Consider the following 57,030-nt stretch of genomic DNA (forward strand, 5'->3'; position numbering starts at 1 on the left):
TCGTACTGGTACCGCAACCTGCGGCACACGGTCCGCTTCGAGGACACCGTGAAGCTGCTGACCGGCAAGGGGTTCGGCACGTTCGTGGAGTCCAGCGCGCACCCTGTGCTGGTGATGGGAGTGCAGGAGACCGCCGACGTGACAGCCGTGGGTTCCCTGCGCCGGGACGAGGGCGGTCTTGAGCGGTTCCTCACCTCCGCCGCCGAGTTGTTCGTCCACGGCACGCACGTCGACTGGGCCGCGGTGTTCGAGGGCACCGGTGCCCGGCAGGTCGACCTGCCCACCTACCCCTTCCAGCACCAGCACTACTGGCTCGAACCCACCACCCGGTCCGCTGCCGTCGAACCCACCGGTATCGACTCCTGGCGGTACCGGATCACCTGGCAGGGGCTGGGCGGTGACGCGCCCGGTGCGTTGAGCGGGCGGTGGCTGCTGGTCGTCCCGCAGGGAGTGGAGCCGGGAACGGCCGACGAGGCCGAGGCGGCGCTCGCCGGCGCCGGGGCCCAGGTCGAACGGCTCGTGATCGACCCGGCGGCCACCGGCCGCGAGGAACTGACCGCCCTGCTGACGACCCACACGCACCTCGCGGCCGACGCGGACTCCGCGGCCGACGCGGCCCACACGGCATCCGCGGCCGACGCGGCTCACGACGGACTCACCGGCATCCTGTCCCTGCTCGGCGTCGACGAGCGGCCGCACCCCGCCCACTTCGGGCTGCCCCTCGCCATGGCCGGCACGACCGTGCTCGCCCAGGCCGTCGTCGACAGCGGGACGCGGGCCCGGCTGTGGGCCCTCACCCGGGGCGCCGTCGCTGTCTCACCCGGGGAGCGGCCGTCCGCCGCGGGCGCCCAGGTCTGGGGGCTGGGGCGCGGCGTCGCACTGGAGCACCCCACGGTGTGGGGCGGCCTGGTGGACCTGCCCGCCGACCCCGACGCGCGGGCCTGGCAGCGGGTCGTCGCCGCGCTGGCCGGCCAGCGCGGACGGGACGGAGAGGACCAGGTCGCCGTACGGGCGTCCGGCACCTACGGCCGCCGGCTCGTCCCGGCCGGTTCCGCGCCCGTGCGCCGCGCCTACACCCCGCGCGGCACCGTCCTGGTCACCGGCGGCACCGGTGCCCTCGGAGCCCAGGTCGCCCGGTGGGCCGCCCGCGGCGGCGCCGCACACCTGGTCCTGGCGGGCCGGCGCGGCCCCGACGCCCCCGGCGCCGCCGACCTCGCCGCCGAACTGCGCGCCCTGGGCGCCGAGGTGACCCTCGCCGCCTGCGACGTCGCCGACCGGGACGCGCTCGCCGCGCTGCTCACGGAGCATCCCCCCACCGCCGTCTTCCACACCGCCGGCGTACCGCACTCGGAGACGTTCCTCGACACCGGACTCGGCTCACTGGCCGAGGTGTACGGGGGGAAGGTCGCAGGTGCCCTGCATCTGGACGAGCTGACGCGTTCGCTGGATCTTGAGGCGTTCGTGCTGTATGCGTCGGGTGCCGGTGTGTGGGGGAGTGGGGGGCAGAGTGCGTACGGTGCGGCCAATGCCGCGTTGGACGCGCTGGCCGAGCGGCGTCGTGCCGAGGGGCTGGCGGCCACGTCGGTGGCGTGGGGGCTGTGGGGCGGCGGCGGCATGGGCGAGGGCGCCGGCGAGGAGTTCCTCGGTAGCCGCGGCCTGCGCACCATGGACCCGGCGTCGGCCGTCGAGGCGCTGGGCGCCGCCCTGGACCGCGACGACGTCTGCGTGGCCCTGGCCGACCTCGACTGGCCCCTGTTCGCGAAGGCGTACTGCGCCCTGCGGCCCAGTGCGCTCATCAGCCGGCTGCCGGGCGTGCGCGAGGCACTGGCACGGACCGACGCCGGCACCGACCGGGAGCAGGCGGGGAACGCACTGGCCGCACGGCTCGCGGACGTGGACCCCGCCGAACGGTACGAGATCGTGCTCGCGGAGGTGTGCGGCGGTGTCGCCGCCGTGCTCGGCCACGGCGGGCCGCAGGACGTCGACCCCGAGGAGGCGTTCAGCACCCTCGGGTTCAGCTCGCTCACCGCGAGCGAGTTCGCCGCGCGGCTCGGCCGGGCCACCGGACGCCGACTCCCGCCGACCCTGGTCTTCGACCACCCCACGGCGTCCGCCCTCGCCGGACACCTCGCCGCACTGCTCGCGCCCGCGCCGGACGAGGACCCGGCGCGCGGGACGGACCCGGAGGAGGCGGGCATCCGGGCCGTGCTCGCCACGCTGCCGCTGCCGGTGCTGCGCGAGGCGGGCCTGCTGGACACCCTGCTGGCACTGGCGACGCCCGAGCGGTTCTCAGGCACCGCCCGATTCACTGAGCCGGGCGGCGGCGCCGACATCGACGCACTGGACGACGAGGCACTGGTCGAACTGGCGCTGCGCGACGCCGCCTGACCGCCGCCCGGGCGGCCCGGGCCGCCTGCGCGGCCCGGCCGCCGCCCGTCCGTCCGCCGAGAGAGGGACCCACCGATGGCCATGTCCTCCGAGAAGCTGATGGAGGCGCTGCGGACCTCACTGAAGGAGACCGAGCGCCTGCGACGGGTCAACCGGGAACTGACCGAGGCGGCGCACGAGCCGGTCGCCGTGGTCGGGATGGCCTGCCGCTACCCGGGCGGGGTGGACTCCCCGGAGGAGCTGTGGCGGCTGGTCGCCTCCGGGACGGACGCGGTCGGGCCGTTCCCCGAGGACCGCGGCTGGGACCTGGCCGCGCTGTACGACCCCGACCCCGAGTCGCAGGGCACCACGTACTGCGCCTCCGGCGGATTCCTCACCGGCGCGGCCGACTTCGACGCCGCGTTCTTCGGGATCTCCCCCCGCGAGGCCGTCGTCATGGACCCCCAGCAGCGGCAGCTCCTGGAGACCACCTGGGAGGCCCTGGAACGCACCGGCCTGGACCCCCGCACCCTGCGCGGCTCCGGCACCGGCGTGTACGTCGGTGCCGCGCACGCCGAGTACGCCACCGACCCGCGGCGGATCCCGGCCGGTTCGGAGGGCTACCTGCTCACCGGCAGCGCGGACGCCGTGCTGTCCGGGCGCGTCAGCTACGTCCTGGGGCTCGAAGGCCCGTCGATGACCGTCGAGACCGCCTGCTCCTCCTCCCTCGTCGCCCTGCACCTGGCCGTCGCCGCTCTCAGGAGTGGTGAATGCGGCCTGGCGCTGGCGGGCGGGGTGGCGGTCATGCCGGACGCGGCCGCATTCGTGGAGTTCTCCCGGCAGAAAGGACTGGCCGCCGACGGCCGCTGCAAGGCGTTCTCGGCGGACGCGGACGGCACGGGCTGGGCCGAGGGCGTCGGCGTCCTGGTCCTCGAACGGCTCTCCGACGCCGTACGCGGCGGCCGTACCGTCCACGCCGTCATCCGCGGCACGGCCGTCAACCAGGACGGCGCCAGCAACGGTCTCACCGCCCCCAACGGGCCGTCCCAGCAGCGCGTCATCCGCCGGGCGCTGGCCGACGCGGGCCTGCGGGCCCAGGACGTCGACGCGGTCGAGGCGCACGGCACGGGCACCCGCCTCGGTGACCCCATCGAGGCCCAGGCGCTGCTGGACGTCTACGGACCGGACCGGCCGGCCGACCGCCCCCTGTGGCTCGGCTCCCTGAAGTCGAACCTGGGTCACGCCCAGGCCGCGGCCGGTGTCGGCGGCGTCATCAAGACGGTCGAGGCCCTCCGCCACGGCCTGCTGCCACGGACCCTGCACGCCGAAGAGCCCACCCCGCACGTCGACTGGGCCGCCGGCGGGGTACGTCTCCTGACCGAGGCCGCCCCCTGGCCGGCCACCGCGGGCCGGCCGCGCCGCGCCGGTGTCTCCGCCTTCGGCGTCGGCGGCACCAACGCCCACGTCATCCTGGAGGAACCCCCCGCCCGGCCCTCGCCGCCGGCCGCGCCCGCTGTCGGACCCGCCCCTTCCGCCCCCGTGCCCTGGTTCGTCTCGGGGCGGTCCGCCGAGGCGCTGCGGGCACAGGCTGCGCGACTGCGCGAGCACCTCGCCGCGGCGCCCGGCACCGACCCCTACGACCTCGGGTACGCCCTCGCCGCCTCCCGGGCCGCCTTCGAGCACCGTGCCGTCGTCCTAGGGGACACCCCGGCCGAACTCACCGCGGGCCTGGCCGCCCTCGCCGCGGGCGAGGAGCACCCCGCCCTCGTACGGGGCGTGCTGCGCCGCGACGCGAAGACCGCGTTCCTCTTCACCGGCCAGGGCAGCCAGCGCCTCGGCATGGGCCGCGAACTGCACGCCGCGTACCCCGTGTTCGCCGAGGCGTTCGACGCCGTGGCCGCCCGCCTCGACCCCCACCTCGACCGTCCGCTGGCCGCCCTCCTCGACGGCGGGGACGAGCGGGACGGCGACGCCCTGCACCGCACGCAGAACGCCCAGGCCGCCCTCTTCGCCCTGGAGACCGCCCTCTTCCGGCTCCTGGAGGACTGGGGCGCGCGCCCCGACGTCCTCCTCGGCCACTCGGTCGGCGGGATCACCGCCGCCCACGCGGCGGGCGTACTGGACCTCGACGACGCCTGCGCCCTGGTCGCCGCCCGCGGCCGGCTGATGCAGGCCCTCCCGCCGGGCGGCGCGATGCTCTCCGTACGCGCCTCGGAGGACGAGGTACGCGAACTGCTGGCCGCCGACCCGCAGGTGGACGTGGCCGCCGTCAACGGGCCCCGCTCCGTGGTCGTCTCCGGCGCCGCCGCCTCCGTCGAACGGGTGGGGGCCGCCCTGCGGACGCTCGGCCGGCGGACCAGGGCCATCACCGTCAGCCACGCCTTCCACTCCCCGCTGATGGACCCGATGCTCGCCGAGTTCCGCGCGCTGGCGGACCGGCTGACCTACCGGGCACCGCGCATCCCCGTCGTCTCCGACGTCACCGGCCGCCGCGCGAGCGGCGACGACCTGCGCACCGGCGCCTACTGGGCCCGCCACGTGCGCGCCACGATCCGCTTCGCCGACGCCGTCCGCACCGCCCGCGACCTCGGCGCCGCGACCTTCGTCGAGCTGGGCCCCGACGCCGTGCTGTGCGCCGCCGCCGAGGAGACCCTCGCCGACCGGCCCGACCCGGGCACCGTGCCCCTGCTGCGCCGGGACCGCCCCGAGACCGGCACGCTGCTGCGCGGCGTCGCCACCGCCCTCGCCCGCGGCGTCCCCCTCGACCGCACCCGGCTGTTCGCGGACCACCCCGCCCCCGCGGTGCCGCTCCCCGTGTACGCCTGGCAGCACCGCCGGTACTGGATCGAGCCCACCCCGCGGACCCCGGGTGCGGCCACCGGCCCGCGCCGCTACCGGATCACCTGGCGGCCCGTGCCGGCCGGCCGGACCGCACCGGACGGGACCTGGCTGCTGGTGGAGGCCGCCGCCGGGTCCGCCGCCGGCGACGCGGCCGCCCGCGCCCTGACCGCCCGCGGAGCCACCGTGCACCGCCTCGCCGCCGACCCCGCCACGGCCGGCCGCGGCGCGCTCACCACCGCCCTGCGCGACGCCCACACGGGCACGGGAGCCGGCCCCCTGCAGGGGGTGCTGTCCCTGCTCGGCCTGGACGAGCCGCACGACGCACATGAACCACATGAACCGCATGAACCGCGCCGGGGCACGACGAGATCCGGCACGGCTCCCGCCCCCGACCCGGTCCCCGCGGGCGTACGGGCCACCGTGGCGCTCGTCCAGGCCCTGGCGGACGGTGCCGTGTCCGCCCGCCTCTGGTGCGTCACCCGGGCGGCCGTGGCCGTGTCGCCCGGCGAGGCGCCCGAGGTCGCGGGCGCCGCGCTGTGGGGCCTCGGCCGGACCGCCGCCCTCGAACTGCCCGCCCTGTGGGGCGGACTCGCCGACCTGCCCCCGGACCCTGACGACACCGACTGGGACCGGCTCGCCACCGCGCTCACCGGGAGCGAGGACCAGATCGCGGTACGCGCCGACGGCCTCCACGGCCGCCGGCTCACCCCCGCTCCGCGGGCCGGCACGACCCCGTACCGGCCGCGCGGCACCGTGCTCGTGACCGGCGGCACCGGAGCGCTCGGCGGCCGGCTCGCCCGTCGCCTCGCCCTGGAGGGGGCCGGCCATCTGTTGCTCGTGGGCCGCCGCGGACGCGGCGCCCCCGGCGCCGACGCGCTGGAGGCCGAACTCCTCGCGCTGGGCGCCAAGGTGACCTTCACCGCCTGCGACGTGGCCGACCGGGACGCGCTCGCCGCGGTGCTGGCCGCCGTCCCCGCCGACGCGCCGCTGACCGCCGTGTTCCACGCGGCCGGCGTCCCGCAGCTCGCCCCGCTCACCGACACCGGCCCGGACCTCGTCCGCGAGGTGTACGGGGGGAAGGTCGCCGGTGCCCTGCATCTGGACGAGCTGACGCGTTCGCTGGAGCTGGAAGCGTTCGTGCTGTATGCGTCGGGTGCCGGTGTGTGGGGCAGTGGGGGGCAGAGTGCGTACGGTGCGGCCAATGCCGCGCTGGACGCGCTGGCCGAACGGCGTCGTGCCGAGGGGCTGCCCGCCACGTCGGTGGCGTGGGGGCTGTGGGGCGGCGGCGGCATGGGCGACCTCGGGGACGGAGAGGGCACCGCCCATCTGCGCCGCCGCGGGGTGCGGCCCATGGACCCCGAGGACGCCCTCACCGAACTGTTCGCCGCCGTCGGCACGGGCGAGGCGGCCGTCACCGTCACCGACACCGACTGGCCCCGGTTCGCCGCCGGATTCACCGCCTACCGGCCCAGCCCGCTGATCGGCGACCTGACCGGCGGACCGGCCGGCCGGTCGGTCCGGGACACGGCGGACGGTGACGGCACGGACCGCGACGGCACCGGCCACGGGGCGGCGCCGGAGTCCGGGTCCGCCCGGCAGGAGCTGCGCCGCGAGCTGGCCGCCCTCGACCCCGCCGCCCGTACGGCCGCCCTGCGGACCCTGGTGTGCACCGAGGCCGCCGCCGTCCTGGGCCTCGACGGCGCCGGCGACGTCGCCACCGACACACCGTTCACGCACAGCGGCTTCGACTCCCTCGCCGTCACCCTCCTGCGGCGCCGGCTGTCCGGCGCGACCGGCACCGACCTGCAGCCGGAGGCGCTCCTGGAGCACGACACCCCCGACGCGCTCGCCGGCCACCTGCGGGACCTGCTCGGCCGGCGGACACCGGACACGCCGCCCGCCACCGCCTCCGACGGCACCCTGGTGGCCCTCTACCGGACCGCGCTCGACGACGGCCGGGTCGCCGCGGCCGTGGACGCCCTGTCGGCCGTGGCCGCGCTGCGGCCGGTGTTCACCACGGCCACCCGGCGGCCCACCGAACCCGTCCGGCTCACGCAGGGCCCCGACGACGGCCCGCTGCTGGTCGCCCTGGCCGGCACCGCCGCCGTGTCGGGCCCCGCGGAGTTCGCCGCGTTCGCCACCGCCCTGGCCGGCCGGCGGACCGTACTGGCCCTGCCGCAGCCGGGGTTCCGGCCCGGCGAGCCGCTGCCGGACTCCCTCGCGGCATGGTGCGCGGCGCACGCCGACAGCCTCGCCGAACACACCGGGGACCGGCCCTACGTCCTGGTCGGCCACTCCGCCGGCGCCAACCTGGCCCACGCCCTCACCGGCCACCTGGAGACGACGGGCCGCACCGGCCCGGCCGGCCTCGTCCTCGCCGACATCTACACCCCCGCCGACCCCGGCGCGATGGGCGTCTGGCGGGACGTGATGCTGCGCTGGGCCACGGACCGCGCGGTCGTGCCGCTCGACGACACCCGGCTCACCGCCATGGGCGCCTACCACCGGCTGCTCCTCGACTGGACACCACGGGCCGTCCGCGCCCCGGTACTGCACCTGCGGGCCGGCCTGCCCATGGCCGCCTGGACCGACCCGGACCGTGACTGGCGCTCGGTCTGGGACGGCGCCCACACCACCGCCGACATCCCCGGCAACCACTTCACGATGATGACCGAGCACGCCCCGGACACGGCCCGCGCCGTGGACGCCTGGGCCGGAGCGCTGCCCGGCGGTACCCCATGAGGAGCCGCACATGACCGCAGAGCCGCTGTCCGCAGAGCCGCCGCCCGCGGCGCCACCGTCCGCAACCCCGCAGGCCGGCGTCCTGGACGGCGCCCGTGCCGCGCGCCGCAACCAACTCACCCGCGCCGCCCAGTGGTTCGCGGGCATCGAGGACGACCCCTACGGGCTGGTCCTGCGGGCCGGACCGCAGGACCCGGCCGTCCACGAGGAACGCGTCCGCGCCCTCGGGCCCCTGTACCGCAGCGCGCCGCTGGACACCTGGGTCACCGCGCACCGGGCCGTCGCCGACCAGGTCTTCACCGACCCGGCCTTCGACGGCACCGGCCCCGACGGCGTCCCCGTCGACGGGGACGACCTGCCCTACCGCAGCGGCCTGCTCGCCCTCGACCGCGCCACCGCCGCCCGCCTCGCCCCACAGGCCGCGTTCGGCGGCCCGCTGCTGCCGGCGGCCGGCCTGGCGCAGCGCGCGGCGGCCCACGCCCGCAGGCTCCTGGAGAGCGCCGGCGAGACCTTCGACCTCGCCGAGGACTTCGCCCGCCGGCTCCCCGGCTCCGTCCTCGCGGAGCAGTTCGGCCTCCCCGGCACCGCCCGCGAGGAGTTCGCCCGGCTCCTGCCCGGCTGCCGGCACGCCCTCGACGGCCTGGTGTGCCCCCAGCCGTACGCCACCGCGCGCGCGTCCCGGGCCGCCGAGACCGCCGTGACCGGCCTGCTCGCCCGGCACCTGCCCGGCGACGAGGACACCGTCCGGGCCGCCGGTGTCCTCGCGGTCGGCGCCGCCGAGACCACCGCCGTCCTCGTCACCGGGACGGTACGCCGTCTGCGCGCCGAGCCCGGCGCCTGGGAGCGCCTCACCGCCGGCCCCGCGCTCGCCGCGGCGGCCGTCCGGGAGACCCTGCGTACGGCCCCGCCGGTCCGGGTGGAGACCCGGATCTCCCGCACGGACACCATCCTGGCCGGCACCGCCCTGCCCGCCGGCAGCCGGATCGCCGTCCTCGTCGCCGCGGCCGGCCGCGACCCGGCGGCGCCGCCCGGCGCCACCCCCCTCGGTCTCGCCCCGGACCTGCACTTCGCCCTGTCCGCACCCCTGATCACGGTGCTCGCCACCGCCGCGCTGCGCACCCTGGCCGAGGCACTGCCCGGACTGCGGGAGGCCGGCGAGGCGGTGACCCGGCCGCGGTCGCCCGTCCTGCTCGCCCCCGCCCGTTTCCCGGTCGCCAAGAGGGAGTCGACGCCATGCGCGTCCTGATCACGTGCTTCGCGCACAACACGCACTACCACAACCTGGTACCGCTGGCCTGGGCGCTGCGCGCGGCCGGCCACGAGGTCCGGGTGGCCAGCCAGCCCGCGCTGACCGAGGTCGTCAACGGGTCGGGCCTGACCGCCGACCCCGTCGGCGACCTGGACTCCATCACGGAGCTGATGACGCGGATCGCCGGCGACCCCACCCCGTACCAGCGGGGACTGGACTTCGTCGAGACCCGCCACCAGCCGTTCGGCTGGGAGCACGCCCTCGGCCAGCAGACCATGATGACCGCCCTGTCGTTCGCGCCGCTCAACGGCGACACCACCATCGACGACCTGGTGGACCTCGCCAGGTCCTGGCGGCCCGACCTGATCGTCTGGGAGCCCTTCACCTACGCCGGGGCCATCGCCGCCCACGTCACCGGCACCCCGCACGCCCGGGTGCTGTGGGGTCCGGACGTCATCCTCAACGCCCGCGCCCAGTTCCTCGACCTGATGGCACGCCGGCCCGCCGAACTGCGCGAGGACCCGATGGCGGAGTGGCTGACCTGGACCCTGGAACGCTTCGGCATCACCCCCGACGCCGCCGCGATCGAGAACATCGTCACCGGGGACCTGACCATCGACCCGGCCCCCGCGAGCCTGCGCCTGCCGGTCGGCGGCGAGGTCCTGCCCATGCGCTACGTCCCCTACAACGGGCCCTCCGTCGTGCCCGATTGGCTGCGGACACCGCCCGCCCGGCCCCGGGTCTGCCTCACCCTCGGCGTCTCCGCCCGGGAGACCTTCGGCCGCGACGCCGTCCCCTTCGAGGATCTCCTGCACGCCCTCGGCGACATCGACGCCGAGATCGTCGCCACCCTCGACGCCTCCCAGCTCACCGACCGCGACGCGCTGCCCGGCAACATCCGGGTGGTCGACTTCGTCCCCCTGGACGCCCTGCTGCCCAGCTGCGCGGCGATCGTCCACCACGGCGGCGCGGGCACCTGCTCCACCGCCACCCTGCACGGCGTGCCGCAGGTCGTCGTCGGCGCCCTGTGGGACGCCCCGCTCAAGGCCCGGCTGCACGCCGAGGCCGGCGCGGGCATCGAACTGCCGCCGGACAAGCTGGACGCCGCCACGCTGCGCGCCGCGATCGTGCGGGCCGTCGGTGACCCGGCCCTGGCCGCCGGTGCCCGGCGGCTGCGCGCCGAGGCCCTCGCCGACCCCTCGCCGGCCGCGGTCGTGACCCGGCTGGAACAGCTCACGGCCGCACCCCGCGACCCCTCCCGCTCCGCATCCCTACGCCGAGGAGAGCCCCAGTGACCACCACCGACGCCCGTCCCGCCGACGGCTACACGGGCGCCATCGCCCGGGTCTACGACCTGGTGCACCAGGGCAAGGGCAAGGACTACGTCCGGGAGGCCGACGACCTGGCCGACCTCGTCGCCGCCCGGGTGCCCGGCGCCCGCAGCCTCCTGGACGTGGCCTGCGGGACCGGCCTGCACCTGGCCCGCCTCGCCGACCGCTTCGAACGGGTCGAGGGACTGGAGCTGTCCCCGGACATGCTCGCCGCCGCCCGGCACCGCAACCCGGGCACCGCCCTCCACCAGGGCGACATGAGCGACTTCGCGCTGGGCACCACGTACTCGGCCGTCACCTGCATGTTCAGCTCGATCGGCCACATGGCCGACCAGCCGCAACTGGACGCCGCCCTGCGCGCGTTCGCCGCCCACACCGAACCCGGCGGCGTCGTCGTGGTCGAACCCTGGTGGTTCCCCGAGACGTTCACCCCCGGTTACGTCGGCGCCGCCGTCGTCGAGGCGGCCGGCAAGACGATCTCCCGGGTCTCCCACTCCCGCCTGGAGGACGGCGCCACCCGCATCGACGTGCACTACCTCGTCGCCGAACCCGGCCAGGACATCGAGCACCTGTCGGAGAGCCACCGCATCACCCTCTTCACGCGCTCCGCGTACGAACTGGCCTTCGCGCGCGCCGGACTCGCCACCGAGTTCCTGCCCGGCGGCCCCTCCGGCCGCGGTCTGTTCGTCGGCGTCCGGCCCTGACCGGCCCCGTACCGGGTCCCGGCTCGGCGATGATCGGGGCGATCCTCCCGCCCGGCACGATCGCCGTCGACACGGCCGGCGACTTCCCCGAGGCGCTGCTGTTCGCCGCCGAACGGGCCCTGATCCGGGACGCGGTGCCCGAGCGGCGGCGCGAGTTCGCCACCGTACGGGTCTGCGCCCACCGGGCGCAGACCGCCCTCGGCCTGCCGGTACGGCCCCTGCTGTCCGGCCCGCGCGGCGAGCCCGAGTGGCCGGCCGGCACCGTCGGCTCGGTCACCCACTGCGCCGGCTACCGCGGTGTCGCCCTGGCGTCCGCCACCCGCTGGCGGGCGCTGGGCATCGACGCCGAACCGCACCGGCCGCTGCCCCCTGGCACCGCCGACGCGGTGACCTGCGCCGCCGAGCGGCAGCACCTGCGCGACCTGGCCGGGCACCACCCCGAGGTGCACTGGGACCGGCTGCTGTTCAGCGCCAAGGAGGCGGTGTTCAAGGCATGGTCGCCGCTCACCGCGCACCCCTTGGACTTCGGCGACGCCCGGCTCCGCTTCGAGCCCGCCCGCCGCGTCTTCACCGCCGGCCTGCGGATCCCGGGTCCGCGGCACGACGGCCGCGCGCTGAGCGCTCTCACCGGCCGCTGGACCCTGTACGCCGGGCTCCTCCTGACCGCGGTCGCCCTCCCGGCAGCCCCCGCCCGCTGAGGGGCGCCCGCGGGAACCGCCGGAGAACCGCTCGGGTTCCGCCGGAGAACCGCTTGAGACGTACCGCAGGGCCGGCCCCGCGACGACACCCCGGCGCGGCTTCCCGGAACCCGGCTCCGGACGCCCGCGGCCCAGGCGGCACACGGGATCCGGTGCCCGGGCCACCGCTCCCGCCCCCGCGCCCCGCCCCGGTGGTGGCCGGATCACCCCCTCTCGTCGCCCCGTAAGGCCCCCGTGGCTGTTTGCCCGCCCGGAAAAGGGCGGTTACGTTCCCCACGGGCAGGTCGAGACCGAGTCGCGGGGGATGCCATGGCGGGGGAGGACGCACACACCACGGGCGGCGGCTCCCCGTCGCCGGACCCCCTGCTGGACCTGCTGGAACTCCTCGCCGCCGGGGCACCCGCCCACGCCTGCGACCGGCTCCTCGCCCGCGCCCGCCGCTCGGCCCGGCCCGAGGACCGGCGCCGCCTCGACCACGCCCGGCACCTCGCGCGGGAGGCCACCGGCCACGCCGTACGCCACGCCCGCCGCGAGGCGGACCTCGCCTCCCTCGTCGACACCGCCCGCGAACTCGCCCACCCCGCACGGCCGCAGGCCGCGCTCGCGCTGCTCACCCGCCGCGCCCGGCTGCTGACCGCCACCGACCTGGCCCTCGCCGTCCTGCACGACGAGGAGACCGGCGAGGCCGTGGTGCGCGCCGCCGACGGCGCCGTCGGCGCCGGCACCCAGGGGCACCGCATCCCCGCCGGCGCTCTGCCCACCGCCGCCGCCCACGACGACCCGCCCGGCCCCTTCAGCACCGCCGACCTGCTCGCCGCCCCGGCCGGCCCGCCGCCCGCCGCCGGACGGTCCACCGCCGACCCGGCCGGGCCCGCCGCGCACACCGCGGCGCTCGGCGCCCTCGCCCACGCCGAGTCCCTGCACGCCGTGCTCGGCGTACCGCTGCGCACCGACGAGAAGCACCTCGGCTTCCTCTACGTGGCGGACCGCGCGGTCCGCCACTTCACCCCCGACGAAGTGGCCCTGCTGCGCTCCCTCGCCGACCTCGGCGCCGGGGCCCTGACCACCGCCCGGCTCCTCGCCCGCGCCCGTACCGCCAACGCCGAACTGGAGCGGGCCGGAACCCGGGCGCGTGCCGGACTGCGCGACGCCATCGAGGCCCGGGGGGCGCAGGACGACCTGTTCCGGCTCGCCCTGGACGGCATCGGCCTCGACGAACTCCTCACCCGGGCCGCCCGCGAACTCGGCGGCGCCGTCGGCGTGCACGGCCCGGCCGGCGAACACCTCGCCGCACACGGCCGCCTGCCCCGCGCCACCGCCACGGAGCTGGACCGGGTACGCCTCAACGCCGCCACCACCGGCATCGCCTGCCCCACCGCGGACGGCACCTGGGCCGTGCCCCTCACCGTCCGCTCCGAGGACGTCGGCACCCTCCTCTTCCACCCCGACGACCCCGGCACCGAACCGCCCGAGCAGCTGCTGCTCGCGCACGCCCGTACCGTGTCGCTGCTGCTGACGCTGCGGCGCTCCACCGCCACCGAGGGCCAGATCCGCGACGACCTCCTCGAAGACCTGGTCAGCTGCGACGGGCCGCCGCCCGAACGGCTGCTGGCCCGCGCCCGCCGGCTCTCCGCCGACCTGGACCGCCCCCACGTGGTGGTCGTGGCCCGGCCCGGCAGTCCCGCCGCCCCCCTCGTCGACGGCTGGGCCGGCGTCCACGCCCGCAGACACCGGGGCATGCGGACCGTCCGGGACGGGCTGCTCGTCCTGCTGCTCCCCGGAGACGATCCGGCGGCCCGGGCCGAGGAGGTGCGCGCCCGGCTCGCCGCCGCCACCGGGGCCCCGGTCACCGCCGCCGCGTCCGTCTCGCCGCGCGGCGCCGCCACCGTCCACCGCGCCCACCGCGAGGCCGTGCGCTGCCTGGAGGCCCTCGGCGCCCTGGACGCCGGCGGGGTGTCGGCCGCCGCGGGCGACCTCGGGTTCCTCGGGGTGCTGCTGGCCGACGACCACGACGTGCCCGGCTTCGTGGAGCGCACGCTCGGCCCGCTCCTCGACCACGACGCCGCCCGCCTCTCCTGCCTGGTGGAGACCCTGGAGGGCTGGTTCCGGGCCGCCGGCAGCCCCAGCCGGGCCGCCGAACTGCTCCACGTGCACGCCAACACCGTCTCCCGCCGCCTGGAGCGCATCACCCACCTGCTCGGCCCCGGCTGGCAGCGGCCCGAGCAGGCCCTCGAACTCCAGCTGGCACTGCGCCTGCACCGGACCCGCGCCCTGCTCGCCCCCGCGCCCGTCACCACGGCGTCCGGCACCTCCGCGCCCGGCGACCCCGCCCCGGGGACGGCGGCCCGGACGGCCACGGCCCGGACGGCGGCGGCCCGTTGACGGCGCGCCGGCCGCGACGGACGCCCGCCCGCGGCGCCCGGGCCGCCGCGCCCGCCGGGGGTGGTGACCCGGCCACCTCCCGCGGGGCGGGCCCGAGCCGAAGTGGGTGTCCGGCGGACCTCGTCCGTGGCGTCCGACTCCTGGAGCGTGGTGGCGCGCGTACCGCGCGCGGGCACCGACCACGCCGTTCACCAGGAGATCCCATGCTCTTCCGCAGCAGGCCAGGGGAGTCCAGACCCCGCCCCCGCCGCCCCCGTACCGGCACGACCGGCCGGCGCGGTCCGGTGCGGCCCGCACGGCTGCTGGCCGTCGCGGTGGCCCTCGGGTGCGCGGGCGGCCTGCTCTCCCCGGCCACCGCGGCGCCCGCCGCCCCCGTCGCCGCGGCGCGGGAGGGCAGCGACCGGGTCAGGTCCCTGGTCGCGCGGATGACCCTGGACGAGAAGCTGTCGTTCGTCCACTGGACCGCCGGCGCCGAGGGCGGGCCGCTCGCCCGCGGTGTCGGTTACCTGCCCGGCGTGCCCCGCCTGGGCGTTCCGCCGCTCGAGGTCTCCGACGGCCCGACCGGGATACGTCTCAACGGCGTCCGCGCCACCGCCCTGCCCACCCCGACCGCGCTCGCCGCCACGCTCGACGACGGCCTCGCCCGGGAGTACGGCAGAGTGCTGGGCCACGAGGGCCGGGCACTCGGCCAGGACGTGGTGCTCGCCCCCATGGTCAACATCATCCGGGTGCCGCACGGCGGACGGAACTTCGAGACGTTCAGCGAGGACCCGCTGGTCACCTCCCGCACCGCCGCCGCCGAGATCGAGGGCATCCAGAGCCAGGGCCTGATGGCCGCGGTCAAGCACCTGGCCGGCAACAACCAGGAGACCGACCGCTTCACCGTCGACGCCGCCATCGACGAGCAGACCCTCCACGAGGTCGAACTCCCCGCCTTCCGCAGCGCGGTCGACGCCGGGGCCGCCGCCGTGATGTGCTCCTACAACAGCCTCAACGGCGCCCACTCCTGCGGCAACGAGAGCCTGCTGCAGTCCGTCCTGCGCGACCAGTGGGACTTCCGGGGCTGGGTGCTGTCCGACTGGCTGGCCACCCACGCCACCACCGACCTCACCAAGGGACTCGACCAGGAACTCGGCCTGGAGATGGGCAAGCCCACCGACCCCGTCCCCGACTCCCGCCACCTCGGCGCCGCCCTCAAGGCCGCCATCGCGGACGGCACCGTCCCCGAGAGCGCCCTCGACCGCGCGGTGATCCGCATCGTCGGCCGGATGGAACGCTTCGGACTGCTCGCCGCCACCGCCCCGGCCCGCCCCGCGCGCGACGCGGCCGCCGGACGCGCCACCGCCCGCCGGATCGCCGAGAACGGCGCCGTCCTGCTGCGCAACACCACCACCGCGGGGCGCCCCGCCCTGCCGCTCACCGCCACCGCCGGCACCGGCCTCGCCGTCATCGGTGACAGCGCCCTGCGCCCCAAGGTCTCCGGCCTCGGCAGCGCCCACGTCGTCCCGGACGCCGCGCAGGCACCGCTGGACGCGCTGCGCGAGCGGGCCGGCACCGGCGTGACCGTCACCCACGAGCCGGGCATCGACCGCCTGGGCGGCCCACTGCCCGCGGAGAACCTCAGCCCCGTCTTCACCGGCGGCAAGCAGCTCGACGCGGGCGGCGACCGCCAGTTCTACGAGGGCACCCTGACCGTCCCCGCCGACGGCGACTACCGCATCGGCATGCAGGTCGACGGCGGGATGGCCGTCCTCCAGGTCGGGGACCGGAGCCCCGTCTACGCCGCCGACTCCTTCAGCGACACCACCAGCGTCCTGATGAGGCTCACCCGCGGCACCCACCGGGTCACCATGAGCGGCTGGGCCTGGCCGGACCGCCCCCTGAAGGTCGACCTGACCTGGGTCACGCCCCAGCGGGCCGCCGCCGACTTCGACCGGGCCGTGGCCGCGGCCGCCGCCGCCGACACCGCCGTCGTCTTCGCCCAGGACGAGGGCTCCGAGGGCTACGACCGGCCCTCGCTGTCCCTGCCCGACGGCCAGGACCGGCTGATCGCCGCGGTCGCGAAGGCCAACCCGAACACCGTCGTGGTCCTCAACACCGGCTCCTCGGTGCTCATGCCGTGGCTCGACGACACCGCCGCCGTGCTCCAGATGTGGTACCCCGGCCAGGAAGGCGCCCAGGCCACCGCCGCCCTGCTGTACGGGGACGCCAACCCCGGCGGGAAACTCACCCAGACCTTCCCCGCCGCCGAGGACGCCCACCCCATGGCCGGCCACCCCGAGCGCTTCCCCGGCGTGAACGGCGAGCAGGAGTACAGCGAAGGCGTGCACACCGGCCACCGCTGGTACGAGCAGCAGGGCGTACGGCCGCTCTTCGCGTTCGGGCACGGACTGTCGTACACCTCCTTCGGCTACCGGGACCTCGCCGTCGAGCGCACCGCCACCGGGGCGGCGGTGCGGGTCACCGTGCGCAACACCGGCGAGCGCACCGGCAAGGAGGCCGTCCAGGTCTACCTCGGCCCCGGCAGCCGGGCCGACGTCCCGCAGCCGGTCAGGAAACTGGCCGGATACACCAAGGTGACCCTCGCGCCGGGGCAGGAGAAACGCGTGACCGTGCCCGTCGACGCCCGCCAGCTCCAGTACCGGGACCGGGACCGGGACACCTGGCAGCAGGCCGCCGGCGCCCGCACGCTCCAGGTCGGCTCCTCCTCCGCCGACATACGTCTCACCGGACGCCTCGAACCCTGACCCCGACCGCCACCGACCGTCCCGGACCCCGGGAAGCCGAAAGGAACACCTTGACTGACCACACGGGCGAAACGCCCCCTCGCAGCGGCATCGGCCCCGCCGACGCCATCGACGCCACCGAGGCGACCGGCCTGCGCCATGTGAGCGGCCTGTCCACCGACCTCAGGGACGTCGTCGAGGTCGAGCAGCGCCAGGTCCGCCTGGAGCGCGTCGTGCTGGCCGGAGTCTGGACGTCCGGCACGGTCGCCGAGGCCGAGAGCTCCCTGGCGGAGCTGGCCGCGCTGGCCGAGAGCGCCGGCGCCCTCGTCCTCGACGGAGTCGTCCAGCGCCGGGACAGGCCCGACCCGGCCACCTACATCGGCTCCGGCAAGGCGACCGAACTGCGCGACCTCGTCGAACAGACCGGAGCGGACACGGTCGTGTGCGACGGAGAGCTGAGCCCGGCCCAACTGGTGCGGCTGGAGGAGGTCGTGAAGGTCAAGGTGGTCGACCGCACCGCCCTGATCCTCGACATCTTCGCCCAGCGCGCCACCTCCCGCGAGGGCAAGGCGCAGGTCGCCCTCGCGCAGATGCAGTACATGCTGCCCAGGCTGCGGGGCTGGGGCGCGTCCCTGTCCCGGCAGATGGGCGGCGGCGGAGGCGGCGGCATGGCCACCCGCGGCCCCGGTGAGACCAAGATCGAGACGGACCGGCGGCGGCTGCGCGACAAGATGGCCAGGATGCGCCGCGACATCGAGGACATGAAGACGTCCCGCGACCTCAAACGGCAGGAGCGGCGCCGCAACAAGGTGCCCTCCGTCGCCATCGCCGGCTACACCAACGCGGGCAAGTCCTCCCTGCTCAACCGGCTCACCGGAGCCGACGTCCATGTGCAGAACGCCCTGTTCGCCACCCTCGACCCGACCGTGCGACGCACCGAGACGCCGACCGGCCGCGCCTACACCCTGGCCGACACGGTGGGCTTCGTACGGCATCTGCCGCACCAGTTGGTCGACGCGTTCCGCTCCACGCTGGAGGAGGTCGCCGAGGCCGACCTCATCCTGCACGTCGTGGACGGTTCGCACCCCGACCCCGAGGCCCAGATCGAGGCGGTCCGCGCCGTCATCGGCGAGGTGGGCGGCGCCGGCGTACCGGAGATCGTGGTGGTCAACAAGGCGGACGTCGCCGAGCCGCGGACCCTGGAGCGGCTGCTCGGGGCCGAGCCGGGCGCGGTGGCCGTCTCGGCCCGCTCCGGGGCCGGGATCGACACCCTGCTCACCCGGATCGAGTCGGGCCTGCCCCACCCCGACACCGAGATCGACGTCCTGGTCCCGTACACGGCCGGCCACCTGGTCGCCCGCATCCACTCCGCCGGTGAGGTCCTCACCGAGACCCACGAGGAGGACGGCACCCGCATCAGGGCGAATGTGGAGGCCCGGCTCGCCGCCGAACTGACCGACTACGCCGTCTGACCGGCCGGTCCCACGCGAAGGCCGCGCCTCCTCCCCTCGCTGAGGGGAGGAGGCGCGGCCTTCGCGTGTGGGCGCGAGGTCAGGCGCGGGTGGTGAACTCCCGGACGGAGGCGATCACGAAGTCCAGCATCTCCTGCGTCAGCCCCGGGTACACGCCGATCCAGAACGTCTGGTCCGTGATCAGGTCGCTGTTGACCAGCGGCTCGGCGATCCGGTGCGGCCGGTCGCTGTAGGCGGGATGGCGGGTGAGGTTGCCGGCGAAGAAGCGGCGGGTGTGGATGTTGAGCGACTCCAGGTGGTCCACCAGCGCCGCCCGGCTGTACGGGGCGTCCGGCGAGACGGTGATCAGGAAACCGAACCAGCTGGGATCGCTGTCCGGCGTCGCCTCCGGCAGCAGGAGCCCCGGCAGCCCATCGAGTCCCTCCCGCAGCTGCCGCCAGTTGCGGCGGCGGGCGGCGGCGAACTCGTCGATCCGGCCCAGCTGACTCAGCCCCAACGACGCCTGCAGGTCCGTTGCTTTGAGGTTGTATCCCACGTGGGAGAAGATGTACTTGTGGTCGTAGCCCTGGGGAAGCTTCCCCATCTGCTGGTCGAAGCGCTTCATGCACCGGTTGTCCTCGCCCGGCTCGCACCAGCAGTCCCGTCCCCAGTCCCGGAACGACTCCACGATCCGCGCCAGGGCCAGATTGCTCGTCAGCACACAGCCGCCCTCGCCCATCGCGATGTGGTGCGCCGGGTAGAAGCTCGTCGTCGACAGGTCGCCGAAGGAACCGGTGCGCCGGCCCCGGTAGATGGAGTCGACCCCGTCGCAGTTGTCCTCGACGAAGAACAGGCCGCGGTCCTCGGCCAGTTGGGCGATCTCCGTCGCCTGGAACGGATTGCCGAGGGAGTGCGCGATCATGATCGCCCGGGTCCGGGGGCCGATGGCGGCGGCGATCCGCTCCGGCGTGGTGTTGTACGTGCCCAGCTCGACGTCCACGAAGACCGGCACGAGCCCGTTCTGCAGGATCGGACTGACCGTGGTGGGAAATCCGGCGGCCACCGTCACGACCTCGTCGCCGGGCCTGAGCCGCTCGTCCTCCAGCTGCGGCGAGGTCAGCGAGCTGAGCGCCAGCAGGTTCGCGGACGACCCCGAGTTCGTCAGATGGGCCTTGCGGGTGCCGATGAACCGGGCGAAGTCGCGCTCGAACCGGCGGGAGGCCGTCCCGGCCGCGATCCGCAGATCCAGCGCGGCCGAGACCAGCGCCAGGCGGTCCTCGGCGGTGAGCACCGCACCGGAGACCTGCACGGGGCTGACACCGGGCACGAACGGCCCCGGGGTCTGCTCCTGGTGGTACTCACGGACGAGCTCCGCGATCCGGTCCTTGGTCTCGCCCATGGCCGTTCCTCTCCAGCTGGCACCGACTGACGGAAATCCGAGCGTAGGACCGGTACGGCATGAGATCGCCTGAGTACTGGTCGAATTCCAGCGGCTCCCCACCGTTTCCCGCTGACCTGGCGGAATTCCTTCGCCGGACGCCGAGGGCCCCTCGCACGGTATGGCCCCGGCTGCCACAATTGATCCGCTCGACAACTCGTATGGAGGCCCACATGACCGAACAGCCGGAGCAGAACACCGCTGAGACCGATGCCAAGCGCAAGTTCCGCGAGGCCCTTGAGCGCAAGGCCAACAACGCCCGTTCCCAGCGCGCCCATCTCGAAGTGCGCCTGAAGACCAAGGGCAACGGCGGGGCCAACAACAGTACCCGTCAATTCCGCCGAAAGTCCGGCTGACCCTTCCCGTATCACCCCGCGAAAGGGCCGCGGCGCCTCCGTTCACTTGGAGACGCCGCGGCCCTTTTTCGGCACCGGCCCACCGGAATTCTCGTATACCGCTTGAGGGTTGCTGGAGAATCACTGGAGAATGCGCGGTCCGATGCATGAGATCCGGCCGAAGCGACCGCCTGCCGGCGTTCCTCCCGCGTCGGGACCGGATCGACGAGTAATCGAAGGATGCTCGATCCGGGCCTCGGAGACTGTCCGTACCGAGTAAGGATTCCCGTACCCGGACATTCCCCCGGCGTCCCTCACGCCCGAGGCCACGGACGGAAGCGGAGGCCGAGACCATGACCGCTGAGACGGTGGGTACCGCCGAACGCACGGCCCAGAGCCAGAGCCGGCGGTTCGCCGCCCTGTACGCACAGGCACAGCGCTTCTACGCGCACCAGATGCAGATCCTGGACGCGCACGACACCGAACGCTGGGCGGCCACCTTCACCGAGGACGCCGTCCTCGAACTGCCGTCCCTGCCCGAGCCGGTGCGTGCCCGCGCCTGGCTCACCCGCTACGTGCGCGCGGGCGCGGCACGGCAGCGACGGGCCGGCGGCCTCCTCCACCACTGGGTCGGCATGCTCGACGTACGGCCCCAGGCGGACGGATCGCTGCACACCCGCTGCTCGGCCCTGGTGTACGCCACGCCGAGCGGAAGCACTTCCCAGGTCCTGTACGTGTGCGTCATGGAGGACGTCCTGGTCCGCATCCGCGGCACCTGGCGCGCCGCGCGCCGCAGGGTGACCCGGGACGACCTGGCCTGAGCGCACCCCGCGCAAGCACCCGGAGACGACAGCGACGAGACGCCCAGGAGGCGGTCATGCCACAGCCCGACCCGCACCAGGTACCGCAGCCGCGCAAGGACGAGATCACCTCCCGGGCCTGGGCCGAGGCGCTGGCGATGGCCTGCGGGGTCGCGGACCACACCCACCGCCCGCCGGGCGAACTGGTGGCCGCCGCGCTGCAGGCGCACCGCGCGCTGTCCCGGGGACTCGGACAGAACGTCCAGGTCACGGCCCTCGGACCGGCGGGCGCTGTACGAGGGCTCGCCGCCTTCGTCGCGGTGTACGCCGCCCAGCGGCCCAGCCGCGACAGCGGGACGACATGGAACACCGCTGCAGCTGAGCTCGAAGTTCCGCCCAGCGCACGGGACATGGGGGAGCGCCGTGCCTAGGGTGGGCCGTGCACATCCCCTCCCTGTCCGCGCCCGCCTGCCGTCACCGGACGAGGGCGGGCGCGTCGACACAACGGACCGGCACAGGGCGCCGGCACAGCGGCCGGCGCCCCGGCACACGGGCCCGTGCCTTGTCCGCCCCGGTTCACGCCGGGCCGGTGAACGCCGCGAAGACGTCGTCGAGTTCCCGGGTGTGCACCGTGAGCGACTCGGCCGTGACCGCCGCCGCGTCGAGGACCGCGAGCACGGCCCGCAGGGTCTCCACACCGGCGGCGCCATGGAGCCGCAGGGTCAGGGTCGCGGGGTCGCTCCACGCGTCGCCGAGACCCGGCCCCGGCCCGGCGCCGAAGGCGGCGCCGGCCCGTGCCAGCGCGCTCGCGTCGGCGAACCGCAGCCGGATGAGCCCGTCGGGCGGAACGTCGCGGAGCTCCGGCCGGCGCCCGCGGTTCCCGTGCGCCGCGTCGGCCTCCGCCAGAGCGCTCCGCAGCACGGACCGCGCCTTCGGCGAGAGGGAGACGGCGAAACGGCGGACGAGCCCGCGCCCCGCCTCCCCGCCCCGCTCGGCCGCGGCGGCCAGTTCGGCCGCGACGGCCGGCTCGTGGCCGGCCGGCCCTTCGATGCCGCCGCGGTTCGTCACGGCAGGACCTCCGCCTCGTCCGGGTCCGGCACGATCACCGTGCCGACCGCGTCGTCGGTGAACATCTCCAGGAGGATCGAGTGCGGGATCCGTCCGTCGATCACCCGGGCCGCCCCCACGCCGCCCCGCACGGCGTCCAGACAGCCGGTCATCTTGGGCACCATGCCGTCGCTCAGCTCCGGCAGGAGCTTCTCCAGCTCGCAGGCCGTGAGCCGCGGGATGACCTCTTCGCTGTGCGGCCAGCCCGCGTACAGACCCGCGACGTCCGTCAGCATGACGAGCGCCTCGGCGCGCAGCGCGGTCGCGAGCGCCGCCGCCGCCGTGTCGGCGTTGACGTTGTAGACCAGGCCGTCCTCGGCGCTGCGGGCCAGCGGCGAGACGACCGGGATACGGCCGTCCGCCAGCAGGCTCTCCACGGCACCGGTGTCCACGGCGGTGATGTCGCCGACCCTGCCGACGTCCACCGGCTCCCCGTCGATCCACGGCACGTGCCGTACCGCGGTGAGGGTGTCGGCGTCCTCGCCGGTCATGCCGACGGCCAGCGGGCCGAGGCGGTTGATCAGCCCGACCAGCTCGCGCTGCACCCGGCCCGCGAGGACCATCCGCACCACGTCCATCGCGGCCGGGGAGGTGACGCGGAGCCCGGCCCTGAACTCGCGCTGCAGGCCGCGCCGCGCGAGCTCGGCGTCGATCTGGGGTCCTCCGCCGTGCACCACCACGGGCCGCAGGCCGGCGTAGCGCAGGAAGACGATGTCGCGGGCGAAGGCCGCGGTGAGGCTCTCGTCGACCATGGCGTGCCCGCCCAGCTTGATGACGACCGTCCGCCCCTGATGGCGGGCCAGCCACGGCAGGGCGGTGCCGAGGGCCCTGGCCGCGGCCAGGGCTGGGTGCGCGCTGACGGTGCTGACGGTCATGAGAACCTCGCACACGCGGGGACGGGGCCGCCGGGCGGCCGGTTGGCGCTCACAGACGTGACTCCTTCTGCCGAGGGCACCGGCCTGGCCGGACCCTGCTGACGGGGGACGTGCGCTTCGGGTGCGGTGTGCCGCCTCAGACGGCCGAGGACGCCGCCTCGACGGGGCAGGTACGGTCCAGCTCCCGCTCGGTGCGCCGCAGCACGATCGAGTCGGCTATCTCGCCGCTGCGCACCGCGATGTTCGACAGCAGGGCCGACGACAGGCCGTGGCTGTGCTCGGTGCCGCCCTGGAGATACACGCCGCAGGTCGGTCCCGAGTCGGTGACGAGGCGGTAGTCGCGCTCCACCCGGTGCCGGCCCGCCGCGTCGCGCAGGAAGTGCCGGTCGAAGTCGCCGAGCAGGCGGGACGGGTCGAGGCCCTCGTAACCGGTGGCGAACACCAGCGCGTCGACGGCGAGTTCCTCGGTCCGGTCGTCGAGCAGCGAACGCAGGGTCACCCGTGTCTCGTCCCCGGCACGCTTGACCTCGGTGACCCGGGTCAGGTTGCGGAAGTGCAGCCGCAGGTCGCCCCGCACCTGCTCGTCGTACGAACGCTGGTACAGGGACCGGATGACGTCGGAGTCGACCACCGCGTAGTTGGTGTTGCGGTGGTAGCGCCAGAACGCGTCCCGCGCCCGGTCGGTGCCGAAGTAGTAGTCGTCGACCGCGTCGGGGTCGAACACCTGGTTGGCGAAGGGGGTGTCGTCGGCGACGGAGTAGCCGTAGGAGGAGATGACCGCGGAGACCTGGGCGTGCGGCAGCGAGTCGTGGAGGAACCGGGTGATCTCGGCCGCGCTCTGCCCCGCGCCGACCACCGCCACGCTCCTGAGGTCCTCCGGGGCCTGCGCGTTGAACTTCCCCAGGAACTCCGAGCTGTGCCACACCCGTTCGTCGGCCGTCACGCCCTCCGGCAGCCGCGGCACCAGACCCGTCGAGACGACGACGTTGCGTGCGGTGACCACGCCGACCGTGCCGTCGGCCTCGCGCACCTCGATCTCGACGAGGTCGGAGTCCCGCCCGCCGGCTCCGGTGCCGGGCCGGATCGAGGTGACCTCGGCGCCGTAGGTGACCCGGTCGTCGAGGCCGGCGGCCGCCCACTCCAGGTACTGGTGGAATTCCTGCCGGGTCGGATAGAAGTCCTGGTTGTTGACGAACTGCACCAGCCGGTCCGAGGCGTGCAGGAACGAGATGAAGCTGAACCGGGACATCGGGTTCCTGAAGGTCGCCAGGTCCTTGAGGAACGAGATCTGCATGGTGGTCGACGGCAGCAGCATGTTCCGGTGCCAGCCGAAGCTGGGCTGCCGCTCGAAGAAATGGGACGTGACCGGATGCTCCGGGGCGCTCGCCCCGTGCTCCTCCAACGCGATCGCGAGCGACAGGTTGGAGGGGCCGAACCCGATACCGACCACGTCGAGGATCTCTTGGTCACGCCTGCCCTTAATGCCCATGGAAACTCTCCCGCTCACGTCTGGAATTTCAGCCGACGGCCCGGCAGGCCGTGTTCCAAGTGGTACTCCGGAGAGAGCCTCGAAGACAACTGGAAGACGACATGAAGACCGGTGGAGAGCTTCTGGAGCGCCACTTGAGCCGGAATCGTTGTCCCGTCGACAGGACGACGGGTACGGTCGGCCAGGATTTTCACGAACTCCGTGTGGCACGGCCGTCGGCTCATGTGCCGAAGAAATGCGATCAGGCATGCCCTGAGCCACAGCCATGCCCTGGAGTCAAATTCCTGAGGGGTGAATCCGGATGTTCGTGCCGAGTTTTTACCGTGAACCCGACAGTTCCTGGATGGTGGATCTGGTCCGTGGTCATCCATTGGCGCTCGCGGTGGCCAACGGCAGTCCCGAGGACGGTCCGTTCGCCACGCATCTGCCGGTCATCTTCGATCCCGAGACGTCCGGCGACTGGGCCGGCGAGCTGCCGGGAGCCACGCTGCTCGGGCACATGAACCGGGCGAACCCGCAGTGGGCGGCACTGGAGACGGGCAGCGTCCTGCTGCTGACGTTCACCGGTCCGCACTCCTATGTGTCACCCACGGTGTACGAGGTGACGCCGGCCGCTCCGACCTGGAACTTCACCGCGGTGCATGTGCGGGGCGTGGTCGAGAAGCTGGACTCCATGGACGAGACGCTGGGCGTGGTGCAGTCCACCGTGCGCGCCTTCGAGGGGGCGTTCGGCGACGGCTGGGACATGACCGAGTCGCTCGACTACTTCCGTAAGATCGCGCCCGCCGTGGGCGCCTTCCGGTTCACCGTGACCGGGGCCGAGGGCACGTTCAAGCTCAGTCAGGAGCAGCCGAGCGAGGTGCGCGCGAGGGTGCGGGAGTCGTTCGGGCGCAGCGCGTGCACGTACAAGCGCGAGACCGCGGGGCTGATGAGCCAGCTGCCGTGACGTGCTGCGGGGGGGCGCCGGGTACTCAGGCGCCGACGGCCACCGGCCGGGTCCGCCCGGCGAGTTCCCCGGGGCGGGTGTCCTCCCCGGCCGCGGCCGGCGCCTTGAGACCCTCGGCCTCGGAGATGTCCCCGAGTTCCGCGAGGGCGCTCGCGGCCGCGCTGTCCAGCGTGGCCGTCACCCACTGGCCGAAGTCGACGCCCTGCTGCTCCGCGGCCCGGTGCCACCACTGGAGGCGGCTGCCGGGGACCTCCAGGCGGCGGCTGGGCTCGGCGGGCGCGAGCGGCTGCTGCTCGCTCTGGCGTGCCGCGCGCAGGGCGCCGCGCAGCTGCTTGGTGGTCCACTGCCGCTGCTCGGCGCGGTCGAGCCAGACGTCCTGTTCCTCGACCGGCATGGAGGCCAGCTCGGCGTGGTGCTGGAAGCTCAGGGCGGACCGGCGCCGGGTGAGGTCGAAGCGTCTGGAGACCCACGCGTAGTTGCGCAGGGTCTGGTACGAGAGGCCGGCGGCGCGGATCCCGCGCTGGTACCGGTCGGTGTAGTGGTCCTTGCCGTACACGAGCCAGTCGCCGAGCCACCAGGAGGACGAGTCGAGGACGTCGGCGAGCTGGCGTCCGGCCCGCTCCCACTCGTCGTAGGCCATCCGGGACGGCATCTGCAGGCCCACCCTGGTCGTCAGCACGCGCCCGCGGCGCTGGGCGGCCTCCGTGGGGCGCGGCTGCTGTGGCGGGGGCTGCGGGAGAGCGGTTGCCGGGTCGCCTCGCGACCCCGCGGTCCGACCGGCCTGACTCGCCATCATGCCTCCAAGAAAAGGGTGCACACAACTGGCGAGAAATCTCGCATGACGGGCTGGAACGGTGTCGGAGTAGCACTCGAACGACTGCGTGGCGAACGTCTGTGTGCAACACCGGCGGCCGAAGGGCCCGGCCGGAGCCGGCCAGGCCGAATCGCCGCGGCACGGCTTCGCGAGGGTTTCCGGTGTACCCGGACGGGAGGACCGGGACCTCACCGGCCCGCCGGGCGGCGCGGGCGCGGCACGCGGGACCGTGCCTCGCCCGGCCGCCCGGGAAAGGCCGGTATTCACCGTCGGGGCGGGTCCGCGCGAACGCACGGAAGCACCCTAGGAGCGCGAAGAGGTGTCGCAGTACTCGGCGTTCAGGATGGGGACGATGTCGTCCGCCCGCCAGTCGCTGTTGAAGTTGAACGTCAGCTGGTGGCGGCCGTCCTCGGTGAGGGCGACCAGGGAGAGCCACCCCACGGTGCCTCCGTCGCGGTACCAGATGGTGATGCCGCAGCCCAGCGTCAGCCGCTCGATGCCGAGTCCGTGGGACGAGGCCGGGAAGTCGGGGTTGACGACGGTCGTCTTCAACGCCTCCAGCTGTCGGGGCGGCAGCAGCTTCCCGCGCATCAGGGCCCCGTAGAACCGGTTCAGATCGGCCGCGCTGGAGATGATGTCGCTGTTGCCCCAGGTCTGCGACCCGTTCATCTCGGTGACGTCGTCGATCCGGTCCGGCTGCGTCATGAAGAAGAGCTTGGAGTAGGCGCGGCTGCTCGGCCGGGGCACGTGGACGCCGTTGCCGGGGCTGGACGTCGCCTTCAGCCCCAGGGGTTCGATGATGCGGGTGCGCACCTCGTCCTCGTACCGCCTGCCGCCGACCTTCTCGATGATCAGCGCGGCCACGATCTCGTTGGTGTTGGAGTACCCGTGCCTGGACCCGGGCGCGAACACCGGCGCGTGGGAGAGGGCCACCTCGACGCGTTCCCCGTGCGGCACGGTGTCGTACCGGTGGCGGAGGAAGCCGTCGCCGAAGACGTACGTCTCGACGTAGTCGGTGTCGGCGAAGTAGTCGAACAGGCCGCTGGTGTGGTTGAGGAGCTGCCGCACGGTGATCGCGCGGCCGTCGTTGCCGTTGCCCGTCACCAGGCCGGGCAGATGGCGCTCCACGGTGTCGTCGAGGCTCAGCTTCTTCTCCGCCTCCATCTGGAGGAGGACCGTCGCCACGAACGTGCTGGTGATGTGCCCGACGCGGAACCGGTCGTTCTTGCCGCGCGCCGCGTCCGTCCGCAGATCGCCCACGCCCGCCGCCGTCTTCCAGACACCGTCGGCGTCCCGTGCCTCGGCGGTGACGCCCGGGATGCCGGCCGCGACGGCCGCGTCGATCGCGCGCTGTGTCGCCTCGTGGCCGGCCGCCGCGGGACGGGTGTCCCGCGACGTCTGGGCGGGTCCCGTGAAGGCGGTGGCCGCCATCGCGACCGACGCCAGAGCGACCACGCCCGCCCTTGACCTTCTTCGTGTCGTCATTTCCCGCTCCTGACAGTCGTCGCCGATTGGCCGGTGCCCTACTTGTGCGGTCCGTCCGCGGCAGAGTAGGGCGCCCGACTTGAGTGCGGGTAGCCCGCGCGGCAGGAGACCCCGCAGGACGGCGGACGACGGGATGCGGACGGGATGTGACGGAAAGCGACCTAGGCACGCGCCGGGGTGTCCGTGACCCGCCGCTGTGCGGTGGCGGCCGTCAACTCGCCCAGGCGGAGCAGCAGTTGGTCCTGCTCCCGCTGCAGTCGTCCGACCTGGCGGTGCAGCCGGGCCAGCTCCTCGCGCAGGGGCAGCAGGTCCGCGGCCGTGTCCGCCCGAGCCACCGCGGCCGTGTCCGCGGCCGTGTCCGCGGGCGGCCGCCCGGGCCGGGGCGGGCCGGCCGGGCGGGGGCCCGCCGCCGTGCCGAGGGCCGGGTCGTGGCGGAGGACCGCCTCCACCAGGGAGTGCAGGGCGGGACTCGGCCCGACGCCCAGTTCGCGCACCAGGCGGTGGCGCGCCCGTTCGAACACGCCCAGTGCCTCCGCCTGCCGGCCGCAGCGGTAGAAGGCGACCATCAGCAGGTCGTAGAACCTCTCCCGCACGGGGTGTTCGATGGTGAGCTCCACCAGCTCCGCGGTGATCTCGCCATGACGCCCGGTGCGCAGATACGCGTCGTACATCGTCTCCAGAGCGCTCAGGCGCTGCTCCTCCAGCAGGGCCGCCTCGACCCCGCAGATCTCACCGAGCAGGCTGCCCTCCAGAGCCGGGCCGCGCCACAACGACAGGGCCCGGCCCAGCAGTTCACCGGCCTGCCCGGGGTCGTCGCGCAGCATCCGGCGACCCCGGTCGGCCAGGCAGCGGAAGCGCCCGGCGTCCGTCCCGGCGGGGGGCGGCCGCAGGGCGTAGCCGCCCGGGGTGGTCACGATCCACGGGCGCGGTGCGGGCCCGCCGGCGTCCTGCCGCCGTGGTGGTCCGGACAGCAGCCGGCGCAGCCGGGCGACATGGACCTGCAGCGCGTTCGCCGCGTCGGCGGGCGGGTGTCCGCCCCACAGCTCGTCGACGAGGCGGTGCACGGCGATGTCGTGCCCGGCCGTGACCGCCAGCGCCCCCAGCAGCGCACGCTGTTTGGCACCCCTGGGGAGGATCCGCTGACCGCTCTGCTCGTCCTGGACCTCCACGGGACCGAGAATGCGGAACTGCACGTCTTCCCCCTCACAGGTGGACGGCCGCGCGCCGGCGGTGCACCGGAGGTTCAGGAAGGGCGTGCCGCGCCCGCCGCGTCGAGCGCCGTGGTCGCGTCCCGTTCGATCTGCCGCAGCAGCGGCCCGGGATCGTCCTGGAAGTAGAAGTGGCCGCCGTCGAAGACCCGCAGGCCCATGAAGTGCTCGCTGTGCTCCGCCCAGCCGGTCATCCGCGGCGGTGGGGCGGAGTGGTCCGTGCGGCCCGCGTAGGCGGACAGCGCCACGGGCAGGGGACCGGCGTCGGCGGCGGGGCGCCAGTTCTCCACCAGGCACAGGTCGGCCCGGATGATCGGGGCGAACAGCTCCCACAGGTCGGGATCGTCGAAGACCTCGTCGGGTGTGCCGCCGAGCGAGCGCAGATGGGCCCGCAGCTCGGCGTCGGGCAGTTCGTGGTACCGCGTGCCCGGCCCCCCGGGCCGTGGCGCGGACCGCGCGGAGAGACCGACCCACACCGGCAGCGGCAGACCCCGGTCGACGAGCCGCCGGGTGATCTCGTACGTCAGCAGGGCGCCCATGCTGTGCCCGAACAGGGCGTACGGGGCGGTCAGTTCGGGCTCGATGCGGCGCAGCAGATGGTCGGCGAGGCGGCCCGCCTCGTCGATCTGCGGCTGGTCGAGGAGGAGGCCGTGACCCGGCGCGTCGAGCAGCCGCACGTCCCACGTGCCGGGCAGCTCGGCCGGCCAGCGGCGGTACAGCAGGTGTGAACCCCCCGCGTGGTGCAGGACGAACAGGCGCAAGGCAGGTCGTGTGCTGTCCATCGCTCTCCCTGGGTCGGGTCGCGCACCCTCGAACCATAGAACGGGGCCCGGCCGGCGGGGCGCGGGCCCCAGCAGGGCTCCACCGCCGGTGTGGCGGCCCTCGAGCCGTCCTCGGGCGGCCCCGCGGAGGAGGCGGGCGGGGAAGGCCGCCGGCGAAACCGCCGGGGCGCGCCGGCGGCCGGCATCGTGGCACAGGAAGTCCCCGGGGTACAGCGGATGCCGGTGGCCGCAGACCCGGGCGGACACCGGACGGCCGCAGCGCCTGCCGCCCTTGTAGCGCCGGCGGCCCGGTCCCTACGGTGACGTGGCAACGCCGGGTCGCTACCGATGCCGGGTGTCCTGCCGACCGGACGCCCGTGTGTCCTGCCGACCGGACACCCCGAGTCGGCCGGACGCCCCGAGCGCTCTTCCCACGGGACGACGCCGATCGGCGAACCCGCGCCCGGTGCTCTTTCGCACCCGGCCCGGCGTTCCCGCTTTCCGAGTCACCCCATGACTTGACCTAAGGACGGTGCCAGTTGAGCACGAACCCCTTCGACGACGAGGACGGCCGCTTCCACGTGGTGGTCAACGACGAGGAGCAGCACTCCCTGTGGCCGGCGTTCGCCGAGGTGCCCGCGGGCTGGCGGGTGGTCTTCGGCGAGGCGGCCAGGACCGAGTGCCTGGAGTACGTCGAGCAGAACTGGACCGACCTGCGCCCGAGGAGCCTGCGCGAGGCCATGGCGACGGACTGAGCGCCACCCGGAACACCGTGAGTGCGAGTGGGGAGATGAAGGTTGTGACGGCGGCTGTGAGAACCGCGAGCAGGCACAAGACGAGGCCGGCCGACGACAGCGGTGAGCCCGAGCGGCGCGAGGTGGTCCTGTCCTTCGTGGGATCACAGGCCCGGGTGCAGAAGTCGGGGATGACCTTCCCGCAGAACCTGTCGGAGCGGTCCTGGGAACGGATCGGGACCAACCTGCGCGAGCTGGTGAACTCCTCGGCGTGGTGGCTGGCCGACTGGCTGATCTACGGCGAGGCCACCTACGGCTGGCGGCGGTACAAGGAGGCGGTCGAGCGCACCGGGCTCGACTACCAGACCCTGCGCAACTACGCGTGGGTGGCCAGGCGGTTCGAGCACGACCGCAGGCGGGACAGCCTCAGCTTCGCCCACCACGCCGAGGTGACCCGTCTGTCGCCGCCGGAGCAGGACTACTGGCTGCGCAAGGCCGAACAGCAGAAGTGGTCGCGCAACGAACTGCGCCGGGCGGTGCGCGCGAGCCTCGCCGTGCAGAGCGACACGGCCGGGACGTCCCCGGCCGACGGTGACGAGCAGCCCGAGGTACCCCGGCTGGCCACCTCGGGGGCCGCCGGGAAGCGCCGGCAGAAGGTCACCACGCTCACCATCGAGCTGTCCGTCGGCCGCCTTGAGGGCCTCGCGAAAGCGGCCGCCGCACACGGTCTGCCCGTCGACAAGTGGGTGGCCCAGGTGCTCGAGACCGCCGGCCCGCCCGCCGCCGAACAGCGCACCGCCGAACAGCAGCGCACCGCCTAGGGCGCTTCACCGGACCGCCCCGGACCGCCGCACCGCCGAGCCGCGCACCTCTCACCTTTGGAGCACAGTCGATGATCCTTCAGGGAAAGCGGGTCGCCCTGCCGCCGGCACCCGTCGTCCACCGGCGGTTCGAGGCGCACGCGGCGGCCACCCCCGACGCCGTCGCCGTCGTCTGCGCCGGCCGACAGGTCACGTACGCGGAACTCGACGCGCGGGCCAACAGGTTCGCGCACTTCCTCATCACGTGCGGACACGGCCGCGGTACGAAGGTCGGCGTCTGTCTCGACTACTCGGTCGACCTGCTCGTCGCCGTCCTCGGCACGCTGAAGGCCGGCGCGGCGTACGTGCCGTTCGACCCGGCCTACCCGGCCGAGCGGCTGCGGCTGCTGCTGGGCCAGGTCCCCGGCCTCGGCCTGATCGTCGCCTCCCCGGCGACCGCTGCGATGGTCGAGTCGGCGTCCGCCGAGGTCGTCGAGTTCGAGCAGCTCTCCGCCCACCTGGCACACCTCCCGGCGACCGCCCCCGACACCACCGTGACCGGGGACGACGTGTGCTACGCCGTCTTCACGTCCGGGTCGACCGGCACGCCGAAGCTGACCGCCGTGCGGCACGAGGGCTGGTTCAACCTGATGAACTGGCTGCAGCTCGAGTACGGCCTGCACAGCGGGTCGCACAACCTGGTCGTCAGCGCGTTCGGGTTCGACCTCTCGCAGCGCGCCCTGATGACACCGTTGTTCTGTGGCGCCACCCAGTACCTGGTGGCGAGCCGGAACTTCGACGCCATGATGGCCTACCGCATCCTGACCCAGCACGAGATCCGCGTGGTGCACTGCGCCTCCAGCACCCTGTACGTGCTGGTGGACTGGGAGACCGCGCGGGGCGGCGACGCGCTCACCCGGCTCGACTACGTGCTCTTCGGCGGCGAGGCGCTCAAGGCCGAGCGGCTCACCGGCTGGGCGCGCCGCGAGGGCAACACCTGCACCCTGCTGCACCAGTACGGCGTCGCCGAGTGCACGGATGTCGCGACCTCCTACGACCTCGCCGGGTACCGGCCGGGCGAACACGACATCCCCCCGGTCGGCAGGCCGGCGTACAACACCGACATCCACCTCCTCGACGAACAACTGCGCGGTGTCGCGCCGGGGGAGCAGGGCGAGATCTGCATCTCCGGGGCCGGCGTCGGCGCGGGATACCTCGACGGCACGGGCCCGGAGAACGAGAAGTTCACCACGATCGTGGTCGACGGCACCCCGCGCAGGCTCTACCGCACCGGCGACCGCGGCCACCTGACCGAGGCCGGTGAACTCGTCGTCGCCGGACGGATGGACGCGCAGGTGAAGGTGCGGGGCATGCGCATCGACCCCACCGACATCGAGCGCGCGCTCGGCCGGCTCGACGGGATCCGGGAGGCCGCCGTGGTGGTCACGTACACCGGCTCCGGCGAGGCCGAACTGTCCGCGTTCATCGTCCCGGCGGGCGAGGACCTCGCCGAGGACGACGTGCGCACCCGCCTCCTCGCGACCCTGCCGCGGAACATGGTTCCGGTCAGGTTCACGAACATCCGGAGCATTCCGCTGAGCCCGCACGGAAAAGTGGACCGCGCGGCGCTGGCCGACGCGTTCCGGTACGCCGGCAGCGGCACGGCGGCGTAGTCGGCGGACCTTGATGACAACCGAGAGGAACAAGATGATCGCCGACAGCGTGCGCGCCATCTGGTGCCGCGAACTCCAGCGCGACGACATATCGGTCGACGACGACTTCTTCGCCCTGGGCGGCCAGTCCGTGATCATGGTCGGCATCCAGGGTGCCTTCATGGAGGAACTGGGCGTCGAGGTCCCCATGGACCAGCTGTTCCTCAACTCGACGGTGGCGTCCATCTCCGCGTACATCGAATCCCTGGGCGCGGTGGCCCGGTAATACGACGGGTCACCCGGCGTCGACAGCGCACTCCGTCACCACCGCTTTTCCGGCTGCGGCCGCATCGGGTCACACAACCAATCGGTAAGAGAGGCGCCATGTACGACGTGATTGTCATAGGTGCCCGTTGCGCGGGTTCGCCGACGGCCATGCTGTTCGCACGACAGGGCTATCGCGTCCTGCTCCTGGAGAAAGCGCGCTTCCCGCTGGACACGCTGTCCTCGCACTACCTCCACATGCAGGGCGTGGCACTGCTGAACCGATGGGGGCTGCTCGAGAAGATCCGCGACTCGGGCGCCCAGCCGATCACCCACCAGAGCTACGAGGGGCCCGGCGTCCGCATCGAGGGCTTCTCCCTGCCGATCGACGGCCTGACGACCACGTACGCGCCGAGGCGGTACGTGCTCGACCCGATCCTCGCGGACGGCGCCGTGGCGGCCGGCGTGGAGTACCGGGAGGGGTGCGCGGTCAAGGACCTCGTGTTCGAGGACGACCGGGTCGTCGGCGTGCGGTACACGACGCCCGGCGGCGCCGAGGCGACGGACCGGGCGCGCCTGATCGTCGGCGCGGACGGCATGCGCTCGCTGGTGGCCCGCAAGGCCGGCGCCGAGAACGTCATCGAGCACCCGCGGATGACCACCACCTACTACAGCTACTGGTCCGGGGTCCCCGCGCACTTCGAGCTGTACGAGCGGTCGGGACGCTGGATCGGGGTCCTGCCCACCAACGACGACCTCACGCTGCTCATGGCCTACTTCCCGCAGGACGAGTACAACGCGGTCCGCAAGAACGTGGAACCCGCCTACCTCGACGCGTTCCGCACGACGGCGCCCGAACTGTACGAGCGGATGCGGGCGGGCCGGCGCGAGGAGCAGCTGTACGGCACGGGGCACCAGGAGAACTTCTTCCGCAAGGCGTACGGGCCCGGCTGGGTGCTCGTCGGTGACGCGGTGACCCACAAGGACTCCATCACCGCCCGCGGTATCACCGAGGCGTTCGTCCAGGCCCAGTCGCTCACCGACCTCGTCGGGGAGGACCTGCACGACGACGCCGCGCTCGGCAGGGCTCTGCGGCGCTACGAGAACGACCTGGGCGACGAGGCCCTCAGCCAGTACCAGGGCGCGCTCAACGTGGCCGAGCTCAAGCCCGAGGGCCGCACCGAGATGCTGCGGAAGCTGGTCGGCCACCAGGAGCACATCGACCGCTACTTCTCGACGCTGTCGGGGGCGTGCTCCATCGACGACTTCTACAACGACGAACTCTTGACCCTGCTCGACCAGAGCTGAGCGACGACCTGCTCCCTGGTTCCGCCGATTTGGAGAAACAATGATCCCGTTGTCGTTCGCGCAGCGTCGGCTGTGGTTCGTGGACCGCTTCGAAGGCCCGTCGCCGACCTACAACGGCGCTTTCGCCCTGCGGCTGACCGGTGAGCTGAACGTGGGCGCGCTGGAGGCGGCGCTCCGCGACGTCGTCGGCCGGCACGAGGTCCTGCGTACGGTGATCGTCGAGGACGCCGACGGCGTCCCGCACCAGCAGGTGCTGGCGTCGGGGGAGAAGCAGGTCACCCTGCCCGTCGTCGAGGTCGCGCGCGAGGAGCGGGCGGCGGCCGTCGACGAGGTGGCCACCGAGACCTTCGACCTGGCCACCGACGTGCCGATCCGCGCCCGGCTGGTACGGACCGGGCCACGCGAACACACCCTGGTGCTCGTGGTGCACCACATCGCCCTGGACGGCGAGTCCCTCGGACCGCTGCTCCGCGACCTCACCACGGCGTACTCGGCCCGCCGGGACGGCGGCGCCCCGGCGTGGGAGCCGCTCCCCGTGCAGTACGCGGACTACACGCTGTGGCAGCAGGACGTGCTCGGTGACGAGTCCGACCCCGACAGCCTGGCGGCCAGGCAACTGGCGTACTGGCGCGAGGCGCTGGCCGACCTGGCACAGCCGCTGGCCCTGCCCACGGACCGCCCGCGCCCGAGGGCGATGAGCCCGCGCGGCGACCTGGTCCGGTTCCCCGTGGACGCCGACCTGCTCCGGGCCGTCGAGAAGCTGGCCACCGAACAGGACACCACGGTGTCGATGGTCATGCAGTCGGCGCTCGCGGTGCTCCTGCACCACCTCGGATGCGGCGACGACATCCCCCTCGGCGCGCCGATCGCCGGCCGCACCGACGAGGAACTGCGGGACCTCGTCGGGTTCTTCGTCAACACCTGGGTGCTGCGCGTCGACCTCTCCGGGAACCCGACCTTCCTCCAGCTGCTCCAGCGGGTGCGGGACCGCGCCCTCGCCGCGTACGACAACCAGGACATGCCGTTCGAGCGGCTCGTCGAGCTGCTGAACCCGGACAGGTCCACCGCCTACCACCCGTTCTTCCAGGTGATGCTCGCCTGGCAGGAGCCCCTGGGAGAACTCGAGTTCGCCGGTCTCGACGTCGAGTCGCAGACCCTGGAGACCGGCACGGCCAAGTTCGACCTGTTCTTCAACATGATCCCGGACGGCGCGGGCGGGGCGGGAGTCCGCCTGGAGTACGCCACCGACCTGTTCGACCGGAGCACGGTCGAGACCCTCGCGAACCGGTTCGTGCGGGTGCTCGGCCGGCTCGTGACCGACTCCGGACGCGGTATCGGCGTCGTCGACGTGCTCGACGCGGCCGAACGGGAGCTCCTGTTCCCCCGGTCCGGCGCCGGGGCCGCGACGGTGCCCGACCTGACGGTCCCGGAGCTCTTCGAGAGCCAGGTGGCCAGGACCCCCGACGCCCCGGCCGTCGCCTGCGGGGACCGGACCCTGACCTACCGGGAACTCGACGACCGGGCGAACGCCGTCGCGTGGGAACTCGTCCGCCGCGGCGCGGGACCTGAGGACCTGGTGGTCCTCGCGCTGCCCCGCACCGAGGACCTCGTCGCCGGCCTGCTCGGCATCCTCAAGTCGGGCGCCGGATACGTGCCCATGGACCCGCAGTACCTCGGCGGGCGGGCGGAGACCGTGCTGGCCGAGGCGGCCCCGCGCTTCGCCGTCACCGACACCGCCACGTGGCGGAGCCTGCCGGCGAACGACATCCAGCCCGTCCACCTCGACCACCGCGCCGACTGGGACACACCCCGCGGAGCGCCCGACGACACGGGCCGCGTCTCCCCGCTGAGCCCCGACAACCTGGCGTACGTGATGTACACCTCCGGCTCCACGGGCAAGCCGAAGGGCGCGGCGATCACCCACCGGGGCGTCGTCAACGGCGTACGGGAACTGGTGCGCGTCCTCGACGCGCCGCCCGGCTGGCGGATGCTGGCCGGCACCTCCGTCAACTTCGACGTGTCGGTCTTCGAGCTGCTGACCACCCTGACCACCGGCGGCACGGCCGAGGTGGTGCCGAACGCGCTGACCCTCGGCGAACGGGACAGCTGGGACGGCCAGGTGATCAGCGCGGTCCCCTCCGTCCTCGGGGAACTCGTCGAGCACCTGGGGAAGACCACCGGCGTACGCACCGTCGTCCTCGCGGGCGACGTACTGCCCGGCCGCCTGGTCCAGGAGGTGCGCGAGGCCCTGCCCGGCGTGCAGATCGTCAACTCCTACGGACAGAGCGAGAGCTTCTACGCCACCACGTTCTCCCTCGCGCCCGGCGACGAGTGGGCGGACCACGACGTCGCGCCCATCGGCACCCCGCTCGGCAACATGCGCGCCCACGTGCTGGGCCCGGGCCTCGCCCCGGTGCCGCAGGGCGTGATCGGCGAGCTGTACGTGGTCGGCACCTGCCTCGGCCGCGGCTACCACGGCCGCCCGAGCCTGACCGCCGAACGCTTCGTGGCGAACCCCTTCGGCGCCGCCGGCGAGCGCATGTACCGCACCGGCGACCTGGCCCGCTGGAACGCGCAGGGCCAACTGGAGTGCGTCGGCCGCAGCGACGGCCAGGTGAAGGTCCGCGGCTTCCGCATCGAGACCGCCGAGGTCGAGGCGGCGATCACCCAGCACCCCGGGATCAGCCAGACGGTGGTGATCAGCCGGGAGGTGCCCTCGGGCGGACGACGGCTCGTCGCGTACGTGGTGCACACCGGCGAGGGAGCCGTCGGCGACGACGGCGCCGGCGGCATCGGCGACGTGGACGTGCAGTCCGGCGCCTCCGCCGCCGAACTGCGCAGGTTCGTCGCGGCCCGGCTGCCCGACTACATGGTCCCCTCCGCCTTCGTGGCGCTCGGCAGGCTGCCGCTCGGCCCGACCGGCAAACTGGACCGCTCGGCGCTGCCCGAACCGGAGTTCCTCGGCGAGGTCTACCGGGAGCCGCGCACCGAGACCGAGAGGATCATCACCGCGGCGTACGCGGACGTCCTCGGAGTGGAACGGGTCGGCGTCGACGACGACTTCTTCGCCCTCGGCGGCGACAGCCTGCGGTCGATCCAGGTGGTGGCGCGGGCCCGCGCCCGGGACCTGCAGCTCTCCACCCGGGAGATCTTCGAGTGCCGCACGGCGGCCCGCCTCGCCGAGGTGGCCGCCGACCGCCGGGACCAGACACCCGCGCTGGAGGAGGACGAGGGCGGTGGCACCGGCCCGATGACACTGCAGCCGGTGGCACGGCATGTCTTCGAACACGGCGGCGGCACGAACCGCTTCGCCATGTCGATGGCGCTGGAACTGCCCGCGGGCATCGACGCCGACGGGCTGACCGCGACCCTCGACGCGGTGCTCGACCGGCACGACCTGCTGCGCGCCCGGCTGGTGCGCGGCGACGAACTCTCCCTCGACGTGCGCCCGCAGGGCGCCGTACGGGCGGCGGACCTGATCCGCCGGGTCACCTGCGACGGCCGGTGGGACGACCCGTCCGCACTCGCGGCGGCCAGGGCGGAACTCGACGACGCGGTCGGACGCCTCGACCCGGAGGCCGGGACCATGGCGGACTTCGTCTGGTTCGCCGCCGGCTCCGGCGAGGGCCGGCTGCTCGTGGTGCTGCACCACCTGGTGGTGGACGGTGTCTCCTGGCGCATCCTGATGTCCGACCTCGCCGAGGCGTGGCAGCAGGTCAGCTCCGGCCGCACCCCCGAACTGCCCGCGGTCGGCACCTCCGCCCGCCGCTGGGCGTCGGCACTGGAGGACGAGGCGTTCTCCCCCGGACGGGAAGCGGAACTGGCGTACTGGCAGGACCTGCTCGAATCCGCCGGCCCCCCGCTGGGCAGCCGGGCGTTCGACCCGGCGGTGGACGTCTGGTCCACGGTCGACACCGTGCGGGTGGAACTGCCCGCCGAGGTCACCGAGGCGGTGCTCACCACGCTTCCCGCCGCGTTCCGGGGCACCGGCACCGACGTGCTGCTCGCCGCGCTCGCCCTGGCGGTGGACCGGTGGCGGGGCGCGGACGGCTCGACCCTGGTCCGGCTGGAGGGACACGGCCGCGAGGAGGCCGTCGTCCCCGGAGCCGACCTCTCCCGGACCGTCGGATGGTTCACCAGCATGTACCCGGCCCGCGTCGACGTACGGACGGTGGACCTGGCCGACGTACTGGCAGGCGGCCCCGCGGCCGGCACGGCCGTCAAACTCGTCAAGGAGCAGCTGCGCGCGATCCCCGACAAGGGGATGGGGTACGGACTGCTGCGCCACCTGAACCCGGAGACCGCCGAGCAGCTCGCCGACTGCCCCGCACCGCAGATCGGGTTCAACTACCTCGGCCGGATCTCCGACTCCGACGTGCCCGAGCACCTGCGCGCGCACGGCTGGGGACCGGCCTCCTGGTCCGCCGAACTGATCGCGGCACCCGACCCGGACCTGCCCGCGCTGTCCGCCCTGGAGGTCAACTCGGTCGCCCTGGACACCCCCGGCGGCACCCGCCTGCAGGCCGCCTTCATGTTCGCCACCGGGGTGCTGTCCCGCGAGCGGACCGCCGAACTCGCCGAGCTGTGGACCGAGGTGCTGCGCGGCATGGCCGCGCACGCGGCCCGGCCGCGGACCGGAGGGCTCACGCCCTCGGACGCCCGGCTGGTCCCGGTGCGGCAGGACGAGATCGAGACCTGGGAGGAGCGCTACGGCCGGCTCGCCGAGGTGTGGCCGCAGGCCCCGGGCCAGTCCGGCATCCAGTTCCAGGCCGCGCTCGCCGACGGCTCCTTCGACGTCTACCACATGCAGTTCGTGATGCATCTGTCCGGGCACGTGGACCCGGCACGCATGCGGGCCGCCGGACAGGCCCTGCTGGAGCGGTACCCCAACCTGCGTGCCGCGTTCCTCACCACGGCCGACGGCGAACCGGTGCAGGTCGTGCCGGAACACGTCGCCCTGCCCTGGCGGCACCTCGACCTGACCGGCCGCACCCCGGCCGAGCAGGACGCCGCGCTCGACAAGGCTCTCGCCGACGACCGCGCCGACCAGCTCGACCCCACCCGGCCGCCCCTGATCCGCCTGGCCCTGCTCACCTGCGGGCCCCAGCAGGCCAAACTCATCGTCACGGCGCACCACACCCTCTTCGACGGCTGGTCGTCGCCGATGGTGATCACGGACCTGGTCCGGCTGTACTCCGGGACTAACGGCCTCACCCCCGTCCGGAGCTACGGCGACTACCTGGCCTGGCTCTCCGCGCAGGACCAGGAGGCGTCGGCGGCCCGCTGGAGGGCCGAGCTCGACGGCTTCGACCAGCCGACCCTCGTGGCCCCCGACGCCGCCCTCCAGGAGGCCGCCTCCGCCCTCGGACGGGTCGAGGTGCCGCTGTCGATCGACAAGGGACGCGAACTCTCCCGGCGCGCCGCGGAACTCGGCGTCACGGTGAACACGCTCCTGCAGGGCGCGTGGGCGATCCTGCTCTCGCAGCTGACCGGGCAGCGGGACGTGGTGTTCGGGGCTGCCGTCAACGGCCGCCCGGCGGACCTGCCCGGTTCCGACGAGATGGTCGGCCTGTTCATCAACACCCTGCCGACCAGGGTGTCCTGCGGGCCGGACCACACCATGGCCGACGCCATCACCGACCTCCAGGACCGGCAGACCTCTCTCCTCGACCACCACTACTACGGGCTGGCCGACATCCAGCGCAACGTCGGACTGCCCGCCCTGTTCGACACGCTCATCGTCTTCGAGAACTACCCGATCGACCGCGAGGGCATCGTCGACGCGAACGCCTCGGCGGGGTTCACGATCGACGGCATCCGGCCGTTCGCCGGCTCGCACTACCCGCTCACCCTCAACTCGGCCGACCCCTACCTGCGGCTCTCGCTCGACTACCAGAACAACCTCTACGACCGCGCGCAGGCCGAGGCGATCGCCGCCCGGCTCGTCCGGGTGCTGGACCGCATCCTCGACGACCCGGGGACGCGCCTCGCAGACATCGACGTACTCGGTGCGGACGAGCGGAACTGGCTGCTGCACGAGGTGAACGACACCGCCGAACCGACCCTGGAGCCGGGTCTCGTGGAGGCCGTGCGCGGCCAGGTGGCAGCGGCGCCCGACGCCCTCGCCGTCATCGGCGAGGAGGAGTCGCTGACCTACGGGGAACTGGAGGAGCGGACCAACCGGCTGGCGCACTGGCTGATCGGCCGCGGGGTGCGTCCGGAATCGCTGGTCGCCGTGTGCCTGCCCAGGTCCGTGGAGCTCGTGGTCGCGCTGCTCGCGGTGCTCAAGACCGGGGCGAGCTACGTCCCGATCGACCCGGAACACCCGCGTTCGCGTATCGACCACATCCTCGGGGACTCCCGCCCCGCGTTCGTCCTCGACGCCGACGCGCTGGCCGGCGTGGACGACACGGGACAACCGGCATCGCCGCCGGAGGTGCTCGTCCGGCCGGAGAACGCCGCCTATGTGATCTACACCTCGGGGTCCACGGGTGCCCCGAAGGGGGTGGCGGTCCCGTACGGCGCGCTGGCGAACTTCCTGGCCACGATGCGGCGGCGGTTCCCGCTGACCCCCGGGGACCGGCTGCTCGCCGTGACGACGGTCGCCTTCGACATCGCGGGCCTCGAGCTGTACCTCCCGTTGATCTCCGGGGCGGCGGTGGTGCTGCCGGGCAAGGGGACCGTCTCCCAGCCCTCCGCGCTGGTGGCGATGATGCGCCGCCACGAGGTCACCGTCGCCCAGGCGACACCGGCGTTCTGGCAGATGCTGCTCATGGAGGAGCCGAAGGGCGCCGAGGGCCTGCGGATCCTGGTCGGCGGCGAGGCCCTGCCGGTGCACCTGGCCGAGGCTCTGGCTGCACAGGCCGCCGAAGTGGCCAACGTGTACGGCCCGACCGAGACGACGATCTGGTCGACGACGGCCGGCGTGGAGGCCGGCTCCGGTGTCCCGGCGATCGGGACACCGATCGGGAACACCCAGGTGTACGTCCTCGACTCCCGGCTGCTGCCGGTCCCGCGCGGGGTGCAGGGCGAGCTCTACATCGCCGGCGACGGCCTGGCCCGCGGCTACCACGGCCGGCCGGAGCTGACCGCGGGACGGTTCGTGGCCTGCCCGTTCGGCCCGCCCGGCGCACGCATGTACCGCACCGGCGACCTCGTGCGCTGGGGCCGGGACGGCCGGCTGCGGTACATCGGCCGCACCGACTTCCAGGTGAAGATCCGCGGGTTCCGCATCGAGCTCGGCGAGATCGAGCACGTACTGGCCGAGCATCCCGACGTGGCGCAGACGGTCGCCGTGGTGCGCGAGGACCGCACCGGAGACCAGCGGCTGGTCGCGTACGCGGTACCGAGCGGCAAGGCGGACCCGGCCGGCCTCGACGTCGAGGCCCTCACGGACCTGCTGCGGGGGCGTCTGCCGGAGTACATGGTGCCGTCGGCCGTCGTGCCGCTCGCCGAGTTCCCGGTGTCACCGAGCGGGAAACTCGACCGCGCCGCGCTCCCCGCACCCGACCGCGGCCAGGCCGCGCCGGGACGGGGGCCGCGCAACCACACCGAGGAAGTCCTGTGCGGGCTGTACGCCGACCTGCTCGGCGTGGCGGAGGTCGGCATCGACGACGACTTCTTCGCCAGCGGCGGCCATTCACTGCTGGCCACCCGGTTGAGCGGCCGGATCCGCAACGCCTTCGGCGTCGACTCGAAAGTCACGATGGTGTTCCGCAACCCGACCGTCGCCCAACTGGCCGTCCGCATCGAGGAACTGACCGCGCCGAACGGCCCCGAGCAGCGCAGGTCGAAGCGGCCCCAGCTGCGTCAGATGACTGTGTAGGAGTAGCGTCGATGATTCCGCTGTCATTCGCCCAACGCCGACTGTGGTTCCTCCACCGTCTCGAAGGCCCCTCCGCGACCTACAACATCCCGTTCGCGCTGCGCCTGGACGGGCCGCTGGACACGGCGGCACTGGCCGCGGCGGTGACGGATGTCGTCACCCGGCACGAGACCCTGCGCACCCTGGTCGCCGAGAACGAGGACGGCACGCCGGAGCAGCGGATCCTGCCCCCCGACGAGGCGGCCGTGCCGTTCTGGGTGGTCGACGTGGCGGCGGACGCGGTGGACGCCGCGCTGCGCGAGGTCCTGCGCGAGGGGTTCGACCTGGAGGCGGAACTCCCGCTGCGGACCACCGTGTTCCGGATCTCCCCGCAGGAGCACGTCGTCGCGTTCGTCTTCCACCACATCGCGGTGGACGGGGCGTCGATGGCGCCGTTCCTCCAGGGCCTGGTGTCGGCGTACACGGCCCGCCACCGGGGGGACGCCCCGCAGTGGACGCCGCTCCCGGTGCAGTACAAGGACTACACGCTGTGGCAGCGGCAACTGCTGGGTGACGAGGCGGACCCGGACAGCGTCGCCGCGGAGCAGATCGACTACTGGCGCCAGGAGCTGGACGGGGTGCCGCAGCCGGTGCAGCTGCCGCTGGACCGGCCACGTCCGACGATGGCCGACCACCGGGGCGGCCACGTCTCCTTCGAGCTGGAACCCGAACTGCTCACCGGGCTCGGGAAACTGGCGGCGGACCGCGGCGCCACACCGCCGATGGCGGCCCAGGCCGCGCTGGCGGTACTCCTGTCCAAGCTCGGCGGCGGACAGGACGTGACGGTGGGCAGCCCGATCGAGGGGCGCGCCGACGAACAGCTCGACGATCTGATCGGGTTCTTCGTCAACACCTGGGTGCTGCGCGCCGACCTGTCGGGCAACCCGTCGTTCGGCGAGCTGCTGGAGCAGGTGCGGGACAAGGCCCTCGCCGCGTACGACAACCAGGACATGCCCTTCGAGCGTCTGGTGGAGCTGCTGGGCCCGGACCGTGCCACCGCGTACCAGCCGCTGTTCCAGACGATGCTGGCCTGGCAGTTCGTGTGGCCGCGGATCGAGATGCCGGGGCTGCGGGCCACCCCCGTGGCGACGGACACCGGGACCGCGAAGTTCGACCTGTTCTTCAACATCGTCCCCGACGCGTCCGGGGGCGCGTACGGGCGGCTGGAGTACGCGACGGAACTGTTCGACCACAGCACGGCCCAGGGCATCGTCGACCGCTATGTGCGCGTGCTGCGGCAGGTGGCCGCCGATCCCGGGACGCGGCTCGACCGGGTGGACGTGCTCGGCGCGGCCGAACGCGCGTGGCTGACGCGGGGGAACGACAAGGCGGTCCCGGTACGGGGATCGACGGTCCCGGAACTGGTCGCCGCCCAGGTGGCGCGGACACCGGACGCCCCAGCGGTGGTGTGCGGGCGGACCACGCTCTCGTACCGGGAACTGGACGCCCGCGCCGGCCGGCTGGCCGCGGTACTGCGCGAGCACGGGGTCGGACCGGACGTCCTGGTCGCCGTGGCACTGCCGCGGTCCGCGGACCTGGTGGTCGCGCTGCTCGCCGTGCTCAGGGCCGGCGGCGCCTACCTGCCGGTCGACCCCCGGTACCCGGCCGCCCGGGTCGGCCTCCTGCTGGACGCGGCCGGGCCCGCACTCGTCCTGACCCGGCACGACACGGCACGGACGGTGGCCGGGTGCCGCCCGCCGGTACTCCACCTCGACGACCTGCAGCTCGACGGCCCCGCACCCGACGGCCCCGCCGCCGGGACCCCGGACACCGGGGCCGGGCCGGACGACCTCGCCTACGTCATGTTCACCTCGGGGTCGACCGGCACCCCCAAGGGCGTCGCCGTCACCCATGCCGCCGTGGTCGACGGTGTACGGGACCTGAGCCGCACCGTGCAGGTCGGGGAGGGGTCCCGGATGCTCGCCGCGACCTCGGTGAACTTCGACGTCTCCGTGTTCGAGATGTTCACCGCGCTCACCACCGGGGCGAGCGTCGAGATCGTCCGTGACGTCCTCGAACTCGCCGAACGCGGCGCCTGGTCGGGCACCACCGTCAGCGCCGTGCCCACGGTGTTCTCCGCCCTTCTCGACCAGGTCGGCCCCGGCGGCCTCGCACTCGACGTGGAGACCGTCGTCCTCGCCGGTGAGGCGCTCACGGCGGACCTGGTCCGCAGGATCCGCGGTGCCCTGCCCGGCGTCCGTGTCGTCAATGCCTACGGGCAGACCGAGAGCTTCTACGCGTCCACCTACACGCTGCCGCACGAGTGGACCGAGACCGGTGCGGTACCGATCGGACAGCCCCTCGCCCACATGCGCGGCTACGTCCTGGGGCCGGACCTCCAGCCGGTCCCGCCCGGCGTGACCGGCGAACTGTACGTCGGCGGCCTGCTCGCCCGCGGCTACCACCGCAGCGGCGCGGCGACCGCGGAGCGGTTCGTGGCCTGCCCCTTCGGCCCCGCCGGCGCCCGTATGTACCGCACCGGCGACCTGGCCCGCTGGGACGGTGAAGGCCGGCTGCGGTACGCGGGACGGGCCGACACCCAGGTCAAGGTCAACGGCATCCGCGTCGAGCCGACCGAGATCGAGACGGCCCTCGCCGGGCACCCCGCGGTCGGCGGCGCCGTGGTCACGGTGCGCGAGGACCACACCGGCAGCGCACGGCTCGTCGGCTACGTGGTGCCGGCGGGCACCGGGGACGGCGGCGGCCCGCCCGCCGGTGTCCCGGTGGCGGAGCTGCGGCGGTTCGTGGCCGGGCGGCTGCCGGACTACATGGTGCCCGCCCTGATCGTGGTGCTGGACCGGCTGCCGCTGACCGCGAGCGGGAAGCTCGACCGGGCCGCGCTGCCCGAGCCGGAGTTCACGAGCGCCGAGTACCGGGCGCCGCGCGGCGAGACGGAGCGGGTACTGGCCGAGGTGTACGCCGATGTGCTCGGCGCCGAGCGGATCAGCGTCGACGACGACTTCTTCACCAGCGGCGGGGACAGCATCCGGTCCATCCAGGTCGTCGCGCGGGCCAAGACGCGCGGCGTGGTCGTCAGCACGCGGGAGGTCTTCGAGCACCGCACGGTCGCCCGGCTCGCGGAACTGGTCGACGGCCGGGCGGAAGAAGCGCGGGTGACCCTGGCCGAGCTGCCGGGCGGCGGCGTGGGCCGGGCCCCGCTGCCGCCGACGGCGGCGCACGTTCTCGCGCTGGGCGGTGGCATCGGCCGGTTCTGCATGTCGGCGCTGCTGACCCTGCCCGAGGACATCGACCGTGCGGGGCTCGCCGCCACGCTCCAGGCCGTGCTGGACCGGCACGACGTACTGCGTTCCCGGCTCGACCGGAACGGGCCGGGCCTGCGGACGGCACCGGCCGGCGAGGTGGACGCCGGTGCGCTGATACGGGAAGTCCCCTACGACCGCGACGGGGTGCAGGCCCAGCTCGACGCCGCCGCGGACCGGCTGGACCCGGACGCGGGCGTCATGGCGCAGTTCGTGCGGTTCACCTCCGGCACGGAGGCGGACCGGCTGCTGATCGTGCTGCACCACCTGGTCGTCGACGGGGTGTCCTGGCGGATCCTGCTGCCGGACCTCGCGTCCGCCTGGCAGCGGGTCAGGGACGGCCGCACCCCGGGACCGGCGGGCGCGGGCACCTCGTTGCGCCGCTGGACGCACGCCCTGGCCGACGGGGCGGCGACCCCGGAGCGGGTGGCGGAACTGCCCGTGTGGCAGCAGATCCTGTCCGGGGACGAGCCCGTCCTCGGCGCCCGGGAACTGGACCGGTCGCGTGATGTCGCCGGCACCGTGGAGACGGTGCGCGTCCAGGTACCGGCAGACGTCACGCGGACCCTGCTGGACACCGTGCCGGCACTGTTCCGCGGCGGCGCGGACGACGGGCTGCTGGCCGCGCTGGCGCTGGCCCTGGCGCAGTGGCGTCGCACGCGGGGCGTGTCCGGCTCCTCGGCGCTGGTCCGGCGGGAAGGACACGGCCGGGAGGAGGACGTGGTGCCCGGCGCGGACCTGTCCGGCACGGTCGGCTGGTTCACAGCGATGTTCCCGGTCCGCCTCGACCTGACCGGCATCGACATCGCGGACGCCCTCGCCGGCGGCCCGGCCGCCGGACGGGCGGTCAAGGCCGTCAAGGAGCAACTGCGGGCGGTGCCCGGCAGCGGCATCGGCTACGGCATGCTCCGCCACCTCAACCCCGACACCGCAGCGGCCCTCGCCGGCCTGCGGGAACCCCAGATCGGGTTCAACTACCTCGGCAGGTCCTCGGCCGCCGACATCCCCGAAGAGCTGCGCGGACTGGGCTGGACACCGGACACCACGCACCGGGACCTGATCGCCGCACCGGACGAGGACATGCCGGTGCTCTCGGCACTGGAGATCAACGCGGTGGCCACCGCGGGGGACGGCGGTGACGAACTGACCGCCTACTTCGGGTTCCCGGCCGGGGTGCTCTCCCGCGACGAGGTGAGCGAACTGGCCGATCTGTGGGTCCGGGCGCTCACCGGCCTGGCCCGGCACGCCGCCGCCCCCGGGGCCGGCGGACTCACCCCGTCCGACGCACCCCTGGTCGAGGTCGGCCAGGCGGAGATCGACACCTGGGAGACCCGGTTCGGCACGCTGGCCGAGGTGTGGCCGGTGACACCCGCCCAGTCCGGGATGCTGTTCCACACCATGCTGTCCGGGACGGCCTTCGACGCCTACCGCATGCAGATGGTGTTCCACCTCTCCGGTGACGTCGACCCGGAGCGGATGCGCCGGGCCGGACAGGCACTGCTGGGGCGCTACGCCAACCTCCGCGCGGCGTTCACCGACCGGGCGGACGGCGACATGGTGCAGGTGGTGCCGCAGACCGTCACCCTGCCCTGGCAGCACCTCGACCTGACCGCGGCCGGCGGGGCGGAGCGGGCCGCGACGTTCGAACGGTTCCTCACCCAGGACCGGGCCACCCCCTTCGACCCGGGCACCCCACCGCTGATCCGGCTGGCACTCGTCGTCCTGGAGCCCGGCCGGGCCGAACTGGTGCTGACCGCCCACCACGTCCTGTTCGACGGCTGGTCCACGCCCTTCCTGGTGCGGGACCTGCTGCTGCTCTACGCCTCCCACGGCGACCCGGCGGGCCTGCCCGCCACGCGCAGCTACAGCGACTTCCTGGCCTGGCGGGCCCGGCAGGACGAGGAGGCGACGGCCCGCGCGTGGGCGGCCGAACTCGAAGGGCTGGAGGAGCCCACCCTGCTCGCCCCGGGCGCGGACCCCGGCGACGAGGGGCTCGACGAGGTGGACGTGGCGCTGCCGCCCGACGTGGCGCAGGCGCTGGGGCGGACCGCCGCCGAGGTGGGCGTCACGCTCAACAACCTGGTGCAGGGCGCCTGGGCACTGCTGCTCGGCCAGCTCACCGGCCGCCAGGACGTCGTGTTCGGCGCCACCGTCTCCGGGCGCCCGCCCGCGGTGACGGACGTCGAGTCGATGGTCGGCATGTTCATCAACACCCTTCCCGTACGCGTCGAGTACGCGCCGGGCGACACCCTCGCCGAGATCCTGACCCGGCTGCAGGACCGGCAGGCCGGCCTCCTGGAACACCACCACCACGGGCTCACCCGGATCCAGCAGGCCGCCGGTCTGCCGTCCCTCTTCGACACCCTGGTCGTCTTCGAGTCGTACCCGGTCGACCAGGAGGGCCTCGGCGCCGCCGCCGAGGCCGCGGACGGGATGACCTTCACCGGCCTCGGCCTGTCCACGGGCACCAACTACCCGCTGGCCCTGATGGCGCTGGTCGAACCGCACCTGCGGCTCTCCCTGCAGTACGCGCGGGGTGTCTTCGGCCGGCCCACGGTCGAGGAGTACGCCGCCCGGCTCGTCCGCATCCTGCGACAGCTCGCGGCCGGCCCCGGGCTGCGGGCCGCACGGCTCGACACCCTGGAACCGGCCGAACGCCACCGGCTGCTCGTCGAGTTCAACGACACGGCCGTCCCGACGCCGGACGTCACGGTCGGCACGCTCGTCGAGGCACAGGCGGCGCGCACCCCGGACGAGGTCGCCGTGGTCACCGGGGACGAGTCCGTCACGTACCGCGAGGTGAACGACCGGGCCGACCGCCTCGCGGGCGAACTGCTCCGCCGTGGCGTGGGTCCCGAGTCGGTGGTCGCGGTGTCGCTGCCGCGGTCGGCGGACCTGGTCGTCGCCCTGCTCGCGGTCCTGAAGTCGGGCGGCGCCTACCTGCCGGTCGACCCCAAGTACCCCGGCCGGCGCCTCGCGGCCATCTTCGAGGAGGCACGGCCGTGCCTCGTCCTGACGGACTCCGCGACGGTCGCGGTGCTGCCGCCGCACGAGGCCACGGACGTTCTCCTCGACACACTCGACCTGCCCGAGGACACCGCCGCCCCCGCACCGCGCGTCCACTCCCGGCAGTTGGCGTACGTGATGTACACCTCCGGCTCGACGGGCAAGCCCAAGGGCGTCGCCATCACCCACGACTGCGTGGTCAACGGCGTACTGCGGCTCGCCTCCCACGTGGGCATGGAGCCCGGCAAGCGGCTCCTCGCGGGCGCGTCGGTCAACTTCGACGTCTCCGCGTTCGAGATCTTCACGACCCTCGCCACCGGCGGCGTCGTCGAACTGGTCCGGGACGTCATGGTCCTCGGCGAGCGCGACGGCTGGCGCGGCGGCGTCATCTCCACCGTGCCGTCCGCCTTCGCCGAACTCGTCGACCAGATCTCCGACCGCACCGCCGTCGAGACGGTCGTCTTCGCCGGCGAGGCACTCCCCTCCTCCCTGGTCGAGAAGGTGCGCGGCGCCTTCCCGGGCGTACGGGTCGTCAACGCCTACGGGCAGAGCGAGTCGTTCTACGCCACCACCCACACCGTCGTCGGCGACCCGCGCGACCCGGCGGGCCACACGCCCGTCGGCACCCCGCTCGGCAACATGCGGACCTATGTCCTCGGCCCCGGCCTGACCCCGGTGCCACCGGGCGCGGTCGGTGAGCTGTACGTCGGAGGGACCGTCGGCCGCGGCTACCACGGCCGCCCCGCACCGACCGCCGAGCGGTTCGTCGCCGACCCGTTCGGCCCGCCCGGCTCGCGTATGTACCGCACCGGCGACCTGGCCCGCTGGAACGGCGAGGGCAGCCTGGAGTACGCGGGACGCGGGGACGCGCAGGTCAAGGTGCGCGGCTTCCGCGTCGAGCCGGGCGAGGTCGAGGCCGCGCTCGTCGCGCACCCCGACGCCGCCCAGGCCGCCGTCATCGCCCGGGGCACCGGCATCGGCCGGCAACTCGTCGCGTACGTCGTGCCGTCGGGCGGGACCGGCCCCGCCGAACTGCGGCGGTTCGTCGCCGAGAGGGTGCCCGAGTTCATGGTGCCGTCCGCGGTCGTGCTCCTGGACCGGCTGCCGCTGATGCCCAACGGCAAGCTGGACCGGGCCGCGCTGCCCGAGCCCGAGTACACCGGCGCCGCCTACCGGGCGCCCCGCACCCCCCGCGAGGAGGCCCTGGCCGAGCTGTTCGCCGAGGTGCTCGGCGTGGAGCGGGCCGGCATCGACGACGGCTTCTTCGAACTCGGCGGGCACTCCCTGCTCGCCACCCGGCTCATCGCCCGAGCCCGCGCCGAGCTGGGGATAGAGATACCCATCCGCAAGATCTTCGACCTCCCGACGGTCGCCGCGCTGGCCGCCTGGTCGGAGGAGTCGGCCGCCCCCCGTCGCCCCAGTTTGCGCCAGTTCGCGCAGGACGACCGTAAAGGAGTGAAGCAATGATCCCGCTGTCCTTCGCACAGCGCCGTATGTGGCTTCTGCACCAACTGGAGCAGGGGGCGGCGACCTACAACATCTCGGCGGCGTTCCGGCTGACCGGCTCCCTCGACCAGGCCGCCCTCGGCGCGGCGATCCGCGACGTCGTCGACCGGCACGCGACCCTGCGCACCACGTACGCGACGGACGACGACGGCGAGCCCTACTCGCGGATCCTGCCGGTGGCCGAGGCGGCGCCGCAGCTGCCCGTGACCGAGGTGACGCCCGAGCAGCTGACGGACGCCATCGACGAGGCCGTCGCGCACCGGTTCGACCTGACGGCCGAACTCCCCTTCCGGGCGACCTTGCTGCGCTGCTCCGCGCAGGAACACGTGCTGGTCCTGGTCATCCACCACATCGCCTCGGACGGCGCCTCCAGCGCCCCGCTGATGCGGGACCTGATCGACGCCTACACCGCCCGCCGCGGCGGACGGGCGCCGGTGTGGGAGCCGCTGCCCGTGGAGTACAAGGACTACGCGATGTGGCAGCGCGAGGTGCTCGGCGACGTGGCCGACCCCGGCAGTCTCGCCGCCGCGCAGATCGAGTACTGGCGCCGGGAACTGGCGGGGGTGCCGCAGCCGCTGAACCTGCCGCTGGACCGCCCGCGCCCCGCCGAGGCGAGCTCGCGCGGCGACCGCGTCGGCATCGCGGTGCGGCCGGAGGTGGCGGCCGGGCTGCAGGAACTGGCGCACGAGCGCGGAATGTCCCTGTCGATGGTCGTGCAGGCCGCACTGGCGGTACTGCTGCGCAAGCTCGGTGGCGGGGACGACGTGACGATCGGCTCGCCGATCGCGGGGCGGACCGACGAGGCACTGGCCGACCTGATCGGCTGCTTCGTCAACACCCAGGTGCTGCGCGCGGACCTCTCCGGCAACCCGTCGTTCGTCGACCTGCTCGCCCAGGTGCGGGACAAGTCCCTCGCCGCCTACGAGCACCAGGACGTGCCGTTCGACGTGGTGGTCGAGTCCATCAACCCCGACCGCTCCGCCGCGTACCAGCCGCTGTTCCAGGTGATCTTCTCCTGGCAGAGCTACGAGAAGCCGGACCTGGAACTCCCCGGGCTGCAGATGCGGTTCGAGCAGGCCATCCCGTCGACCGCCATGGTCGACCTGACCTTCTTCATGGCCGTGGACGACTCGGGGGCGCTGCGCGGCGACCTCCAGTACGCGACCGATCTGTTCGACCGCGACTCGGCCGAGGCGATCGTGGCCCGGCTCGGCCGCGTGCTGGAGCAGCTGGCCGCCGAACCCGCCCTGCGCGTCGGGGACGTCGACGTGCTGAGCGCGGCGGAACGGGACCATCTGCTGCGGGAGGTCAACGACGCCCGCAACGACATCCCCGAGGCCACCCTGGTCGAGCTGTTCGAACGGCAGGCGGCCCAGCGCGCCGACGCGGTCGCGCTGGTCTGCGACGGCGCCACCCACACGTACGGCGAGGTGAACGAGCGGGCCAACCGGCTCGCACGGCACCTCGTCGCCCAGGGCGTGCGCCCCGAGTCCCTGGTCGGGGTCTGCCTGCCGCGCTCGGCCGACCTCGTCGTCGCGCTGCTCGCGGTGCTCAAGGCGGGCGGCGCCTACCTGCCCATCGACCCCGACTCCCCGGCCGACCGCATCGCCTACATGGTCCAGGACGCCCGGCCGGTCCTGCTGGTCACCACCGGCACCACCGACGCCGCCCGGGACCTGCCGCCGGACCTCCCCCTGGTCCGCCTCGACGAGGCCGGGACCTACGCCGGCGAGCGGGCCACCGACCTGACCGACGCCGAACGCCACACCGCCCTGCGCCCCGGGCACCCGGCCTACGTGATCTACACCTCCGGCTCGACCGGCCGCCCCAAGGGCGTACTCGTCCCGCACCGCAACGTGGTCGGGCTCTTCAGCGCCACCCAGGACGGCTTCGCCTTCGGCCCGGACGACGTGTGGACCCTCTTCCACTCCTACGCCTTCGACTTCTCGGTGTGGGAACTGTGGGGACCGCTGCTGTACGGCGGCCGCCTGGTCGTCGTCCCCTTCGACGTCTCCCGCTCCCCGGCCGACTTCCTGCGGCTCCTCGCCCGCGAGCGGGTCACCGTCCTCAACCAGACCCCCTCCGCCTTCTACCAGCTCGTCCAGGCCGACGCCCAGGCGCCGGGACAGGAACTGGCCCTGCGGTACGTGGTGTTCGGCGGCGAGGCCCTCGACCTGAACCGCCTCGCGGACTGGTACGACCGCCACGCCCCCGACGCGCCGGTGCTGGTGAACATGTACGGCATCACCGAGACCACCGTGCACGTCACCCGCATCGACCTGGACGAGCACTCCGTCGCCCGCCACGGGCCGGGCGTGATCGGCCGGGCCGTCCCGGGCCTGCGCGCCTACGTCCTGGACACCGGCCTCAGGCCGACGCCCGCCGGGGTGACCGGGGAGCTGTACGTGGCCGGCTACGGCCTGGCCCGCGGATACCACGGCCGGCCGGACCTGACCGCGGGACGGTTCGTCGCGTGTCCCTTCGGCGAGCCGGGCGAACGGATGTACCGCAGCGGCGACCTGGTCCGCTGGGGCAGGAGCGGTGAACTGGAGTACGTGGGGCGGTCCGACTCCCAGGTGAAGATCCGGGGATTCCGGATCGAGCTGGGCGAGATCGAGCATGCGCTGGCCGGGCATCCGGAGGTCGCGGAGGCCGTGGTCGTGGTCCGGGAGAACCAGGAGGGCGACAAGCGCCTCGTGGGCTACGTGGTGCCCGCGCCCGGTGCCGCGGCGGCCGACGGCGGTCCCGCCGGGCTGTCGGAGTACCTGCGGGGGCGTCTGCCGGACTACATGGTGCCGTCCGCGGTGATCGCGCTGCCGGAGATACCCCTGACCTCGAACGGGAAGCTCGACCGGCGAGCACTGCCGTCGGAGGAGACGAACACCGTCACCGCCGGCCGGGAGCCGCGCAACGCCTACGAGGAGAAGCTGTGCGCCCTGTTCGCCGAACTGCTCGGCGTGGACGGCGTGGGCGTCGACGACGGCTTCTTCGCGCTCGGCGGGCACTCGCTCCTGGCCACCCGGCTCAGCGTCCGCATCCGCAACCAGTTCGACATCGACATCCCCATCAGGACGATCATCCGCTACCCCACGGTGGCCGAGCTGGCCGCGCTGATGCTGGCCGGCGGCATCCCCGACGACGACGCCGACTCGTTCGCGGTCGTCCTGCCCCTCAACAGCGATCCCGGTACGGGCGAGCCGCCGGTGTGGTTCTTCCACGGCGGGGGCGGACTGGGCTGGGCGTACTACAGCTTCGTGCTGCACCTGCAGGACCGGCCCGCCTACGCCCTGCAGTCCCGCGGCTCCGACGGCGTGGAACCGCTGGCGGCCTCCGTGGAGGAGATGATCGACGACTACGTCGCCCAGATACTGAAGATCCAGCCGGAAGGCCCCTTCAACCTGATCGGCTGGTCCTACGGCGGCTCCGTCGTGCAGGCCGTCGGGGCGGCGCTCCAGGGGCTCGGCCACGAGGTCGCCCTCCTGGCGATCCTGGACGCCCAGCCGGGCGGCCACGGGTTCGCGCAGGTCCATGCCGGCAAGGACTCCTCGGACTTCCGGGCGGAACTCGAGGACGACTTCAGCCAGTACATCCGCACCGGAAACCGGCAGGGCTTCCTGGACACCATGTCGAAGGTGCTGGCCAACAACACGTCCCTGATGATGCGTTACGAATCGCCGGTCTACCGCGGCGATGTGCTGTATTTCCACGCGGCACTCGGGGACACGTCGTACGCCGGCCTGTGGCGGCCGCACGTCGAGGGTTCCCTGGAGGTGCACGAGGTGCGCGCCACGCACCACGAGATGCACATGCCGGCACCCGTGGCCGAGATGTTCGAGGTCATCAAGGGAAGGCTGGCGTGAGGCCCCGACCTCCGCTTCTTTCCCGCAACCGGTTCGACAGACGAGCGAAATGGATGAGGGGGTGGCCGGCGTGAAGGAAACCGGCAGGTCCGCGGAAGACCGGGACCGGACCGCGTTGCTGTGTGTGCCGTTCGCGGGAGCGGGGCCTTCGTTCTTCCACCCGTGGCGGGAACTGTCCGCCGGCCGGTGGCGGGTGACCTCGGTCGAACTGCCCGGCAAGGAGCGGCGGATCCTGGAGGAGCCGTACCGCAACGTCGTCGAGGCGGCCAAGGACTCGGTCGACGACATCGTCGCGGACCTCGGCGAGGGAACGCGCACCGTGCTGTTCGGGCACAGCCTGGGCGCGGTGCTCGCGTACGAGCTGGTGCCCCTGCTCACCGCGCGCGGCGTGCACGTCGAACGGCTGGTCGTCAGCGGCTCGCCGGGGCCGTGGACACAGCGCGAGCGGCGGGCCGCCGGACTCCCGGACGAGGAGTTCCTCGCCAGGGTCGAGGAGTTCGCCGGATTCCGGCACGAGGCCCTGGACCACCCGGAGATGCGTGAACTGATCCTCCCCGTGCTGCAGGCCGACTGCGAGATGCACGAGAGCTACGTCCCGAGCACCGACGAACCGGTGCCGGTGCCGATCTGCTCGCTGCGGGGCGCCTCCGACGGACTGGTCACCGCGGAGGAGGCCCAGCAGTGGCGGGCCGCGACCACGGCGGAGTTCACCTGGGCGGAGTTCCCGGGCGACCACATGTACCTGGTCGATCTCGGCCGGGAGGTACTGGACGTGATCGAGGCGGAATCCGCCCGCGGTCGCTGACCGCGGGCGCCGACGGGTCGAGCGCCCCGTCAGGGATGTGACAGGTGCGTGACAGGGCCGGAGAGGACCGTGGAAGCATGAGAAGTTCAGCGATCGCAGTTTCAGGGCTGCGCAAGGCATATGGCGACAAGGTCGTGCTCGACGGCATCGACTTCGATGTCGCCGCAGGCTCGGTCTTCTCCCTGCTCGGCCCGAACGGGGCGGGCAAGACGACGACGGTCAACGTCCTGACGACGCTGCTGAAGGCCGACGCCGGCACCGTGCGCGTCGCCGGGCACGACGTGGCGACCGCGACCCGGCAGGTGCGCGCCGCCATCGGCGTGACCGGCCAGTTCGCCGCGGTCGACGAGCTGCTGTCGGGCCGGGAGAACCTCCAGCTGATGGCGGACCTGAAGCGCGTGCGCGACGGCGGCCAGGTGGTGACACGGCTGCTGGAACGGTTCGACCTGGTGGACTCGGCGGACAAACTGGCGGGCACCTACTCCGGCGGTATGCGCCGCAAGGTGGACCTCGCGATGACGCTGGTCGGCAACCCGCAGATCATCTTCCTCGACGAGCCGACGACGGGTCTCGACCCGCGCAGCCGGCGCACCATGTGGGGGATCGTCCGCGAGCTGGTGGCCGAGGGCACCACCATCTTCCTCACCACCCAGTACCTGGAGGAGGCCGACCAGCTCGCCGACCGGATCGCGGTGCTCGACCAGGGCCGCCTCGCCGCCCAGGGCACCCCCGAGGAACTCAAGCGCCAGATCCCCGGCACCCACGTACGGTTCCGGTTCGCCGACCTCCACGAACTCGACGCGGCGGCGCGGATCCTGACCGGGTCCACCCGGGACGACGACGAGCTGACCCTGCGGGTGCCGAGCGACGGCGAGACGAGGTCGCTGCGGTCCCTGCTGGACCGGCTCGACGCCCACTCGGTCGACGCCCAGGAGTTCTCGGTGCACCGGCCGGACCTCGACGACGTCTTCCTCGCCCTGACCGACCGGACGGCCGCCGACGGCACGAGCGCCGACGACCCGACCGCCGTGCACACGAGCAAGGAGGCGATCGCACGATGAGCACGCTCTCCACGCCGGTGGCGGACTCGGCGATCATGCTGCGCCGCAACCTGAAGCACACCCTGCGGAACCCGGTCACGGTGTTCAACGCGATCCTGTTCCCGATCGTCATCATGCTCATGTTCGTCAAGGTGTTCGGCGGCGCGTTCAGCGTCGGTGACGACTACATCGACTACGCGACACCGGGTCTGCTCGTGATGGCCGTCAGCTACGGGCTGGGAGCCACCGCGACGGCCGTCAACGACGACATGACCAAGGGCATCATCAACCGCTTCAAGGTCATGGACGTCTCGCGCGGTTCCGTGCTCACCGGGCACGTCGTCGTCACCACCGTGCGCTGTGTGGTGGCCTGCGCGGCCATCGTCGCGGTGGCCTTCGCGATGGGGTTCAGCCCGGGGGCGAGCGCCCTCCACTGGCTCGGCGCGATCGGCCTCGTCGTGCTGCTCAGCTTCGCGGCCGGCTGGCTCACCGTCGCCCTGGGACTGGCCGCGAAGAGCGTGGAGTCGGCGGGCATGGCCACCGTACCGCTGATCATGCTGCCGTTCCTGAGCAGCGCGTTCGTCCCCGCCGACACGATGGGAGCCGGCGTGCGGCAGTTCGCGCAGTACCAGCCCTTCACCCCGATCATCGAGACCCTGCGCGGCCTGCTGGCGGGCAACCCGTCCGGCGGTGACGCGCTCGCGGCCCTCGCCTGGTGCGTCGGCTTCGCCGTCCTCGGCTACGTGTGGGCGGTGTCCACCTTCAAGAAGCGGGCGTGAGCCGCCCAACCCCGCACGAAGTACCTCCCGCAGCCGCCCCGGCGACGCACCCGCCGCCGGGGCGGCTCCGCGCGCGCCCGCGGTGAGCGGCCGTGCGGCTCACCGCCACCCGGCACGACACCGGCCGCCACGCGGTGTGCGCCGCCCCGGAGTCACGCCCACCGGTCGGCCCCGCCCGGGACGGTCCGGCGCGTCCGGCCGGACGGCGCTTCGCGCGTCACTGCCCCCCCGCCGCCGCGGCGGCCGTGCACACGTCGTCGCCGGGAGGGGCGACCCCCACGACGACGGCGGCCGGCGGGGCCCCGGCGGGGGGCGCCCCCCCCCCGCCGGGGCGCCCCCCCCCCGCCGGGGGGCCCGCCCCCCCCCCGGGGCCGCCCCCCCCCGCGGGGGGCCCCCCCCCCGC

Annotated in this window: 31 protein-coding genes and 1 pseudogene; 24 read left to right on the forward strand and 8 right to left on the reverse strand. The window is 73.8% G+C overall.

Annotated elements, in window-relative coordinates; all coding sequences use genetic code 11:
* From ACFYXC_RS35235 to hflX, 9 genes and pseudogenes are all read left to right on the forward strand, one after another.
* The coding region (locus ACFYXC_RS35235) for a type I polyketide synthase (protein WP_389556465.1) at positions 1 to 2,388 on the forward strand (2,388 nt) is incomplete at its 5' end.
* A gap of 108 nt (positions 2,389 to 2,496) precedes the next feature.
* Positions 2,497 to 7,950 (forward strand): annotated as a pseudogene (locus ACFYXC_RS35240) (SDR family NAD(P)-dependent oxidoreductase); the annotation flags it as partial.
* A gap of 10 nt (positions 7,951 to 7,960) precedes the next feature.
* On the forward strand, positions 7,961 to 9,196 hold the full coding sequence (locus ACFYXC_RS35245; protein WP_389556466.1) for a P450-derived glycosyltransferase activator: 1,236 nt from the start codon (positions 7,961 to 7,963) through the stop codon (positions 9,194 to 9,196).
* On the forward strand, positions 9,184 to 10,494 hold the full coding sequence (locus ACFYXC_RS35250) for an activator-dependent family glycosyltransferase (protein ID WP_389556467.1): 1,311 nt from the start codon (positions 9,184 to 9,186) through the stop codon (positions 10,492 to 10,494). The genes ACFYXC_RS35245 and ACFYXC_RS35250 overlap by 13 nt, the downstream gene beginning before the upstream one ends.
* The gene (locus ACFYXC_RS35255; protein ID WP_388915695.1) at positions 10,491 to 11,234 is read left to right on the forward strand and encodes a class I SAM-dependent DNA methyltransferase; all 744 of its coding nucleotides are present in this window, start codon (positions 10,491 to 10,493) and stop codon (positions 11,232 to 11,234) included. The genes ACFYXC_RS35250 and ACFYXC_RS35255 overlap by 4 nt, the downstream gene beginning before the upstream one ends.
* 29 nt (positions 11,235 to 11,263) lie before the next feature.
* Positions 11,264 to 11,932, forward strand: a complete 669-nt coding sequence (locus tag ACFYXC_RS35260) for a 4'-phosphopantetheinyl transferase (protein WP_389556469.1) — start codon at positions 11,264 to 11,266, stop codon at positions 11,930 to 11,932.
* 309 nt (positions 11,933 to 12,241) lie between these two features.
* Complete coding sequence (locus ACFYXC_RS35265; RefSeq protein WP_389556470.1) at positions 12,242 to 14,314, forward strand: helix-turn-helix domain-containing protein; 2,073 nt, start codon at positions 12,242 to 12,244, stop codon at positions 14,312 to 14,314.
* A 203-nt stretch (positions 14,315 to 14,517) separates the two neighbouring features.
* Positions 14,518 to 17,061, forward strand: coding sequence for a glycoside hydrolase family 3 protein (locus ACFYXC_RS35270; RefSeq protein ID WP_389556471.1), 2,544 nt, complete (start codon positions 14,518 to 14,520; stop codon positions 17,059 to 17,061).
* Positions 17,062 to 17,150: 89 nt separating this feature from the next.
* A complete protein-coding gene (hflX, locus tag ACFYXC_RS35275) occupies positions 17,151 to 18,512 on the forward strand; it encodes a GTPase HflX (RefSeq protein ID WP_389556527.1) in 1,362 nt (453 codons plus the stop codon).
* 79 nt (positions 18,513 to 18,591) lie between these two features.
* Here hflX and rfbH read toward each other — a convergent pair whose 3' ends face one another.
* Positions 18,592 to 19,890 (reverse strand): lipopolysaccharide biosynthesis protein RfbH, encoded by a 1,299-nt coding sequence (gene rfbH / locus ACFYXC_RS35280; protein WP_389556472.1) that lies wholly within the window; start codon positions 19,888 to 19,890, stop codon positions 18,592 to 18,594.
* A 212-nt stretch (positions 19,891 to 20,102) separates the two neighbouring features.
* Between rfbH and ACFYXC_RS35285 the strand changes: the two genes are divergently transcribed.
* The 3 genes from ACFYXC_RS35285 to ACFYXC_RS35295 all read left to right on the forward strand — a co-directional run bounded on the left by ACFYXC_RS35285 (position 20,103) and on the right by ACFYXC_RS35295 (position 21,495).
* Entirely contained in the window at positions 20,103 to 20,285 is a 183-nt protein-coding gene (locus ACFYXC_RS35285; protein WP_388915680.1) for a DUF5302 domain-containing protein, read from the forward strand.
* A 332-nt stretch (positions 20,286 to 20,617) separates the two neighbouring features.
* Positions 20,618 to 21,085 (forward strand): nuclear transport factor 2 family protein, encoded by a 468-nt coding sequence (locus ACFYXC_RS35290; protein WP_388915678.1) that lies wholly within the window; start codon positions 20,618 to 20,620, stop codon positions 21,083 to 21,085.
* A gap of 56 nt (positions 21,086 to 21,141) precedes the next feature.
* Complete coding sequence (locus ACFYXC_RS35295) at positions 21,142 to 21,495, forward strand: hypothetical protein (RefSeq protein WP_389556474.1); 354 nt, start codon at positions 21,142 to 21,144, stop codon at positions 21,493 to 21,495.
* Positions 21,496 to 21,640: 145 nt separating this feature from the next.
* Here ACFYXC_RS35295 and ACFYXC_RS35300 read toward each other — a convergent pair whose 3' ends face one another.
* From ACFYXC_RS35300 to ACFYXC_RS35310, 3 genes are all read right to left on the reverse strand, one after another.
* Positions 21,641 to 22,132 carry a hypothetical protein gene (locus ACFYXC_RS35300; RefSeq protein WP_389556476.1) on the reverse strand — a complete coding sequence of 164 codons (492 nt, stop codon included), beginning with the start codon at positions 22,130 to 22,132 and terminating at the stop codon, positions 21,641 to 21,643.
* Positions 22,129 to 23,046, reverse strand: coding sequence for an acetylglutamate kinase (argB, locus tag ACFYXC_RS35305; RefSeq protein WP_389556477.1), 918 nt, complete (start codon positions 23,044 to 23,046; stop codon positions 22,129 to 22,131). The genes ACFYXC_RS35300 and argB overlap by 4 nt, the downstream gene beginning before the upstream one ends.
* Positions 23,047 to 23,182: 136 nt before the next feature.
* Positions 23,183 to 24,535: a lysine N(6)-hydroxylase/L-ornithine N(5)-oxygenase family protein gene (locus ACFYXC_RS35310; RefSeq protein WP_389556479.1), complete on the reverse strand. Its 1,353-nt coding sequence runs from the start codon at positions 24,533 to 24,535 to the stop codon at positions 23,183 to 23,185.
* Positions 24,536 to 24,836: 301 nt separating this feature from the next.
* Between ACFYXC_RS35310 and ACFYXC_RS35315 the strand changes: the two genes are divergently transcribed.
* Positions 24,837 to 25,481, forward strand: a complete 645-nt coding sequence (locus ACFYXC_RS35315) for an FMN-binding negative transcriptional regulator (RefSeq protein ID WP_389556480.1) — start codon at positions 24,837 to 24,839, stop codon at positions 25,479 to 25,481.
* Between the two features lie 25 nt (positions 25,482 to 25,506).
* Here the strand turns inward: ACFYXC_RS35315 and ACFYXC_RS35320 are convergent, their stop codons facing one another.
* From ACFYXC_RS35320 to ACFYXC_RS35335, 4 genes are all read right to left on the reverse strand, one after another.
* Entirely contained in the window at positions 25,507 to 26,160 is a 654-nt protein-coding gene (locus ACFYXC_RS35320) for an LmbU family transcriptional regulator (RefSeq protein ID WP_389556481.1), read from the reverse strand.
* Positions 26,161 to 26,598: 438 nt separating this feature from the next.
* Entirely contained in the window at positions 26,599 to 27,780 is a 1,182-nt protein-coding gene (locus ACFYXC_RS35325) for a serine hydrolase domain-containing protein (protein ID WP_389556483.1), read from the reverse strand.
* Between the two features lie 161 nt (positions 27,781 to 27,941).
* Complete coding sequence (locus ACFYXC_RS35330) at positions 27,942 to 28,973, reverse strand: BTAD domain-containing putative transcriptional regulator (RefSeq protein ID WP_389556485.1); 1,032 nt, start codon at positions 28,971 to 28,973, stop codon at positions 27,942 to 27,944.
* A gap of 50 nt (positions 28,974 to 29,023) precedes the next feature.
* A complete protein-coding gene (locus ACFYXC_RS35335; protein ID WP_389556487.1) occupies positions 29,024 to 29,770 on the reverse strand; it encodes a thioesterase II family protein in 747 nt (248 codons plus the stop codon).
* A 518-nt stretch (positions 29,771 to 30,288) separates the two neighbouring features.
* Here ACFYXC_RS35335 and ACFYXC_RS35340 point away from each other — a divergent pair.
* The 11 genes from ACFYXC_RS35340 (at position 30,289) to ACFYXC_RS35390 (ending at position 56,627) form a co-directional block, all read left to right on the forward strand.
* Positions 30,289 to 30,504, forward strand: coding sequence for an MbtH family protein (locus tag ACFYXC_RS35340; protein WP_389556488.1), 216 nt, complete (start codon positions 30,289 to 30,291; stop codon positions 30,502 to 30,504).
* A gap of 56 nt (positions 30,505 to 30,560) precedes the next feature.
* Entirely contained in the window at positions 30,561 to 31,304 is a 744-nt protein-coding gene (locus ACFYXC_RS35345; protein ID WP_388915649.1) for an LmbU family transcriptional regulator, read from the forward strand.
* Between the two features lie 71 nt (positions 31,305 to 31,375).
* Positions 31,376 to 32,956 (forward strand): amino acid adenylation domain-containing protein, encoded by a 1,581-nt coding sequence (locus ACFYXC_RS35350; RefSeq protein WP_389556490.1) that lies wholly within the window; start codon positions 31,376 to 31,378, stop codon positions 32,954 to 32,956.
* A 34-nt stretch (positions 32,957 to 32,990) separates the two neighbouring features.
* Positions 32,991 to 33,221 (forward strand): acyl carrier protein, encoded by a 231-nt coding sequence (locus ACFYXC_RS35355; protein WP_389556492.1) that lies wholly within the window; start codon positions 32,991 to 32,993, stop codon positions 33,219 to 33,221.
* Between the two features lie 98 nt (positions 33,222 to 33,319).
* The gene (locus ACFYXC_RS35360; RefSeq protein ID WP_389556494.1) at positions 33,320 to 34,507 is read left to right on the forward strand and encodes an NAD(P)/FAD-dependent oxidoreductase; all 1,188 of its coding nucleotides are present in this window, start codon (positions 33,320 to 33,322) and stop codon (positions 34,505 to 34,507) included.
* A gap of 40 nt (positions 34,508 to 34,547) precedes the next feature.
* Positions 34,548 to 42,332: an amino acid adenylation domain-containing protein gene (locus ACFYXC_RS35365; RefSeq protein ID WP_389556496.1), complete on the forward strand. Its 7,785-nt coding sequence runs from the start codon at positions 34,548 to 34,550 to the stop codon at positions 42,330 to 42,332.
* A gap of 11 nt (positions 42,333 to 42,343) precedes the next feature.
* Complete coding sequence (locus ACFYXC_RS35370; RefSeq protein WP_389556498.1) at positions 42,344 to 50,104, forward strand: amino acid adenylation domain-containing protein; 7,761 nt, start codon at positions 42,344 to 42,346, stop codon at positions 50,102 to 50,104.
* The gene (locus ACFYXC_RS35375; RefSeq protein ID WP_389556500.1) at positions 50,101 to 54,003 is read left to right on the forward strand and encodes an amino acid adenylation domain-containing protein; all 3,903 of its coding nucleotides are present in this window, start codon (positions 50,101 to 50,103) and stop codon (positions 54,001 to 54,003) included. The genes ACFYXC_RS35370 and ACFYXC_RS35375 overlap by 4 nt, the downstream gene beginning before the upstream one ends.
* A gap of 70 nt (positions 54,004 to 54,073) precedes the next feature.
* Complete coding sequence (locus ACFYXC_RS35380; RefSeq protein WP_389556502.1) at positions 54,074 to 54,808, forward strand: thioesterase II family protein; 735 nt, start codon at positions 54,074 to 54,076, stop codon at positions 54,806 to 54,808.
* A 77-nt stretch (positions 54,809 to 54,885) separates the two neighbouring features.
* Positions 54,886 to 55,869, forward strand: coding sequence for an ATP-binding cassette domain-containing protein (locus ACFYXC_RS35385; RefSeq protein WP_389556504.1), 984 nt, complete (start codon positions 54,886 to 54,888; stop codon positions 55,867 to 55,869).
* A complete protein-coding gene (locus ACFYXC_RS35390; protein ID WP_389556506.1) occupies positions 55,866 to 56,627 on the forward strand; it encodes an ABC transporter permease in 762 nt (253 codons plus the stop codon). Before ACFYXC_RS35385 ends, ACFYXC_RS35390 begins: the two co-directional genes overlap by 4 nt.
* Positions 56,628 to 57,030: the final 403 nt, after the last annotated feature.

The organism is Streptomyces sp. NPDC002701, assembly GCF_042889045.1.
GTDB lineage: Bacteria > Actinomycetota > Actinomycetes > Streptomycetales > Streptomycetaceae > Streptomyces.

Excerpts from the sequence above, each read along its gene's own strand:
- ACFYXC_RS35315 (WP_389556480.1), top strand. The coding sequence starts at position 24,837 with ATGTTCGTGCCGAGTTTTTACCGTGAACCCGACAGTTCCTGGATGGTG.
- ACFYXC_RS35370 (WP_389556498.1), top strand. The coding sequence starts at position 42,344 with ATGATTCCGCTGTCATTCGCCCAACGCCGACTGTGGTTCCTCCACCGT.
- ACFYXC_RS35245 (WP_389556466.1), top strand. The coding sequence starts at position 7,961 with ATGACCGCAGAGCCGCTGTCCGCAGAGCCGCCGCCCGCGGCGCCACCG.
- ACFYXC_RS35260 (WP_389556469.1), top strand. The coding sequence starts at position 11,264 with ATGATCGGGGCGATCCTCCCGCCCGGCACGATCGCCGTCGACACGGCC.
- ACFYXC_RS35360 (WP_389556494.1), top strand. The coding sequence starts at position 33,320 with ATGTACGACGTGATTGTCATAGGTGCCCGTTGCGCGGGTTCGCCGACG.
- ACFYXC_RS35375 (WP_389556500.1), top strand. The coding sequence starts at position 50,101 with ATGATCCCGCTGTCCTTCGCACAGCGCCGTATGTGGCTTCTGCACCAA.
- argB (WP_389556477.1), bottom strand. The coding sequence starts at position 23,046 with ATGACCGTCAGCACCGTCAGCGCGCACCCAGCCCTGGCCGCGGCCAGG.
- ACFYXC_RS35290 (WP_388915678.1), top strand. The coding sequence starts at position 20,618 with ATGACCGCTGAGACGGTGGGTACCGCCGAACGCACGGCCCAGAGCCAG.
- ACFYXC_RS35390 (WP_389556506.1), top strand. The coding sequence starts at position 55,866 with ATGAGCACGCTCTCCACGCCGGTGGCGGACTCGGCGATCATGCTGCGC.
- ACFYXC_RS35350 (WP_389556490.1), top strand. The coding sequence starts at position 31,376 with ATGATCCTTCAGGGAAAGCGGGTCGCCCTGCCGCCGGCACCCGTCGTC.
- ACFYXC_RS35285 (WP_388915680.1), top strand. The coding sequence starts at position 20,103 with ATGACCGAACAGCCGGAGCAGAACACCGCTGAGACCGATGCCAAGCGC.
- ACFYXC_RS35355 (WP_389556492.1), top strand. The coding sequence starts at position 32,991 with ATGATCGCCGACAGCGTGCGCGCCATCTGGTGCCGCGAACTCCAGCGC.
- ACFYXC_RS35295 (WP_389556474.1), top strand. The coding sequence starts at position 21,142 with ATGCCACAGCCCGACCCGCACCAGGTACCGCAGCCGCGCAAGGACGAG.
- ACFYXC_RS35335 (WP_389556487.1), bottom strand. The coding sequence starts at position 29,770 with ATGGACAGCACACGACCTGCCTTGCGCCTGTTCGTCCTGCACCACGCG.
- ACFYXC_RS35325 (WP_389556483.1), bottom strand. The coding sequence starts at position 27,780 with ATGACGACACGAAGAAGGTCAAGGGCGGGCGTGGTCGCTCTGGCGTCG.
- rfbH (WP_389556472.1), bottom strand. The coding sequence starts at position 19,890 with ATGGGCGAGACCAAGGACCGGATCGCGGAGCTCGTCCGTGAGTACCAC.
- ACFYXC_RS35265 (WP_389556470.1), top strand. The coding sequence starts at position 12,242 with ATGGCGGGGGAGGACGCACACACCACGGGCGGCGGCTCCCCGTCGCCG.
- ACFYXC_RS35270 (WP_389556471.1), top strand. The coding sequence starts at position 14,518 with ATGCTCTTCCGCAGCAGGCCAGGGGAGTCCAGACCCCGCCCCCGCCGC.
- ACFYXC_RS35385 (WP_389556504.1), top strand. The coding sequence starts at position 54,886 with ATGAGAAGTTCAGCGATCGCAGTTTCAGGGCTGCGCAAGGCATATGGC.
- ACFYXC_RS35365 (WP_389556496.1), top strand. The coding sequence starts at position 34,548 with ATGATCCCGTTGTCGTTCGCGCAGCGTCGGCTGTGGTTCGTGGACCGC.
- ACFYXC_RS35310 (WP_389556479.1), bottom strand. The coding sequence starts at position 24,535 with ATGGGCATTAAGGGCAGGCGTGACCAAGAGATCCTCGACGTGGTCGGT.
- ACFYXC_RS35250 (WP_389556467.1), top strand. The coding sequence starts at position 9,184 with ATGCGCGTCCTGATCACGTGCTTCGCGCACAACACGCACTACCACAAC.